The organism is Ruminococcus sp. RTP21358st1_G6_RTP21358_211008, from assembly GCF_040908885.1.
Lineage (GTDB): Bacteria > Bacillota > Clostridia > Lachnospirales > Lachnospiraceae > Blautia_A > Blautia_A faecis.
On the sequence record NZ_JBDGDM010000015.1, the window covers coordinates 1 to 57,671 of the forward strand.

Sequence of the window (57,671 nt, forward strand, 5' to 3'; positions counted from 1 at the left end):
GCTCTCCCGAACGCATTAGTCGCAGTTAGCGATTAGTTCGCTGGAGCGTTGCGCCGGCGAGTGAGTAATACACATTGCCCAAATGCGTCCCTCCTGAAAAACTTTTTACCCTCCCAACACATTAAATAGCAAGTATGATTAATAAATAGTTTAACACAAGTTCAAGCCCCGGTAAACACCCGTTCGTGTTTTAGAGAAAAAACCTGCATACCATATTTTGGGTATTCCAATATGGTATGCAGGTTTTATTATTTTCCAATAAAGGGTGTATCAGATTCCATTATTTCTTGTAGATGCGTTTGTCCTTAATCTCAATCTTCCCTTCTTTCAGAAGGTGTCCCACAGCACGTTTAAAGGCATTCTTGCTGAGACCGAATTCACGTTTGATCACTTCTGGTGAGGCTTTGTCATCGAAGGGGAGGACGCCGGCGAATTCTTCGATTATGCTAAGGACGCTCTCGGCATCTTCGTTAATCTGGATGTAGGCTTTCTGACGGTCTGTGACGTTCATCTTGCCATCCTCTTTCACCTCGGAAACGCGAAGGTCGAGGACTTCGCCCGGGCGGTATTTGCCGCTGGCTTCTCTGGCTGGGATCAGGGCGGAATATTTGTCATCAACAGCTACAAAAACACCGAAACGATCGCTGATCTCGTAGACACGCCCTTTTACGGAATCACCTGTTACATATGGGGTTCTGGTAGAAAGGTAATGGTATACCTTCATGGTGGCGCAGAGACGGCTGCTCTTATCTACATAAAGGGCTACCAGGCACTCCTGTCCTTCCCGCACACGGCTGGTCTGCTCATGGTATGGAAGGAGCAGGTCTTTCTCTAAGCCCCAATCCAGGAATGCACCGATCTTGGTTACCTGAAGCACTTTCAGAACAGCAGTCTGTCCAACCTGAAGAAGTGGTTCTCTGGTGGTTGCAATAAGACGGTCCCTGGAATCCTTGTAAATAAATACATCCAGTGCATCGCCCTCTCTGGTTCCTTCCGGAACCTGTTTGGCTGGAAGAAGTACTCTGTCTTCCTGGCCTGCATTTTTATCTTCTGCAAGGTAAACACCGAAATCTACGGTCTTTGCCACAATAAGCTTCTGTTTTTTTCCTATTTCAATCATGGATTCTCCTTAATTCAATTACGGTTAAATATAAAATTTCTCAGTAGCTTCTCAATCTATTGTCCAGTATAGCACACATTTACCGCCACTGTGAACATTAACTTATTGAAGTAAGGATAAAAAATGCAGAATCCCCATCTGCAAAGCGACTTTCCGGCTCATGCATTGCGGAAGCGGCTCAGGAAATCTTTTGTCAGCGGGTCTTTCGGATTCTCAAACAGTTCCTTCGGCGGTCTGTCTTCTACGATAACGCCATTTGCCATGAAGATTACACGCTTGGAAACGTCACGGGCAAATGCCATCTCATGGGTGACGATGATCATGGTCAGGCCTTCGTGTGCAAGGTCTCTCATAACCTCCAGAACCTCGCCTACCATCTGGGGATCCAGCGCGGAGGTTGGCTCGTCGAAAAGAAGAATTTCCGGCTCCATGGCAAGGGCTCTTGCGATTGCCACACGCTGTTTCTGACCTCCGGAAAGCTGTTTGGGTTTGGCGTTGATGTACGGCGCCATACCTACTTTTTCCAGATAATACAAAGCTTTTTTCTCTGCCTCTTCTTTGCTCTTTTTCAAAACCTTTACCTGACCTACGGTGCAGTTTTTCAGAGCAGTCATGTTGTTAAAAAGGTTAAAATTCTGGAACACCATACCTACCTTTGAACGGTATTCCGGAACGTTTACGTTCTTACTGGTGATGTCAGTTCCATGATAATTGATTTCTCCGGTGGATGGAGTTTCCAGCATATTCAGGCAGCGAAGAAGCGTGGATTTACCAGAACCGGACGGTCCGATAATGCACGTCACATCTCCCGGACTTACGGAAAAATCAATATCTCTCAGTACCTGATTGCTGCCAAATGCTTTTCCCAGATGCTTGACTTCAAGGATTTTTTCACTCATGATCATTTCTCCTCCTTCTTCTTAGGGTAGGAATACAGACCACTTGTGTGAGCCAGTGTATCCGTTGTGGCAAGGTCATAATTCTGCGGACCTTCCATCTTGTGTTCCAGCAGGCGGAGCAGTCTGGAGCATACAAAAGTAAGGATAAAGTACATTACCATAGCGATGGTAAAGGATTCAAAGTAAGTATAATAGGCTCCGGCTACGCCTTTTGTTGTGTAGAAAAGTTCTACAATTCCAATAATGGAAAGAACGCAGGTATCCTTGATATTGATGATCAGGTTGTTGCCAATCTGAGGCATGATGTTGCGCAATGCCTGTGGAAGGATTACGTTCATCATAGTCTGTACATGCGTCATTCCGATTGCTTTTGCAGCTTCTGTCTGACCTTCGTCAACAGAAAGGATTCCGCCTCGGACGGTTTCTGCCATGTAGGCTCCGGTATTGATAGATACTACGAAAAATGCCGCAAACCACATGGACATGTTGATATTGAACAGGTAAGCACTTCCGTAATAGATAAACATGGCCTGTACCATCATTGGGGTGCCGCGGAAAAATTCCACGTAGCATGCCATAATAAATTTGAGAAATCCAACCAGTGTCTTTTTAACGGCGGAGTCCCTTTTATCTACAGGAATTGTTTGAATAATTCCAACTATAAAGCCAATAAGGCACCCTAAAAAGGTGCCTACAATGGCTATGATCATTGTATTTCCGGCTCCTGATAAAAAGGAGGCGCCGTATTGCTGGAGCAGATACTGGATCCGGCCCCAGAAGGTTTCAGGAAGCATATTTTTCTCTCCTATCTCTCTCGACTTTATTTACAAAGACCGTCTGCGAAATATCCTGCAAAGTGAATCTTACAAAATGCAGGAATGATTTTTCAAACAGACTCAAATGCAGCGAAATCACTGTAACCCTTACTCTGACAGCGGCTGTACGGAAATTGCTTCGTCCATCATTTCTTTGTAATCATCCTCTGTCATTTTATCCAGTACGCTGTTCAGGGCATCCAGAAGCTCTGTATTGCCTTTCTGTACGGAAATACCAATGTTGATATCCTCATCTGATACCTCAAAATCTCCGTCTGTGCCAGAGAAATCAAGAAGTTTGAAATCCGGGTAAGCTACGCAGGCAGCCATTCCGGTAGGCATATCAGTTACAACAGCGTCACATTTTCCAGATTCCAGGGCAACCAGCATGGCAGGCGCACTTTCCTGTGCAGGAAGAATGTTTGCGTCCTCAATCTGCGGCAGGCAGGAATCATACCAGATAGTGTTCTGCTGGGAAGTACAGGTAACGCCCTTCAGATCTGCCACACTTTTTGCATCTGCATAATCGCCGTCGCTTTTTACCAGGGTAATAATGGATGCATAGTAGTATGGCTCTGTGAAATCTACCATCTGCTGACGTTCGGATGTAATGGACTGACCTGCGATTACGCAGTCAACTTTTCCAGACTGGACAGCCGGTACCAGGGAATCCCAGTCCAGTTTCACGATTTCCAGATCGTATCCCAGCTCGTCACAGATTTTTTTCGCCATCATAACGTCGTATCCATATGCGTAATCAGAGCTTCCGGAAATGGGAACAGCTCCGTTGGAATCATCTGGCTGTGTCCAGTTGTATGGTGCATAGCTGCACTCCATTGCTACCTTTAATGTTTTCTTCTCTTCTGCCTGTACCATTGTAAGTCCAAGTCCCGGCATTGCTGTCACGGTAACAGCTGCTGCCATAAGACCACTTGTCATTTTTCTCCATAAATAGCTCTTCTTCATTTTTCTTTCCTCCTCTTTGTAAAAAACTCATTAATCACAGCACCACCGATATTTTATCGGTGTGTTTCCTCATTTCGAGGTTGTTTCCCCATTTCCGGGTAAAAAAAATGCAATGGCGGCGTTATCACACTAACGCGCCATTGCGTTGTAGTTCATATTACTCTTGTTTGTGGGAGAAGTCAAGAGGGGGGAGTTGCAGAATTCATGGTTTTTCTCCATATTTCTCTGGCTCACAGATTCTTTTCATCCTTCAACGCACATATTTTTTTAACCGTTAAACCAGAAATATCTGCAATTTCCTCAATCGTATACTTGCCCACTTGCAACATTTTGACGGCTGTAGCCATTTGATTTTCCAGTCTTCCAAGCTCAAGTCCTTGCTCAATCAGTTTATCCGACTCTAATTCCAGCACTTTTCCGCCCATAATTTCACCAATTCCTTTCTTTCAGCCTAATCACCCGGAACACCTGCTCTACAGCACTTTCCATATTTTTCTGTGCAGTCTGCGGATCCATGGCTTCTTCCAGAGTGGTCACCTGACGGAGGATTGGGAAAAAAGCGTCGATTCCAGCTTCATTACAAGAGGCAGCATCTTCAGTGACCGAGCCAGAAAAGGCAAGCACTGGCTTTCCATATTTCTTTGCAAGTCTGGCAATTCCGATGGGCGCTTTTCCCATAACGGTCTGGCCATCCAGACGACCTTCACCAGTGATTACGATGTCTGCATTTTTTATCTGATTTTCTATGCCGATTTCTTCCAGGACAATGCTTATACCTGGTTCCAGTTTTCCATGAAGAAAAGTACGGAAGGCAAAGCCAAGGCCTCCGGCTGCTCCGCAGCCTGGGTAGTTTGGATCATAATTAAATTTTCCCAATTGGGTTTTGGAATCTGCAAAATATTCTTCTGTTATCTTTGCATAGTTTTCCATCCACCCGTCCATCAGCTCCACCATCTCCGGTGTTGCGCCTTTCTGGGGGCCGAAGATATAGCTGCAGCCTTTTTCCCCATATAAAGGGTTGTCCACGTCACAGGCAATGCGGAAGCTGCATTCTTTTAATTCCGGAAGCAAATTTTTGCAACTGATGGAGGCAAGCTTTTCCACACCTTCTGCTCCAAATGGCACCTGTTTTCCACTTTTATCCAGAAGCTCTCCTCCCAAAGCCTGAAGCATACCGATTCCACCATCATTCGTTGCACTGCCTCCGATTCCGATGATAAAATTTCGGCAGCCTTTGGAAATGGCGTCTTTTATGACCTCTCCAACACCATAGGTTGTAGTGTTTATAGGATTCAGAAGTTCAGGTGGAACCAAAGTGATCCCGGCTGCACCAGCCATTTCTATAATGGCAGTCTTTCCGCACTTTTTCTCATTCTTGTAGCCACGTTTACTTTCTATTATAGAAGTATTTTCTACTACGGAAGCATTCTCTGAAACAGCCATCATCTCTTTTCCCACAAAATCAATTCTACCTGAACCGCCTATATTACGTTTCTCCCAAATTGCATATTCGCAGACAACCGGGGCTCCAAGTGGTCCAGTAACTGTCACATTCTCCAAGCTTCCCCCAAGTCCCTGGGCCAGTGCCCGCACCGTCCCTTCCCCGCCATCTGCCAGCGGATAAACCTTGGTCTTGGCTTCCGAATATACTTTCCGAATGCCTGCTGCGGCAGCTTCACCCGCTTCTATAGAACTCATGCTCCCTTTGAATGAATCAATTGCAATTACTACTTTCATGTTCTTTTCTCCCGTTTTTTCAAATACGATCTACCCTTCTATTTTTTCACTCCACAAATCCATTCCAATTGCAGAACTTCCTTCTTTTATCGTAATTTTATAATCAGAATCCACCTGAATATCATAGCCATATATGCTTTCTTTTCCCACTTCTGCGTCTTTTTGATCTGCATAATAGGAAAAACCTACACGGTAGATATCCAGATGCAGATCAATCTGAACATAACTATATCCCCGTATCCAGTCTTCTTCAAGATTTTTTTCATTGAGCAACAGCTGTGTTGCGTACTGTTCTGCCACATCCCCCTTGCTGGTTCCCATGGCATTTTCTATGGACCTGGCAGCAAAGCCATGTAAAGTCCACGCCGTTATCAAAATCTCCAGAACCACCACAACAGCAATAAGTACCGGGTTCTTTTTTTCCTTGCACATTCTCTTTACTGCAAATCCAAATGCGTATATCACAATCGCCAGATTCACCAGACATGTGATGAGACTTGCTTCCTGTCTATGTTGTTCCCAGAATCCGTCAGGAACCAGGAAAGAACATATTGTGAAAAATATGCCGGTCAGAGTGATTGTAAAAAATCCATAAATTCTTTTGCTTTCCTTATCTTCCCGATTCACCCACAGATAATATCCACTCACAGCAGCTCCCGCGCCAAGAAGCCCGGCAAATAACGCACCGCCAAGGTTTGCATGACCAGAGAATTTAAACACAGCCACAATGAGCAGAATTACCGGTATCGCAAGATAGCCTGCGATTTTATCCTGATGCTGTTGCTGTTTTCGTATTTCTTCCATTGATTGCATCATCTCAGTCACCTCTGCAGACGTGTATTTTTTCTCTGCTTTCTCTCTCTTTTCTGCCATCCCGTTTTTTTCTGCTGCTTCATTCATTTCTACTGTCCCATCTTTTTCTGCTGCCTCATCTTTTTTCACGTTAGCCCCTTCGGTTGTCTGCATTTCTGATCGCATCAGCTCCAAAAGTGATACATCCAGTGCCTCAGCCAATGGTTCCATTGTATTAATATCCGGAAATCCAAGTCCCCGCTCCCAACGGCTGACCGCCTTATCCGTCACTCCGACTTTTCCGGCAAGATCGGCCTGTGTCATATGATGCTCTTTTCTTCTTTCCGAAATAAATGCCCCAAACCTTTTTGCGTCCACTATATGATATCCTCCATAATTCTTTTGCGTTACTCTCTTATATACACTAAAATGTGGATTTTCGTCAATCGACGATTTGTTTACCTGGAAAAAAACGAACAATTTTCTATAACTCTCTTGTATGTATTGACATTTTGATGTCTAAATGATATCATATTTATATCTCATAAAAGATAATTTTCATTATCAGGAGGATTGCTATGAAAGAAAAAGTTTTGGACAACAAGAAAAATGGTATGGGAATGATGGTGCTGTTTATTCTGCTCTATGCCGTGGCCGCAGCCGCTGTAATATTCGGCGCAGCCTTCGAACAGATTCCCCTTATGGTCATCGGTATCATCTGGGCTTCACTTGGATGGATCCCGTTCCTTGGCCTTAAAGTGCTGAAGCCGCAGGAAGCCCTTGTACTCACCTTATTCGGCAAATATGTGGGAACTTTAAAGAATGACGGTTTCTATTGGGTAAATCCTTTTTGTACAGCTGTAAACCCGGCTGCAAAGACGAGACTGAACCAGAGCGGTGACGTAGATGGAGGAAATGCCGCCAAATCCGTTCTCACACTGGCCACCGGAACTTCCGCTTCCACAAGCAGTACATATGTAAACAAAAAGATTTCCCTGAAGATCATGACCTTAAATAACAACCGTCAGAAGATCAACGACTGCCTGGGAAATCCGGTAGAAATCGGAATTGCCGTTATGTGGCGTGTAACAGATACTGCGAAAGCTGTTTTCAACGTAGATAACTATAAGGAATATCTTTCCTTGCAGTGTGACAGCGCGCTACGAAATATCGTGAGAATTTACCCTTATGACGTAGCACCCAATGTAGATACCACTGGGGATGGTGTAGCAGATGAGGGAAGTCTTCGCGGTTCCAGTGAAATCGTAGCCGGACGCATCCGTGATGAAATCCAGCAGAAAGTAGCAGATGCCGGTCTGGAAATCATTGAAGCCCGCATCACCTACCTTGCTTATGCACCTGAGATTGCAGCGGTTATGCTGCAGAGACAGCAGGCTTCCGCTATCATCGACGCAAGAAAGATGATCGTAGACGGTGCTGTTGGTATGGTAGAAATGGCATTAGAGCGATTGAATGAAAACAATGTGGTAGAACTTGACGAGGAGCGGAAGGCTGCCATGGTTTCCAATCTTCTCGTAGTGCTGTGCGGCAATCACGATGCCCAGCCGGTGGTTAATTCCGGCAGTCTGTACTAATGGCTGAAACCAGAGATACCCGGCCTAAGAAACAGATCCCGCTCAGGCTTTCTGCCAAGCTTTATGACCAGATTGCAGCCTGGGCGGAGGATGATTTCCGCTCCGTAAACGGGCAGATTGAATATCTGCTCACCGAATGTGTCCGCCAGCGCAAGAAAAATGGGAAATACGTTTCCGACACGATGGATAAACCGCCGGAACTGGATATCTCATGATTTCCAGCATAAAAAGCCCTTCTACTTGCCAAACCCACTATCGACAATTATAAAACAATACAAATTTTTCACATTTTAAACAAATCAGGGAGTACAGATGTTATAACAACAGTGCTGTACTCCCCGCTTTTATCTATTCGTGCACAGAGGGTAATGACTTTCTGAATGCTCTGAACACCAATTCTGTTTTGTATGGTATTTAACGCTTATAATTATAATTGTTAAGCTTATTTTCTTCGTTCTTTGTGTTAATTTATCTTTTGTATTTTAGTATTTCTATAATTCTATAAAATGATATATTACTTGCAATTTGCTTTCTCTATATGTATTTTTCTGTTTCGTTTTTCTATTTTGTTTTTCTATTACGTTTTTCTGATGCATTTTATATTTCATTTTTTCTGAGAGTATTTCTACAGCCATTCTTATGTATGAATGGTTCTGTCAATCACATACACAGCCTCTGCTTTATCGCGGTGATGTCTTTCTCATGTTTGTTCACGTAAAATAAAAGTCTTTCCTGCGTTTCCCATCTCTTTTGTTGTTCTTCCAGCTTTTGTAAAAGATTGGAATGATTCTCTGCTACAACCTGAAGCTTCCAGTCTGTAGTGTTCTCCACATGAAGCCAGAGTTCTTTTACACTTCTTTGCAATTCTGATACTGATGCATCCAATTCACATACATGCTTGTCTACGCTGCGCAAGTTCGCTTCCAGATTCTCAAAGCGCCTCTTGGTTTCGCTTTCGAAGTTGTCAACGCGAGTTTCTAAGCTGTCAAAGCGGCTTTCCAAATTATCGAAACGGCTTTCCAACTTGTCGAAGCGGCTTTCCAAATTATCGAAACGGCTTTCCAACTTGTCGAAACGGCTTTCCAACTTGTCGAAACGGCTTTCCAAATTTCCAATCCGTGTCTCAATGGGCACCAGCAATCCTGCAATCGCCTGTAGATCTTCTTTCGTCAACATTTCTTTCACCTCCCGTATATTTAAGATAAAAAAAGTATATCAGCAAAATAATATAAAAACAACACTTGAAGTACATTTTGTTCTGTGTTATAATCACGCCACACATGATTTGCAGCAACACATTTCAGAACAGGAAAAAAGTCCACTGTCTGGGAATCCCCAAGGCAACGGACTTTAAAGCATCTACTCACCTAATCTATATTTTCTATTACTTTCATATTCTTACCAACTGTGGAAATTTCACCAACACCCCATCTTTTTATTCCCAAGGTGCCTTTACGACTTCCTTCGCTTCAAACAGGTGCTTCATCCAGTCACCGGCAAGCTGAATCCAGCTCTCACATTCTGCCTGGATTCCATAGCCATTGGGGCATGCTGTTTCTGCAGTGGCAAGTCCCAGACCATGACTGCCCACTGGATAAATATGCAATTCTGCCGGAATATCCAGAGCGTGAAGTGCCTGGAAAAACAGCAGGGAGTTCTCTACCGGTACAGTATCATCCGGTGCTGTATGCCACAGGAAAGTCGACGGGGTATCCTTCGTAACATTATATTCCAGGGACAGGAATCTGCGTTTCTCTTCATCTGCATAATCCTCTCCCAGAACGCTTTCAAAAGAACCCTTATGTGCTTTCTCGCCAGAAGTGATTACCGGATAGCTGAGCATAAGCCCATTGGGGCGAAACTTTTCGGAGTCCATGCCCAAAGCTTCTGCAACAAAGGGCTTGTTCCAGAATACACCAAGGCTTGCCGCCAGATGTCCACCAGCAGAAGAACCCTGGACTACGATCTTCTCTGTATCAATATGCCATTTTTCTGCATTTTCACGGAGCATTGCAACTGCTGTAGCCAGCTGAAGAAGCGCCTCCGGGAAACGTGCCGGAGCAACGCTGTAGCGCAAAATCGCAGCATGATAGCCCATTGCCATAAATCTGACAGCAAGAGCTTCTGCCTCTCTGTCAGAAGTCATCTGATAGCCGCCGCCAGGACAGATCAGCACAACCGATCTCTTTCTCTCCGGCTCGATCTCCGGGGAATTATCCAGGAAATATGTAAATAAATTTGCTTTAAACTCAGAATCTTTCAATTGGATTTCTATTTTTTCGTGAATCATTTCGCGAGCCTCCTGTTGTATATATTTCGTTCATTTTATGATACTAGTGTCAAAAGGTCAAAAAGCTGTTCGTGCTTGCACGATAAGGCTTTTGAACTTGGGACACGCCAAATATGAGAAAGTAGCGATTTACGCAGTAAATCAGCGGATTTCGAATATTTGGAGGATTGCGGGAGCAGCGTAGCTGCGTAGCAATCCGGGTATCAAATGAGTGTCAAAAGACCTTTTGACACTCATATCATTTTATAATGTCAGGAATAACCAGCTTATCCCCTAAAGCATGTTTGGAAAAAAGCTTTCTGTAAGACGTGCGTCACAATTTTGGCGTGCAGTTTGCAATAATGCTTTTTCAAACAGGCTCTAATGCCATAATAATTTTCTTCCTATAAGAAATCAATACCTAAATAAAATTGACACCTGCTATTTCAAACACGCTCTAGTTCCCCATCTTCGTCCTGTCATACATCTCCCTAAACTCCGTAGGCGTACAATTATTCATCAGCTTAAACATCCGAAGAAACGCCGACAGGCTGGAAAACCCCGATTTAAATGCCACCTCCGTCACACTCACTCCTGGATCCTGCAGCAACGTTTTTGCAAATTCAATTCTCTTCTGATTCAAATACTTATAAAAAGTAGAATCTGTATACTGCTTAAACAACCTGGAAAAATGATACTTACTGAATCCTGCCTGGGAAGCCACTCCCTCCAGGCTCAAATCTTCCGCAAAATGATTGTTAATATAATCTGTAACCAGGATAAACTTCTCCACATATTCCTTCTGCCTGCTGTTTGCTCCGTTTTCCTTCTGCTGTCCCGCTACAGTATGTGCATTTACACGCTGTCTTCCAACGCATGTAAGAATCTCAAGGAATTTCGAAATAATCATAGTTTCCAGATAGGGAGACTCACCGAAATATTCCTCTTTGATTTCCAGCATAAGCGTTTTTACTTTTTCATAAATCTGCGGATACCCCTCCGGTGTAATCAAAGTAGCCGGGGTTATAATCATAGTAAGCAAGTTCAGCTCCTTGGTAGAAATATTGTTCAGACACGGCTGAAAAATAATCCGCTCTCCGCTTTCCGGAGCAAAAAGCTCATGAAGCATACACGGACCGATAATCAGCACATCCCCCTCACGCAGATTGTATTCCTTTCCACCGCACAGTGCCTTATAGCCATTTACGATTGGCATAAGTACCTCGAAGGAGGTATGCCAGTGCGGTGGGTAATTCTCGTATTCATCATTATAATAGAGACAAACCTGCTCATCTTCCCGGAAATCTACTGTTTCATGTATTCCACTAAGCTTATGTATCATTTCCCCATGCTCCTTCCCTGTATATTCTTATTATAATGCTCCTGAGTTTCACCCTTTTACCAGAGCGTGTTTGAATTTTCCCAACATATATCATTTTCCGACGGTCAGTATCAAATATTGTCATTTAGTTCTCAAATATTGCGTTTTTCAATATGTTTGTATTGTATCAAATGTTGCTTTTTTTATCAATATATAGCCAAATTTATATTTTAAATCTAAATAAGTATCGTTTATCTTTGTCTATATTGCATAATTTTCTATGTTTTAAATTATATACTTTGACATGTACTTGTTTTTGTACAATTTTAGATAGCAATAATTGATAGTAAACAAACAAGAATTAGAAAGAAAACCCAGGCAATCTCTGCTATAGTAAGAATTACCAAATACGAGATCTAAATTTTTAAAAGGAGGTTCAATATGAACAAGAAACGAGCACTTTCAATATTAATGGCTGCAGCAATGGCAGCTGGAACACTGGTTACATCTGTACCGGTTTATGCTGATGATGTTGAAGAAATCACATGGATGTTCTGGGATGACCTGGAAGCTACGGAAGATCTTATTTCCAAGGGTTACAAAGAAGTCATTGATCGTTTCAACGAAGAGTACGATGGCAAATATCACGTAACTCCGATCACCACCAACCTGGAAGAGTACGATGGCAAGCTGAACGCACTGATCGCAGCCGGACAGACACCGGATGTTTACATCTGCAACCCTGGTCCAAACATGGACGTATATGTAAATGCAGGTGCAGCAGCTGACCTTACCGATATCCTTGAGAATCAGGAAGCTGACTGGTACGCATCCTTTACAGATGGTATTTTCGAAAGAATGACTTATGACGGAAAGATCATGGCAGTTCCTACCAACTTCGCAGCAGCCTGCGTTTACTATAACACCGAGATGTTCGCAGATGCTGGCGTAGAAGTTCCTACCACATACGACGAACTGATCGCTGCATGCCAGAAGCTTCAGGATGCCGGCTACACACCAATCTCCTGCTCCGCTGGTACCGCATGGTGCTTATCCATGATCGCCGGTTATCTGTGTGACCGTCAGGGCGTTGACCTTGCAGCTATCGCAGACCATACCGCTAACTGGACCGATGAGAACTGCATTGAAGCAGGCACTAAGTTAAAAGACCTTTCCCAGTATTTCCAGGCTACAGCAGCTGGAGATTCCAATGACCAGGCTACAGCAGCTTTCTATAACGGCGAAGCAGCTATGCTGGTTCAGGGTTCCTGGGCAATCGCACAGATCAACGGCAACAATCCAGACTTCGAGTCCAAATGTGGTGTCTTCCAGTTCCCTGGAATCGACGGTGCTAACGACCCGAACCGTATGATTGTTAAAACTGATAACCTTCTGATGAGCTCCACAACAGAGCATCAGGACGCAGCTATCGCTCTTATGAAGATGTTCACAGACGAAACAGCTCAGAAATACACAGCAGAAGTCGGCGGCAAGTTCCCAATCATCAAAGACCTTGATATCGACTATGACAAAGCTCCTGCACAGCTGAAATACGTTCAGGATATCATGGCAAAGGCAACTGGTACATTCGGATTCTACAATGAGTCCCTTGCATCTGTAGAAGCTGGTGACTGCTTCGATAACGCAATGGTTGATATCTTCCTTGGCAACCAGACACCTGAAGAAGCATTCCAGACCGTACAGACATTCTATGAGGAGAACGTTTGGGAATAAATCCTCCCTTATAAAAATAAGTTATAAACCCAGGCACATGGCTGCCGCGGAACGGACTAAGGCATGTTCCGCGGCAGTCTTTTTACTAAAAAGGTTATCGCCAGTCAGCGAGCCCACCAAAATCAATACGATACTCATGCAGACAACGGCTTATTCTTTGCTATCATTCGGTTTTCTTTAGTAGTAAAACCGCACACATTTGACGGAAGGAGATATTATGGATAAAATTCTGCGCGACAAAAAAGCCATTTTCGTATTTATCGCCCCGGCGCTGATCATGTTCCTTCTGGTCCTGATCATCCCGACGATACAAATGGTTTACTACTCACTCTGCGATTACGCAGCACTTACACCCCCTGAATTTGTGGGATTAAAAAACTATAAGAAACTGTTTTTCGGTGACGCCACATTCCGTATTGCCCTGAAAAACTCCATCTTTTTCATGATCTTTTCAGCAGTCACACAGCAGATCTTCGGTCTTTTACTTGCTGTTATGCTCACCAACATCCCGAAAGGCCGCAACATTTTCAAGAACATTTATTATCTTCCATGCGTACTTTCCTCCGCAGCACTTGGACTTCTCTGGTCTTTCCTTTTCAATCCGAGAATCGGTATCAACAATCTTCTTGCCAAATTCGGCATTGAAGGACCTCTGTGGCTGATGGACTCTACCGGATTTATTGTACTTCCCATGTGGGTTATCGCATTTGTTGCCCTGTGGCAGTACCTTGGTCAGAACATGATGCTTTATATGGCACAGATCACCGGAATTTCCCGTGACATTTATGAAGCTTCCTATATAGACGGTGCGTCAAAGGTAAAAGCATTCCGCTACATTACCCTTCCGCTGATCAAACCAATGATGATTACTTCCCTTTCCCTGAACTGTATTGGTTCCCTGAAATTCTTCGACCTGGTTTACAACATGACCCAGGGTGGTCCGAACCACAGAACAGAAGTCCTTGCAACTGAGCTTTACGCAGAAGGTTTCAACTATTTCAAATATGGCTACGCCAGCGCCATTTCCGTGGTGCTCCTGGTGCTCTGCCTGCTGGTAACTCTTCTGGTAAAGAAAGTCATCAAAGTCGAAACTTACGAGTCATAAGGAGGTGGGAAAATGAGCAACGTAAAAGTAAAAGCTACAAAAAAGCCGGTAAAACCGGTAATCGTAGTGGTTTATATCCTGCTGGTGATCCTGGCAGTTGTTTATCTGGCACCACTTCTGTGGATGTTATCCGTATCTTTGAAAGATAACGCTGGCGTTATGTCAGCACCATTTTCCCTGCCGGATGTGTTCCATTTCGAAAACTATCAGCAGGCCTGGCAGATGGGAAAACTTGGTACTGCGCTGGTAAACTCTGTTCTGGTCTGCGGTGTCACGCTGATCATCAGCCTGTTCTTCGGCGCTATGGCCGCTTTCGCCATCGCCAGAATGCGCTGGAAATTATCAGAATTTATGCACACCTTCTTCCTCATCGGAATGATGGTTCCAGTACATTGTGTTCTGATTCCTCTTTTTGTAAGATTTGCAAAGCTTGGCCTTACCAACTCACAGGGCGGACTGATGATTCCTTACATCACTTTTTCCCTGCCAATGACCATTTTCCTGCTTACCGGATTTTTCCGCTCCATGCCCGGGGAAATGTTTGAGGCGGCTGCCATTGACGGCTGCGGAATCTATGGCTGCTTTTTCCGGATCGCACTGCCACTTTGCAGAACCGGTTTCTTCGTATCCGGACTGATGACCTTCATCAACAACTGGAACGAGCTGCTTCTCGCCATGGTATTTATTTCCGATCCTATGAAAAAGACACTGCCGGTTACACTAACCTATTTCGTTGGGCCTTACGCAACCAACTATGTGCAGATGTTTGCTGCGATCATTATCGCAATCGCACCTACAGTCGTTGTTTACTCCCTGTTCAGTAACCAGATCGTAGAAGGTCTTACCACAGGTGCAGTAAAAGGATGATATGCAGCCCGAAAACTCACACTCGCTTTACAACGTAACCTGCTATTTGTGGGTCACAAACCTTATATGGCTCAATGTTTTACAGTCACCATGAATTCGCAACAAGGAGAAACATTATGGATAGAAAAAAGGCTAGAAAAAAAGCGACCGAACTGGTCAGCCAGATGACCTTAGAGGAAAAAGCAAGTCAGCTACGCTATGACGCACCTGCAATCAAGCGGCTTGGCATCCCCGCCTACAACTGGTGGAATGAAGCGCTCCACGGAGTTGCCCGCGCCGGACAGGCCACAATTTTCCCGCAGGCAATTGGACTTGGCGCCACTTTTGACACCGAACTTCTGGGACAGATTGCAGATACCATTGCTACCGAAGGTCGTGCCAAATACAATGCATATTCCCAGGAAGAAGACCGTGACATTTACAAAGGTCTTACCTTCTGGTCGCCAAACGTAAATATTTTCCGTGATCCAAGATGGGGACGGGGACATGAAACTTACGGTGAAGATCCTTACCTTACGAAAGAGTTGGGAGTCTCTTTTGTAAAAGGGCTCCAGGGCGATGGCAAAGTTATGAAAGCCGCTGCCTGCGCCAAGCACTTTGCAGTCCATTCCGGTCCGGAGGCCATCCGCCATGAATTTGACGCAATCGCAACTCCGAAGGATATGGAAGAAACTTACCTCCCAGCATTTGAAGCTTTAACCAGAGAAGCGGACGTGGAAGGCTTCATGGGCGCCTACAATCGCACCAACGGAGAGCCCTGCTGCGGAAGTCCTTCCCTTCAGAAAATACTTCGCGGCGACTGGGGCTTCCAGGGATATTTCGTTTCCGACTGCTGGGCCATCAAGGATTTCCACGAGCATCATATGGTAACCAGCACCCCGGCAGAATCGGCTGCATTAGCACTGAACAATGGCTGCGATCTGAACTGCGGAAACACTTATCTTCACATTTTGAAAGCTTATGAAAAAGGACTGATCTCCGAGGATACCATCACGGAATCCGCCATCCGCCTTTTCACTACCAGATATCTGCTGGGATTATTTGAAGAGACGGAATACGACAAAATTCCTTATTCTGAGGTGGAGTCACCTGCCCATCTGGCACTTTCCCAAAAAGCTGCTGAAGAAAGCTTTGTACTTCTGAAAAACAATGGGATCCTGCCTTTGAACAAAGAGAAGATCAAAACAGTTGGAATCGTTGGACCAAATGCAGACAGCCGTAAGGCTCTGGTAGGCAATTATCACGGTACAGCTTCTCGCTACTGCACGATCCAGGAAGGTATTCAGGATTACCTTGGAGATGATGTACGTGTGCTTGCCTCTGTAGGATGTGACCTTTTCCGCGACCGCACCGAGCATCTTGCTTTTACTCAGGACAGACTTGCGGAAGCGAAAATCGTTGCAGAAAACAGCGATATCGTAATTCTCTGCGTGGGGCTTGATGAAACACTGGAGGGTGAAGAAGGAGATACCGGAAACAGCTATGCTTCCGGTGACAAAGAGACCTTGCAGCTTCCACAGGTTCAGCTGGATCTGATGGAAGCCATGGCTGAATCCGGCAAACCGGTTGTTCTTTGCTTGATGGCAGGAAGTGACATTGATCTTTCTTATGCAGAAGAACATTTTGATGCAGTGATGGTTCTGTGGTACCCAGGTGCTGAAGGTGGAAAAGCCGCCGCAAGAGTACTGTTCGGAGATGTCTCCCCATCCGGCAAATTACCAGTGACCTTCTACAATACCCTGGAAGAGCTTCCGGATTTTACAGATTATGCCATGAAGGGACGTACTTACCGCTATATGGAGAATAAGGCGCAGTTCCCATTTGGATATGGATTGACTTATGGAAAGGTAGTAGTGACAGATGCAGTTGTCAGTGAAAACAGCGCAGCCGACACAAATGGTACAAGTGTTTCCGGCAAGGCAGGTTTCGAAAGCGGCACTAATACCACAGCAGCACCAGTTACAATCCAGGCCACTGTCACCAACCAGGGCGCAATTGATACCCGGGATGTGGTTCAGGTTTACATAAAGAATGCAGATTCTTCTCTGGCCGTTCCAAACCCGGAGCTTGCTGCTTTCACTCCTGTTTTCCTGAAAGCAGGCGAAACAAAAACCGTCACACTTTCCATTGCTCCAAAGGCCTTCACCGTAGTAGATGAAACTGGAGCAAGAACAGAGGACGGCAGCCACTTCCATATTTACGTTGGCTGTACACAGCCGGACGAGAGAAGTGTGGAACTTACAGGTGTGAAACCAGTGGAAATTGAATATAGTAAATGATCTTTATAAGGCGAACTACTATCTTAGTCGTTCGTCTTATATTTTTACTCCTTTAAAAGCATCGAATATTAAGTAACCGCCATTCATACCTATCTCAAAGTACAAACAGCGGTCACACAATTCATCTCAGTTTTCACTCAATATTTTCCTGTCCGTAATAAGCATTTGCACCATGTTTTCTATAGTAATGCTTATCCTGAAGCTCCTGCGGAGCAGGTTTCACATTCGGATTGATCAGCTCACAGCGGGAAGCCATCTTGGCAACCTCTTCCAGAACTACTGCATTATGCACTGCCTCGTGCGCATCCTTGCCCCATGTGAAAGGACCATGATTCTTGCAAAGAACAGCCGGAACAGCCTCATAATCTCTCTTCTTGAAATAGTCGGCAATGAGAATACCAGTATTCTTCTCATAAGCTTCCGCAATCTCACTCTTATCCAGATTACGGACGCATGGAACCTCACCGTAAATATAATCAGCATGAGTGGTTCCATAGCATGGAATTGCGCGGCCGGCCTGTGCCCAGCTGGTAGCCCAGGAGGAATGAGTATGTACGATTCCACCGATCTTCGGGAAAGCATTGTACAGAACTACATGGGTCGGAGTATCAGATGATGGGTTATATTTACCTTCTACTTTATTACCTTCCAGGTCTACAACTACCATATCTTCCGGTGTCAGTTTCTCATATTCCACACCACTTGGCTTGATTACGAAAAGACCTTTTTCACGATCAATTCCACTTACATTTCCCCAGGTAAAAGTAACCAGGCCGTATTTCGGCAGGTCCATATTTGCTTTGTAAACTTCTTCTTTTAATTTTTCAAGCATAGCTGTATCCTCCTTTTTATACATGCAAATGTCTTATATTTTTCATAAAAACTTGTATCTTATAGTTTTCATAAAATTTCATCACTCATAAAGCGGAATCTCATAGCCCCAGGATTTCCTGATTCCATCCATGATCTCCATCACACGCACAGTCTCATCATGAGGCATTTCCGGGCATTCCTTTTCGCCCTGTGCGATTGCTCTGGCGCAGGCCTCAACCTCATACTCATAGCCTGTGATCTGTGCCGGAGGCAAATAAGCTGCAACCTCCTTATGCTCCTTGTCAAAAACTGTGATTTTCTCCGGATTATTAATATTCTGCACCTGAATATAACCTTTGGTTCCAAAAATACTTCCCATTCTGTCAGAAATTTCACGGGCACCACACTGCAAGGTAGCCATGCGGTCGCCTTCAAATACCATAGCAATCGTATCCAGCATATCCACACCTTCACGGAAAATAGCAGTTGCCTGTACATCCTTCAACTTATCCCCAAGAACCATGCTTGCGAAATTAATGGTATAAACACCAACATCCAGAAGCGCACCGCCTGCCAGCTCCGGCTTACGGATACGTTCCACCTCACTGATGGCATAGTTCAGATTGGCTGTAACAGCTGTCACCTCACCGATCACACCGCTTGAAATAATATCATCGATCATCTTTCTGGATGGCATATATCTGGTCCAGATTGCCTCTGTGATCAGCAGGTTTTTCTCTTTCGCCAGGGCAAAAAGCTTTCTTGCCTGGTCTGCATTTACAGTAAACGCCTTTTCACAAAGCACATTTTTTCCTGCCTCCAGGCACATCTTTGCATGAAGATAATGATGGGAATGAGGGGTTGCAATATAAACCAGATCCACCTGCGGGTCTGCAAGCATTTCCTCATAAGAGCCATAAGCCTTGGAAAAACCGTATTTCTCGGCAAAAGCCTGCGCCCGTTCAAAGCTTCTGGCTGCCACTGCGTAATTCTCCACATCCTTCATTCCAGCTACTGTTTTCGCCATCTGAACTGCAATTCCTCCAGCTCCAAGTATTCCAATTTTCATTTATGTAAACCGCCTTTCTAATAAAATTTCCTGTTTCGCCATTCTCAACTGACCTCCCTGTATGGAGATATCTCTAAAGCGATACAGTTATTTCGCTCACATGATATTCATATAGTCTCACCTCATGCAGACATAAACTCTACAATCGCATAAGGTTCGCCATTCTCCGTGGAAAGCGCAACCGTAACCTTTCCCATTTCCAGCTTCACTGCCGGATAAAAAACGTCTCCAAGCAGTGCCTGCTTCTTATATTCTGCCCTCATCTGGCGGATTTCAAAGCCTTCTGGCAGATAGTCTGCCCCCATGCGGATATACTGACAATTATTAACATGGTGATGGGTGTCCAGATGATGTTTCTGTATTGCAAAAGACTCCTGAGCTTCCATCCCTTCCGGAAGGGCAATCTTACGTGGCGCATAATCCATCTCCAGCTTTTCATCCAGTTCGTATCCTCTGGTGTCTTCGTCTGTAAGTCTGGCCGGCAGACCGGTCTCTGTATCAATATTGGTCCAGATACTGTTTGCATAGGATAAAAGCTCTCCATCTTCTGTTTTCAGAGTGAAGTTACGCATTCCAAGAAAGCCTTTGAAGCCATATGGCGCCGTTGATGCCACAATCGTCTCTCCCAATCCCGGATATCGGTTCACCACAATCTGCCAGGATGACAACACCCAGGCTCTCTGGCGTTCCTCCAGCGCCTTCATTCCCTGCCCTATATTCTCAGATTGAAAGGTGCAGCAATCCTGATAATAATTCTGAATTCCAGGAAGAGTCAGGCAACCATCTTCGCCTATTTCACTGTATCTGACACGGCCTTTAAAACTGTAACTCATGTTATGTCAATCTCCATTCTAGAGCCTGTTTGAAAAATCATTCCCGCAATCTGCACGCCCCACTTTGTGGGAGATTTTGCAGAAAGCCTTTTTCAAACACGCTCTAATTTCTTGTCCGCAAATTTTACTTCATTATATAACAAATCCAGCAATAAAGATATGAAAATGTAGATTTTTTTTGTGAAAATCCCCTTGATTCTGCACCCTTTACCATGTACAATAAAGGTATAAAATAAAAACAGCAAACGCTTATATATGTCCATAATCTGGTTGGACGTTTCTACCAACTACCCTAATAGTTGTCTATAAGCTGCATGCGAAGAGGTGTGCAGGTATGGCATTTTCCGGGTGGTTTTTTTATTGCTGAATCAGCCCGAAATCACATTTTGCATGTTTCCGGCAGTACGTTCTCAGCCGCAAACTATCCCGGAGTTTTACTTTGCCTCGCCTCTGGCAGAAAGGATGGTCTGATATGAAAAAAGATTTGTTTGCTTTGAAAGGTACAATTTGTTACAGCAAGAATCAGAAAGAACTTGTTTTTCATGAAAACTCTTATGTAGTCTGTGAAAACAGTCTCTGTGCTGGTATTTTTTCCCAGCTTCCGGCAGAATATAAGGACATTCCGGTAGAAGACATGGGTGATCAACTGATCATCCCAGGATTCACTGACCTTCATCTGCACGCTCCCCAGTACGCTTACCGCGGAACCGGCATGGATCTGGAGCTGCTGGACTGGCTGAACACCATCACTTTCCCACAGGAAGCCAAGTACGCTGACCTGTCCTATGCGAAAAAGGCTTACTCCATTTTCGTGGATGACTTAAAGCACAGCTTCACCACCAGAGCCTGCATTTTCGCCACCTTGCACCGTCCGGCAACGGAGCTTCTCATGGACATGCTGGAGGAAAGCGGTCTGACAACTATGGTTGGAAAAGTAAATATGGATCGCAATGGAGCACCGGAGCTTCAGGAGAAAAGCGCACAGGCTTCTGCACAGGATACACGCCAGTGGCTGGAAGAGATCAAGGGACGTTACGACCACACCTACCCAATCCTAACCCCACGTTTTACCCCATCCTGTACGGATGAACTGATGACCGAGCTGGGAAAAATCCAGCGGGAATACCACATTCCAATTCAGTCTCATCTGTCTGAAAATTTCGGGGAAATTGCATGGGTAAAGGAGCTTTGTCCCACAAGCAGATTTTATGGGGATGCGTATGATATGTTTGGATTGTTTGGAACGAAACCTGCAGCAAACGAAGAAGTCTCCAATCCTGCTTCTGCAAGCAGCAATACATGCCCTACTATCATGGCCCACTGTGTTCATTCCACAGATGAGGAAATCCAGATGATCAAAGACCAGGGTGTTTACATCGCCCATTGCCCGGAATCCAACACCGACATTGCTTCCGGAATCGCTCCCATCCGCCGTTATCTTGACATGGGACTTCACGTAGGTCTTGGAACTGATGTTGCCGGTGGATTTTCCCTTTCCATGTTCCGCGCAATTGCCGATGCCATCCAGGTTTCCAAGCTCCGCTGGCGCCTGATGGACCAGACCCAGGCCCCGGTTACTCTGGAAGAAGCTTTTTACATGGCCACGATCGGTGGTGGCTCCTTCTTCGGAAAAGTCGGCAGCTTCGAAAAAGGCTATGAATTCGACGCCATGATTCTGGACGACAGCAATATCCGTCATCCCCAGGAAATCTCCACCCGTGACAGACTAGAAAGGCTTGTTTATCTGTCCGACGACCGCAATTTGGTTGGGAAATATGTACAGGGACGGAAAGTAATTTAAATTTCAGATTTTCAAAATTACGCTTTGATATTTTCTTAAATAATGGTAATCTAGAGCGTATTTGAAAAAGGCTTTCTGCAAGATGTGCGTCACAATTTGTGGGAAATTTCGCTCGGATGAGGGCGCCGTAGCGGGCTACGGCAACCGAATTCGGGTGAAATCTCCCGCAAAGTGGGGCGTACAGATTGCGGGAATAATTTTTCAAACACGCTCTAGTCAATATGGCGGTTACTTAATATTCGCTGTCCCCAGATACTCCCGTATCCGCGCCTCATTCATATTCTCCCCGATCACGATCACGACTTCCTGGCCTGCGGAAATGGGCCTTAGGGAAAATTCTTTACGGGTGGCGTTTAATTCCAGCCAGTTATTGTCGGCGGACACTTTCTGAGCGGAGCCCGAATTCATTTTTTCATTTTCGGTTACCACAGCAGCGCTTTCTACTAATTTTACAAAGCCCTTAATTCGGAAAACATCCCCACATTCCGGATCATCCAGAATCTGATGCGCTGCTTTCTCCAACTGTGTCTCGGAAATCTTCAGCTCCATAAAATACAATGACTGGAACCCTTCTTTCTCATCAAAACACTGTTTCTCGAAATCTTCCATCACATACCCACTGTTGAAAATCTTCTGAAAATCCTCATCTGTAAACTTTTCCCAATTCTTATTCAGTATCTCATTTTCCGTAAAACGTCGTTTGCATTTCACGCTTTCCAGTGCGCGATTCAGATGTTTCACAGTTCCACTAATCTCTTCCTCAGATGCCTCCTGGCTCTTGCTCAGAACAATACAACCTGCATCAGCCGCCTCTGAAGCCAGAATATACTCTGCCTGTGGCTGCAGCTTCTCCTCCAGTCTGGCATCCAGAATGGTAATCACATTTCCAATCTGATACCACTTATCCAACGGCTCTTCATAAAGGGCATCGAAAAACTCATCCACATCAAAAATCCCGGAAGGCTCAATGAGAACTCTGTCATATCCGCACATTCCCATTGCGATCAGCTTGGTCTTGAAACGTCTTCTGTGGCAGTCCGCATCACATCCACCTGAAACCATTTCCAGCTCGCAGTTCTCACCTTCCAGATCATGAAGCAGCATCATGTCCACATTCACTGCACCAAAATCATTCTCCAGAATTCCAATATTCTGCCCCTGACTCATCAGCCATGCAGCATATTTCTTTATGAAAGTCGTTTTTCCTGAACCAAGAAAACCTGTAATTAAATCTACCTTTACCACGGTATATCACCTCTTATTTTCTCAAAATTATTCTTACATTTTTAATAACAATAGGATTAAAACTGAGCAGGTACTCTTTTTTCAAGATATACCTGCTCCGTTATTTTTAACCGTTCAATCCATTTCATTTTCGCTCTGGTATTTGTTTGAAACAGGCTCTAGCGCCTATTTATCCAATAATGTCTCAAACTCCTCCTGCGGCATAGGCTTCGCAAAATAATATCCCTGGAAATAATCACAGCCGTAATTCTTCAGGAAGTCCGCCTGCTCCTTCGTCTCCACGCCTTCCGCAATCACCTTCAGATCCATTCGGGAAAGGTTCACACCGATATCTACATTCCGCTTGCCATCCCTCTAGCGTTTTTCCAGGAATCCATAAACGCTCTGGTAAACATAAGAATCCAACTTGGCAATATAACCGCTCTCTTCCAGGATCGGAATAAATTTCGCCGGGGAAATATTGCCGAACTCACAGCTGAACCATCTGGTCAGCGCCTCTGCCAGAACCACGTTTCCTGTCCAGGCATCATAAATCGGCTAATAAAAGACCTTGATCTCGCCATTCTGGATGGCATCGTCCAGATGAAGAAGAGCAATACTCCGCTGCTCGTAATCCTCCCGCATCTGCTCATTAAAAACAGCGTACGGCTGGACAAACTGGTTGGTAATACTGGACTTGGCAAGCTTGGCCCTGTCACTGAATCCGTTTCCATAATTTTCGCTTTTATCGTCATTTTTTTCACTTAGCCTAGCCATCTTCACGTCCCCCAACACATTCTCCAGAACCAGACATTTCCTTTCTTCCTCACATTCCTATACTGCTTATTCTACTATTGTTTTCTGGTTTTGAAAAGCAAATATTCCGTTTATTTTCCTTTTGCCGCAAGTAGCTCTTTCAAACGTGCAATTTCCTGCTGTTGAGCCTCGATTTCTTTTTTCTGCTCATCAATCCTGTTCTGCATCTGATCAACCATATAGTCCACTGTGTTCCGGTCTAATATACGCAACTCCTCTGAAAACATATCCATCACCCTTTCCACATTTAAGCAAATATAATACACATGCTCATACATAGCTTTAAAATCCGGATATTGTTTTATTAATTCAATTACCTTTTCCGGAGAATCTGCACTAAAAAATGTCAGCCATGCTTCAAGCCGATTACTGATATTTTTATTGTGCGTAATATTTTCAAAAATGTCAAGTGGGATAAAAATGAAGTTTTGAAGCAGAAAAATCGTTCGACAAATTATGCCATTAACTATTATGAAATTACAGCTCACTCCCAATGACCTTTACTAAAAAATGCCTTTAGGAGTGAGCTGCGCTGATTACAAATATAATATTTCAAACATAGTTTAGTAAATCCCTAAAACTCTGAATCCTCTTATCTGCTTTCTCATATCCGGCGGCGTCCCCGATTCCTACAGCCTGCATGCCTGCATTCTTAGCAGCATCAATTCCAGCATAAGCGTCTTCTACCACAAAACAGTCCTCCGGCTTCTCTCCCAGGAACTCTGCCGCTTTCAAAAATACCTCCGGATCCGGTTTGGACTTCGTGATATTCGTGCCATCGGAAATTGCATCAAATGCATCCAGCAGATCAACCTTTTCCAGTATAAATTTCGCATTCTTACTGGAAGAACCAAGTGCCAGCTTATAGCCTCTCTTATGCAATTCAGCGAGAGTTTCTCTTACCTCATCCGCTACATCTGCCGGTGTCATAGATGCAAGAAGCTCCCTGTATGTATGATTTTTGCTTTCCATCAGTTCTGCCTTTTTCTCCTGGGAAAGAGCCGGGCCTTCATATCTTTCCAGAATGATTTCCAGGCTTTCTGCCCTGCTTACACCGCGAAGACGGTTATTAATGGTTTCATCGAAATAGATTCCCATTTCATCTGCCATCTTTTTCCACGCCTGATAATGAAATTTATCTGTAAAAACAATAACACCATCCAAGTCAAAAATAAATGCTTTCATCTGTTTTCTCCAATCTATTATCTTACAACATCCAAATGCATAAGCTCCGCGGCCGCGCTTTGTACCATCTCCGGGTTAAATCCCAGAAAAAACATATACTGTAATTCATTCAGGCTTAAATTTAGGTTCTCTGGATCCTGGCTGTTGATCTTGTCCACTGCAAGTGGCAATTTACGCGCCAGGATTTCCATTGCACGGGGATCATTCTGCATTTCTTCCAGGCGGGAATTCATGGTGTACGCTTTTCTGTAGTCCCTGTTTGTTCTATAGCAGAATTCATAGATACCTGCAGAAAGCTGGATCTCCTCCTGCAAATTCTGTGGGTTTTCCTTACTTCCGTTTTCCTTTCCGTCAGTTCCGCTTCTTTCGTTTTCTCTCTTTTCATCCTTCAGTTCCGTAAACGATTTCATCTCCGCCACATCCGGCAGCACCGCCACCGCGCTGCAGCCAAAAGGAACCTCAAACCGAACTGTCACCGTGCCGTCTTCGTTTATTTTCCATGCAGAAGTATATTTTCCACTTACAGAATCATAGCTGTATGTGACATAGCCAAGCTTGTTATTTAACTGCGGTGCAAAACGAACCTTTTTAAATCCCGGCTCTGCTTCCTGGATTCCTGCCATGTAACGGTACACATATTCCATTACAGAGCCATAGGAATAATGGTTCAGGGAATTCATATCCGTTCCGCTGATGGTGCCATCATCCAGAATGGAATTCCATCTTTCCCAGATCGTGGTGGCTCCTAGATTTACACAATGCATCCAGCCAGGGAAGCCCTCCTGGAACAAAATATAGCTTGCTACATCTTCAAGTCCATTCTGGGCAAGTACCTGACAAAGCATGGTTGCGCCCACGAACCCGCCTTTAATTTTATAACAATCTTTTCTTAATCTCTCTTTTAATTCAGAAATAAGCTTATTTTTATCACGATATACACCAAAATTCAAGCACATAAGATATGCCGTCTGTGTATCTATCGCCAGTCTTCCATTTACAGCAAAGAACTCGTCCAGAATTGCGCCGCGGATTTTCTCAGCTTTCTCATGGTAGTACTCTGCTTCCAGCTTGTACCCCAGGATTTCTGCGGCTTCTGCCACTTTTCCTGTTGAAGCATAATAGTACAGGGATGCTACCAGTGCATCGTCTGTGCCACCCTTCATACTCTGTGGTGAGATGCCATCCTGGGCAAGCCAGTCTCCGAAATGGAAGCCGAAATTCCACAGATTCTGATTTCCATTTTGTTCCTCGCTTCGGATGATCCAGTCTACCCATTCTTTCATCATGGAATAATTCTGTCTTAATTCATCTTTATCCCCATAATGATGATACAGGACCATAGGAATAAAGGTTGCCACATCTCCCCATACACTGGAACCACCTGGAAGGCCTCCCAAGTTTGGAATAAAGTTTGGAATCGCACCGTTCTGTTTGCGCTGTTCAATATGCAGATCCTTTAAGAACTTCCGGTAAAAAGCCCTGGTATCCATGTTATAGCATGCAGTAGGTGCAAATACCTGTGCATCTCCTGTCCAGCCCAGTCTTTCATCACGCTGCGGACAATCCGTAGGCATGTCCAGGAAATTGGACTTTTGTCCCCACATACAGTTTTTTGCAAGACGATTCAACTGTGCAGAAGAAGAGTCAAAATATGTGGTTGTCTCCAGATCGGAATACACCACACATCCGCGAAATACAGACGGTTCTACTTCCCCAGGCCATCCAGTCACACGCACATAGCGGAAGCCAAAGAAGGTGAAATGAGGGCGTACCTTTTCCCTTCTGCCGTCCGAAATATACTCATATCTGGCCTTTGCCGTTCTATAGTTATCATTATAGAAATTGCCTTGCTGCAGCACTTCCCCGAAATCCAGAATAACTTTTGTTCCAGCTGGAAGGTTGGAATCAAATTCCACGAAGCCAACCATGTTCTGTCCCATATCCAGGACAATCTCACCGGCTTGTGTATGAATAATCTCCTGTACCGTAAGTGTCTCTTTCACCTTCACCGGAAGACTGTAACGCTCAGTAAGCTGGGAGGAAGTAAGGGAAATTTCTCCCATCAGGGTTCCCTGGTCTTTTTCAATGAGCCGTACTGGTTTTGCTGTATTTTCTTTTTCCTTCCACAGCTGTCGGTTCAGCACTTCCCCATCATAGAGATCGCTCATTTCAATATCGCTGCCCCGGTATGTCCAAGTCTCATCTGTGGCAACCACAGTCTCGCTGCCATCCTCATACCAGATATGAAGCTCTACAATAGCTGCAAATCTGGTTCCATAGCACTGGGATGCGCCTTCATATCCAAGTCTGCCTTTATACCACCCATTTCCGCAATAAATAGAAATCTGATTTTCCTGACCAATAAGCAGATGGTCGGTCACATCGTAGGTCTGATACTGGATTTTTTCCCGGTAATCATTGCAAAATGGAGCCAGGATATCTTCTCCGGCTTTTTTTCCGTTGATATAGGCTTCATATACACCTAAACCGGTTACATAGAGTCTGGCCTTCTGGATTCCCATTTCATTTTCTACAGCCGCATTTCCCAATGCACTATCTTCTGATATAGCTTTTTCTGATGCAGTTTTCTCTGACATTCCATTTCTAATCACTGCCTCTTGCGCACCAGTCAGACTTTTTACTTGAAAATTCTTCTCAAAAACAGGATGGAACTTATCTTCTTCCGCAGTGGAAATAAATTTACCAACCCATGCCGTTTTTCCTTTTCCTCTTTCGAAAAAGGTTGTTCCACATCCCTGATCACCAGCATCTCCTGTTACGGTAACACGGCAGTAATAACGAGTGTATGGCTCTACTCGAACCCCAACTTTCTCTCCTGTACAGTCCAGATTAGTTCCCTGTTTTTTCCAGATGCATTTGGAAAAATCCGCCTTATCACTTACCTCAATAAGAATATTCTCCGCCTTTTTGGATACGCGTTCCCGCACCTTCCAGGACAATTTCAGGTGATCCAGTTCGAAGCCAACCGGATTTTCGATGCCATTGATTTTTATGTCCTCAATTCTCATATACTATTTCCTCTTAATACGTTTCATACTTCCAGTACTATAAATCTGACATAGAACGTTACTATTCACCTTGCGCTTAGCAACGCTGTATGTCTTTCTAATAATTCTCTGTACTCTTCAGACTTCTTTTATTACATAAACTCAAATTCCATAAACTGCAGCGTTCCGGAGATCTCAAAGATGAAATACAACGGTTCCACAGCTTTTCCTGCCTTAAACGGAATTGTCACAGTCTGCCACTGGGACTCATTCTCTAACCGGATATCAGCTTCCCCTCTGAGCAATTCTCCGTTTTCATCCGCAGCTGCAAGAACCTTTCCTTCGGCACTTCCTCTTACGGTCATCTTCACACAAGAAAGTTCTTCCTCATAAGAAAAATACTTATATCCAACCTTCACATCCTGCTGCACATTTGCAATATAATGTGCCTCCCCATCCTGGAAAATATATGGGAACCGATCTCTCCTGCATTCACCATAATTTATTTTTCCATCATTCCCAGGGCATATCAGGTTACATGCAATAGCTGCCAGATATTTTCCTTTTCCTACAAGGGCACCAGCATTCAGTCCACAGCTAGTCATCTCCACCTGCTGGATTTTCCCATCTGCTCCAATGGTGATTTTCTCAGCGCATCCCTGTCTGGAACACTCAGTTCCATGTGTCTGGCGATGGTAAAAAATATACCACTGACCATTTACGCAAACCATTCCGCCATGGTTATTTCCCATCATATTTCTGGGAACTGCATTCCCCTGATATCCAATATCACCATTTGAAATAAGCGTTCCACCATAAGAAAAACCCCGGTTTGGATAGTCGCTGACTGCATAGCACAATTCATGGCTTAAATGGCTGGAATACACGAAGTAATACTTCTCTCCCACTTTTCTCATAGAAGAAGCCTCAAAGAATCCATGACCTTCGAACTCTGTGCCTTTCTCCAGCTTCTGTCCCGGAACCATCATTACCGGCTCTTCCTTCAAAGTAAGCATATCCGGCTCCAACTCTGCCACCATAGCTCCCGGGCTGATGCCCATTTCCTGTTTTTCTTCCACACCCATATCTGGTTTCTCCATATCAATTTCCGGGCAAAATCCGTAATACAGCCATACCTTTCCATCATCGTCCACCAGCACTGCCGGGTCAAAAGGAAGATATTCATTTAATTCTTTTCCATTTCTGATACTTTCTGGATAACGGATATGTCCATAGAATTCAAAAGGTCCGGCAGGTGAATCACTGACTGCCACTCCGATTTCCGGCACAAAAGTCACACAGTAATACAGATAATATCTTCCGTCCGGTCCCTTTGCCACATCCGGAGCCTGAAGAGCCCTTTCACCACCAGGATTTGACGGATCCTGGTCTTTCCTGTAGGAAACGCCTTCATATTTCCAGTCAGACAGATCTGAAACAGGCGCTGACCAGACTACATAATCCTGCATGCAGTATCTTTCACCTCCCGCAAGATCGTGGGAGCCATATACGTATAACCGGTCTCCAAACACATGAGATTCCCCATCCGGTACATATTCATTAAGTGGTAAATACGGGTTGTATGCCTGTTTCTTCACTATCTGTTATTTCCTTTCCTCTTGATTCATGATATAAATGACACATAACACTTTAAATGCACTCTAAAACACATTTGAAAAAACTTCTGCTATATATCACCATGTGAAGCATACAGATTGCGAAAATGTTTTTTCAAACACGCTCGAATCTTCTAAATACTTTGTATTTCGTCGATATCCCATCTCTTAATATCTTAGATATTCCTTTCCACAGAACGGATCCACCGGGCTTTTTCCTTTAAACTCAGACCGGCCCATTAATTTCTCCGCACATGCATCAATGACATAATCATTGTTGGAATAGCAGTTGATATACGTCTGAATCTGCGGTACATCAATGAGAGAATACGGATTTCCCATGCTTACATAAATAACCGGAACCTCTGCTGTAAACCATGGGCAGTTATCTCCATTTCCCCAGAAGGTGTACCACTGATAACGGTTGGTTACCTGATTTGAAGCATTCTCCATATTTCCTATATAAAGAACCAGATCGTATTTCTTGAGGAATCCTCCTACGGAAAAATCAGGTTCGGATGAGAAATCTTCTTTCTGATATACGGAAACTTCAAATCCCTCTTTTTCCAGAAGTGCTTTCCAACGCTCTGTAACTCTTGCACTGGATGGATAGTCACCAAGGATCTCCAGCAGGATTCTCTTTGTTTTTTCCGGTGAGATTGGCAGAACGTTTTCGTTATTCTTTACCAGTGTGACAGATTTATCTGCGCACTCATGTGCCCAGCTTTCGTAAACATCATTTCTCAGGATAGAAAGATCTTCTTTTGCTGGAACAAGCTCTGTTTTTGCCTTTTTATGCAGGCCAATTGCAGCCTTGGCTGCAAGGATCCTGGTAACTGCCTCATCCAATCTCTTCTCAGAAAGGATTCCGTTCTTATAGCCATTCAGCATGTACATATAATCTTCATGAAGATCTTTATTAAACAAGAACATATCACAGCCAGCTTCAATGGAATACGGAACAGCTTTCTCACGCTTCATTCCAACTGTAAATCCAAGCATACAGGTAGAATCTGTACTGATCAGTCCATTGAATCCAAGCTTACCGCGAAGCAGCCCCTGAAGAAGCTCTGGGCTTAAGGTTGCCGGAACCAGTTTATCCGGGAAATCCGGATTGAAATGTTTCTGGTAAGCTGGCTGGGCAATATGTCCTACCATAACGGTCAATGCCCCGTCATCAATCAGGCCTTTATAAATTTTTCCGTATGTTTCATCCCACTCTTCGCAGGAAAGATTATTTACACTTGTCAAAATATGCTGGTCTACTTCATCACAGCCATCTCCAGGGAAATGCTTGATGGAAACTGCTACATTTTCCTCATCCGCACCACGTTTGTATGCCAGACCGCATTTCAGGACAAACTCCGGATCCGCTCCATAGGTACGCACATTTGTAATCGGGTTTCTCCAGTTTCTGTCAATGTCCACTACCGGGGCAAATGCCCAGTTACAGCCTACTGCTTTTCCTTCGGAGCAGGAAATCTTGCCAAGACGGTATGCCTGCTCAGGATCACCAGTCGCAGCCACTTCCATCTGTTTTCCAAAAGAGGTTCCATCTACAGCGATTCCGTCACCGCCAGCTTCCAGGTTTGCAGCAATAAAAAGCGGGATTTTGCTGTGCTCCTGAAGCCATCTGTGACAAGCCTGCATTTCTTCACTTTCCCCACAGCGGTACAAAATACCGCCGATATGATGATCCAGCATTACGTGCTGCAAATAGCCAAGATCAGCAGAATAGCCGATAGGAACCATCAGCTGTCCGATTTTCTCTTCCAGAGTCATTGCTTTCTTTGTCTCTTCTACCCATTTCACCCCTTCATCATCCAGGTTAAATGGTACTGCCTTTATATCGATCATAATTTTTCATCCTTTTCTTTAATAATGGAAATTTACAAAAAAAGAACTGCTGCAAACAGAAGCTCGCTTATTCCGTCCGCATCTCCATTTGCAACAGTATCTCATTTCTTTTTTTATGCTCTTACTGCTTTTCTTTTTTCAAAGAAAGCTGCTATTCTTCCAGACTGGGAAGAGAATGTATAGAATCCCAGTACGAAGATTCCCATGATGATCTGCTGCCATCCGCCAGCTCCCAGGTTCAGACAGTTCAGACCATAATTCAGGATTTCCATTCCAATTGCTGCGATTGCGATTCCGATCACATCATTGCTTGCCAGTCCGATAAAGGTTCCCATAAATACCGGAACGATATAGGAAAACATGATGGAAGAAGTTGCAAGTCCGGATTGTGGTGTGACATCATTCTGTGAAATATAGACGATTGCTGCAAGTCCGATGATCAGTCCGGAGAAAATATAAGAAACAAATACGTTTTTATTTTCATTGATTCCGATATTTACACCGGCACTCTGATTGTTTGCAAGAATCTTTCCCCTGCGTCCGGAAGCTGTAAAGTAGGTATACACTACAAAAAGTATCATTGCCAGCACTGCCGGAAGAAGGACCAGCGGCATACGTCCCATTTGGGAAAGTGCAGGAGTGGAATAAAATCCGCGGATTCCCTGACCTCCAAATAACAGATATGTCAGAGACTCATATAAAAGTGTCATTCCAATGGTACAGATAATGATCGGCAGTCTTCCCACAATATAGACAATTGCAGTTCCCATGGAAAGGACCACACCCAGGGCGATTGCTGTAGCAAATGCAGCCCACATGCTTCCGGTATGCTGTCCCACATATCCTGCACCGATTGCTGCAAGAACCATGGATGCACCGCCGGAAAAATCAAAGCGTCCATTTTTCAGCTGCAGCCAGATGGCAAGCGCCACACAAACTGTCATACAGCTGTTAATCACAACCTGCTTGACCAAATCTTTTCCAAGGAAAATATTACGTCCGTTTACAATACATTTATCGCTGTTCATGGTGATGACAAGCATCACCACAAACATCAGCACTGGAAAAACCAGTGACAATAATACTTTTTTTACAGCTTTCATAGCATACTCCAATCGTTTGCTTAACTTTGTCTTAGTAGGTCAGACACTGTACTGCACTTACAAGATCTGCATATGTTGCGTCCGGATTTCCAAATGCTGTCATGTTCAGAACATCCTCTGGTGTATATGCTGCAGCGGATACATCAGCAGTGGTGTAAAGAGAATTTACAAAAAGTTCCATATCCTCATCACTGTTTACAATATACTGCTCTGTGCTGATTCTCTCTGCTTTTTCCGGCATATCAACAAACTCAGTCTCATTGATCTTGTTTAACAGCAGTACAAGCGGATAAACAATTGTCTCAACTCCTGTAACTATAACCTGCTGGTAGGTCTGGTTTCCTGCAGAACCAAAATTGCTTTCCTCACCGCCTTCATATCCAGTTGTAAACAGCTTGATATCAGAATCCACACCTGCAGAAACCATTGTAGGATATACGAAGCTTGTTCCTGCTGCGAAGCTCATGATTGCCTGTGTGTCAGGATGTTTGGAGAAATAGGTGCTGTCAAGCGGTGCAAAGTTCAGGACGTCAACTTCCTCATCAAGTGGATCTACTGTAATCGGAGTCTCTGCTGTCTTGTTATATTCATCCACAGTTGCAACGAACTGATCCGCAGCAGTTGCCTGTGCCGGGAATGCCCATGATGGAAAAATAGCCATTGATACATGTGTAAGTGGAGCATCTGCATGGCTCTCATTATATTCGATCAAGCTGTCAAAGAACTGAGTTCCAACGCAGACATCATCTGGATTATGTCCGTCTGTTACGGTTCCAACGAAGTTTGGATTTCCAAACACATCATCATATGCATTTGTGTAGGAAGTATCAAAATCACAGAGATATCCTCCATAATAAACGCCTGCTGCTTCGCACTCAGAAAGAATAGACTGTGTTCCAAGATCCATAGTGCCGATAATTCCGTCTACACCAGAAGCGATCAACTCCTGTACTTTTGTCAGGTTTGCAGCTTCATCTGTCTGTGTAAAAGTACCATACTTAAATTCTACATTTAATGTGTCAGACAGAGATTCCAGAAATGCCTTTGTAGCATCTACAGCTTTTCCTGTATCCTGATAGAAGCATACGCCAATTGTGGCTTTCTTCGGTTCTGCGGATACAGATACCATGCTAAGAGAAGAAGCGGCCATTGTTCCTGCTAACGCAAGTGCCATAAGTTTTTTGGATGTTTTCATTTGACAAATCCTCCTTAAAAATTGTTATATTTTGTTATATTTTTTGCATCATCTCGGAAGCACACCATCCCGTTTCCGGCATGTAATCATAACAATAATGATAAAAATAACTGCTTTCAGGAAATTGATCATGTTCAGGTCAACTCCCATGGTTGTAAGGTCATTGCTGAGAAGTACATAAGTAAAAGTTCCAATCAGTGCACTGCTGACTTTGGATTTCATTCCTCCTGAAAGAGGCATTCCGCCAAGGATCAGACAGATCATAACGTCCATTGCGAAACCAGTTCCAGTTCCTTTTCCTGCGCTGCCGGTACGGGTCAGCATGATAAAAGAACCAATTGCAACAGTAGCTCCAAACGCCATATAAGCAAATACTTTCCATTTCGTGGTATTTACACCAGACTGCTCTGCTACCACCTCGTTCGCACCGATTGCTTTGGTATATTTTCCAAATTTTGTATATTTGAAGAAATAACCAACCAGAAGTGCTACAACCACAATTGCTATGATCAGCATGATCGTGTACTCGTTCCTGTCCATAGGCTTGATCTTCGCCTGGATGGAAATACTGGTATTTCCTGTTCCTTCCATCAGAAGCAGCTGTGCTCCGGTGAAGAAGAACATCAGGAACAGGGAAGTTACGATAGAGGGAAGTCCCAGCCATACTGCAACGGCACCGTTAAATGCACCGCATGCAAGGGCAATTGCAAGAACTACTATAAATGCAACAACTACTCCCTTTGTAGTTCCACCCATTTTATTGGAAATCAGTATGTACAAAATGGCATATACACCAACCTGCTGTCCTACACTGACGTCCATAAATCCCATAGAGTAAACAAATACCGAACCCAGGGAAATGATCGCATATGGGGCAACTGTCTGTAATACAGTTGTCGCATTATACATCAGCTTATCTCCACTGAAGATCAGAAAGAGAATTACGGTAATCGCAAGTCCTGCGTAAGCAGCAACATCATAAATATGTGTTTTCAGCCAGGAGGCTGTTTTACTTTTATCTTTTCCCACTTCTTTTGCCTCCTTATATTACATACTCAATAATGTCTGTCTCCTTCAGTTCAGGAGAACGCATTACTTCGCCAGTTTTTACGAAATCTTTCATGATAATGATCTTATCAGCCATACCGATCAGCTCTGCCATCTCTTCGCTGATCAGAATGATTGCTTTTCCTTCTTTTTTCATTTTCGCGATCAGCGCATACATGGATTGTTTGACCCCAATATCAACGCCTCGGGTAGGGCAGTCCATGATCAGTACCTCAGACCCTCTTGCTGTCCACTTGGCAAAAGAAACCTTCTGCTTATTTCCACCGCTCAGGGTGCTGACCCACTGTTTTCCACTGTTACATTTGATCCGGAAGGAATCGATTTCTTTATCTGCACTGTTCTTCTCAGCTGCCGGATTGACGAAGGTTCCATGCTCCAGAGACGGAAGCAGCGGAAGTACGATATTTTCCTGGATGGAACCCTCCAGGATCAGAGCCTCTTTATCACGGTTTTTGGAAATATAACCAATTCCAGATTCGATTGCCTGTAAACAGGTCTTAATCTCTTTTCCATTTCGCACCACACTTCCGGATTCCAGTTTCTCAAGTCCGAAAGCCGCCCGGCCTACCTCATGCATTCCGCATCCGGATAAGCCGCCGAAACCGATGATTTCACCTTTATGTAAGGTAAGGGAAAAATTCTTAATTGGACCAAAAGAAATATTCTTCAGTTCCAGCGCAACCGCATCGCTGTGGCTGGTATCATAATCTTCACGGTAATAGGCCTCTCCGATTTCCCTTCCGACCATCATGTACCTGATTCTCTGTACCGCATTCGGTGCGTCCATTTCTTTCCGGTTCAGATGACCGATGATGTTTCCATCTCGTAAAACAGTCAGGTCTGTACACTGCTCCAGGATTTCATCCATATCATGGGAAATGAAGATTACAGATTTTCCTCTGTCTTTCATCTCATGAATCAGCTTATACAGAATCTGGCGTCCCTCCAAGGAAAGTGCTGTTGTTGTTTCATCCACCACGAAAACCTCTGTTTCATCGGATACGCAGCGGACAATTTCGATCAGCTTTCTGTCCTCGAATGTAAGCTTGTTAATGCTGTCCTTCACATGAATATTTGTGATGCCAAATTTCTGAAGCATTCTCTCTGCCTCTTCATTTGCTTTTTTCATGCTCACAAATCCAAATTTTGAAAATTCATCAAACCGTCCAGCCAGCAGGTTCTCGGCCACTGTACAATCCGGTATGGTGTTTGCTTCCTGAAGTACCATGCTGATTCCGGCCTTCTGGGCTTCCACCATATTGCCAGGTTTCCAGCTTTGTCCTTTGTAAATCATTTCACCGCCGCTGGCAGCCTGCATTCCTGCAATAATTGAAGTAACTGTAGACTTTCCGCTTCCGTTCTCCCCGATTAGTCCACGAATCTCTCCGCGGTAGAACTTCAGGTTTACTCCTTTCAGAGCCTGGGTCGGTCCGAAAAACTTGGTCATATTTTTTACTTCAATCAGTAATTCTTTTTCCATAGTTTCCTCCGAAATTTCCATTCCTTGGTCTGTTTCCTTTCATGGTTATATTGTACCTTTTTGAAAGAGACTGCTTCAAGGCTACTTTTTCATATTGGATAGTACATTTTTTCATAAAATCATAAATTTTCTTCAATAATACATGGATTTTAATTTTTCAGGTTAAAAAATGTACATTTTTTTATTTACATTTCAAATTACGTATATCATAATAATTATAATGCCAGGGTCCAAAGGTCAAAAAGCTGTTCGTGCTTGCACGATAAAGCTTTTGAACTTTGGAACAGCATAGCTGCAAAACAATCCGTAGCATCAATAAATAAAAAAGGAGATTCCCATGTTAGACGAGCGTCACGAAATCATTGAATTCGGTTCACATATCCCTCTGAAAATATTTATCCACAAGCTTGGCTCCGTTACCAAACACTGGCACTCCAGCCTGGAACTGCTGATGGTGTTGGAGGGAAATATCATTATCACCGTAGACGGAAATACCTGGAAACTGAAGGATGAGGACGTGATCCTCATTAACTCTAACAGCATTCACGAAATATATTCTGAAACAGGGGCAGTCATGATCGCAGTTCAGATCAAGCTCTCCCTGTTCAACCAGTTTCAGTCAGACCTAACTTCTATTATTTTTGACTGCAACAGCGCCACCAACCCTGATTTCAAGCGATATGCCAATATCCGCTTCGCCATAGCTTCCCTGATCCAGGCAAACTCCTATCACTCTGACGGAACCGACTACCTGAATTATTCACTCAGCTACTATCTGGTTTCCCAGCTTCTGGAGAACTTTAAGTCCAATGCCTCTGAAACCTTGCAGAAGCAGCAGAAATACATGGAGCGTCTTACCCGTATCATCAATTATATTAATGAGCATTATGCGGAAAACTTTTCCCTCAGTGACCTTGCAGCCATGGAAAACCTTTCTGTGCCTTACCTTTCCCAGTTTTTCGACAAATATATGGGAGTCAAGTTTACCCAGTATTACAACAGTATAAAACTGGAGCACGCTGTAAGTGATCTGATCTCAACAAAAGATTCCATAGAAACCATTGCCATGCGAAATGGCTTTACAGAATCCCATGCTTTTATCCGAACCTTTAAAAAACAATACCAGATGCTGCCAAGTGCTTTCCGGAAACAGCAGGCTCAGAATCCGACAGCAAAAACTGCGGGCAGCGATATTAATTATCTGCTTCTTGAGCCAAGTAACTACCTGCAGAAGCTTACCAGATATCTGTCAACCAACGATCTGTCTGCCCACTCTATGCCTTCTGCTGTACATAAAGAGATTTCGGTCTCAGATATCCGGGTTACAGAATCAATCTCGCACCTTCACCATACCTTCAAAACCTTTACCAGTGTGGGACGTGCAGCGGAACTGCTGGATCGGAATATCCAGGAAATGCTCATAGATCTGCAAAAGAACGTTGGTTTTAAGTATGTAAAATTTCACGGGATTCTTTCCGATGACATGATGGTAGTAAGCCGTGTAGGGCAGGAGCTCCGTTTTACCTATACTCTGGTTGACCAGGTTCTGGATTTCCTGCTTTCCATCGGACTGAAACCCTTGATTCAGCTTTCCTTCATGCCAAAGGAGCTTGCCGCCGATCCTGACAAAACCATTTGTTACTGTCCTTTTATCACCAGTCCGCCAGCTGATATGAAAGAATGGGATTCTTTAATCGACGATTTTACCCGGCACCTTATCAGCCGTTACACGCTGGAGGAAGTGAAGCAATGGCCTTTTACTGTGTGGAATGAGCCTGTTACCTCTAAGAAGATGTTTGGATTTGGAGATGATGCTTTATTTTTCCGATTTTATAAGCATACCTATGACACCGTGAAACGCCTCTGCCCGGAAATCCAGTTCGGCAGTCCCTCCATGTTGTATATCGAAAACCTTGGAAATGCAGACTGGATCTACCGCTTTATAGGCTGGTGCAGGGAACAAAGCTGTATGCCGGACTTTATGAATATTCATTATTATGCAGATATCATCCTTCCAACCTCCAGTGATGATTTTTTCCTTACCAAAGCTACAGCCTCCTGTTTCCCGAAGGCCACCGATGACTTCAGCCTTTTCATCGGCGGAATCAAAAAGATTTTTAAAACACTGGGTGTCCAGGATAAACCGGTTTATATGACTGAATGGAATTTCACCATGTCACACCGCAATCTGATCAGTGATACCAGTTTCAAGACCTGTTATATTATGAAAAATCTGCTGAAAAATTATGACAGGCTGGATTCCTTCTGCTATTGGAGCCTTACCGACCTGATCCGGGAAAATCCACTCCCGCCCAATCAGTTCCATGGCGGGCTTGGCATTTATACCAGCTGCGGTCTGCGCAAGGGTGTATTCTATGTATTTTATTTTGCCAATATGCTGGGGGATGAATTGATTGCTGCAGGAGATGGCTATTTTATCACCAGAAAAGGGGACTGTTACCAGATCATCACTTATCATTATATTCATTATGGCGATCTTTTCGCTTCTGGAGAACTATTTGATATTACAGAGACAAACCGCTATACCGCTTTTGATACTACCAAAGACCTGGATGTTTTCCTGCAATTGACCGACATTGCTAATGGCAATTACAATGTGAAAGAATATTTTGTAAATCGACATCATGGAAATGCTTATGACATCTGGCTGGAAATGGGTGCCATTCCCCTTTCCCCTCAGGATACGGATCTGCTGCGTGGACTGTGTGTTCCGGGATTTCACCAGAGCCGGCTTTTTACGGAGAAGCATACACTTACTTATACTGCACAGTTGGAACCGTTTGAAATCCGGTTTGCGGAGTTGAGGCCGGTGTGATAAAGAAAAAATCTTTCACCATAATATAAAAAGGCTGTAAACCGGATGATGCCGCTCTTTTATGTATTCTGAAATAAGAGATTTGCACCGATTTACAGCCTTTTTTTATGCTCTGATTTTATAGTTTTTAATTTATGGCTCTTTCTGTTCTTATCTTTTCACTTTCTTAATTCTCTTTATTGCCCATAAGATTACATGCAATTGCTGCCGGATAAATACCTTATTACCAGAGCAGTGCTACCCGAAAAGGGCCAGAAAAGCTTTAAAAAATCTTCTGTAGGAAATTATAAAGTGCAAGATGCCAGGAACCAATGGAATGATATCTCATCGGATAGATATCAAATGATGTATTCACTCCTTCTGATAATCTTGGTTCTATTCTCATCAGATTCTTATAATCCTGAATCTGTCCTGGCAAAGCGAAATCAAAATTTCCACTGGATACATAGAGATAATGAATAGAATAGTCACGAAATTCTTCATTTTGTATCGTTTTTTTTAAATACTCCGCAGTCGTTCTGCTTCCACTAAATGCTCCAAACCACGAAAAATAGTCCAGACTTCCACATAATACTGAGTGATACATTGTCACTGCTCCACGGGATAGTCCTGCAAATGCTCTGTGATCCCGACTATCTTTAAATCCTGCATCCGTACATTCTTCAGCATATGTTGCATATTTCTTTTCTACTGTCGGCATCAGATCGTTTCGTAATTCCTCTTTAAAAGAATAAGTCAACGGATCTAACCCATCGCTACAATCATTTTCTACATAAAATGTTGGCGTAACAATAATAAGTGGATTGATATCTCCCCGATAGATCATCCAATCAATCATTTTTTTATTCTGGTCATTTGTCTTTAACCAGTATTCTTCATCATCCCCTGTGCCATGCATAAGGTAGAGAATATTGTATGACTCACTTTCATCATAGCCATATGGGAGATATACCAATGCTTTTTTCTCTACAATTCTTTTATCCGTTGCATATGCTTTTGTCTGATAAGTAATTTCTTCTACAGTTCCCTGTTGATCACACATCTGTGCGTCATACTGTTCTGGCACTGCCCAAATAGACTTTCCTGCTGCATGTGTCACATTCTTCGCTTTTACCGTATTTCCAATCCATCCTCCTAATGCTCCACATAATAGGATAGCTGCTACCAGCAAAATTGCTATTGACGGTTTCCGTATTCGTATTCTTTTTGTTATTATACTGATAATACCAGCCAGAACAGCAATACCTGAAAAAATTGCTTGAATCAGGAAAAACACATTGAACATTGTTGTTTCAAAATTATTAGTTGTAAAAAACAGTATAACTCCTGCAACCGCAATAGGAAAATACAGGCACAAAATTCCTGTTTTCCATGCTGTATATGATATGCAAAGGAATAAAATTTCAATTATACATATAGTAAGCAATGGAATAAGTGATCCGAGCAAAATATAACGTATTATATGAATAACACCGATAACCAGGATAGCCAGCAAAAATACCAGTTCCAATATCCGATACTTTCCGATTTCCTTTTTTTCATTCTCATGCATTATATTTATGCCTTCCTAATTTTCTTTTACAAACACAGTAGAAACAGCTGCTGCGATTACAGTCGCTACAATTAACACTGCACTTGCGATCCATGAAGAACTTAATCCGTTCATATTAATCTTGGAAAGTACATCACCAATTTCATCAAATGCAAGTTTTATAAATGCAGCCATTCCAATTAATATGCATAGAAACGGTATATACTCAACATATGGAAATGTTTTTACACATAATATCAATTCCACGATTGCCGCAACTGCAAACATTGCAATAATAAAAGGAGAATTTACTTTTGCATCTGCCATCCCATATACAATACAAGTTGCAATTGCAAGAATTACTACGATAAGATTTAGCACTTTCGCTTTACAAAATCCGATATTTTTCATACTCCTTCTTCACTCACTTTCTTTCTGCTCGTATAAATCAATGATACTGCTGCCAACACATCAAGAGCTGCTAATACAGCTATAATAGCAGTCAGAATCTTCTGCCAATATGGCATTGCATTTTTAATCTGTGCCGTTGGTGAAAGATTATTCACGCCAGAGCTGTTTGCCACATTATAAAGAATTATATGACAAGACTCTCTCAGTTTCGCCAGCAAATCGCCATCTTTCTTTGCTTTTTCTATTGTGTAATCATAGAATGAGCTTCCAGATGTTGCCCACATATTTGTTCCTGCTGTTAATCCAGCTTCCACATTCTGAAGTGAAGTATTAATCGCAATATCTGTATCAACAATTGCTGTTGATCCCCATTCTCCACGTACAATTCCCGTCATCAATCCAGAATGTGCCCCACTCCATGTACAGCCAATTCTGTTAAATGAACCCATTGTTCCTTTTGTCTTTCCTTCAACAAATGCTTTTTCAAATGCTTTTAAATAAATCTCACGGATTGCCTGTTCGTTTGAGAATGTACAGATACCTATACGGTTTGTTTCCTGGTCATTCATTACAAAATGTTTAATATAGCAGATGGCACCTTTTTCCTGCATTCCAATAACTTCCTCATTAGCAAGCTCACCTGCTAAGAATCCATCTTCTGAATAGTACTCGAAATTACGTCCTGCATATGGTGTTCTATGTATATTAACTGCTGGTGTATACGCACCCTCTGTATCCGTTCTCAGCCAGTCTTCACCCATTGCGTCTCCAGCCCTGCGAATCAGATCCTTATTAAATGTACTTGCCCGGACTACTTCCCCACAGAATCCTGTTGCAGATGTTCCGTCTTCAACATAACTTCTCATATTATTTCCCTGCGGACCATCTTTCATAAACATACTTGGATATGAAACGGATGGTATGGTAGAAAGTCCGGATCCAGTTACCATTTTCACCATATCTTCAACGGTAAGCTCATCTAACAATGTATCCCATCTTTCATCATTAAAATCCGCTCCATTCATAGATGCAAAGGCAATTTCATTATCTTTTCCTGTTGTAATATCTTTATCTACAAGCCCACTGCTTTCATAGCTTCCCTGAGCATCAATATCTGCCATCATTTCATTTGTTGCAGCAAGATCCGTATAACTTTCCGGAAATGTATTCCAATCACTTCTTGTAAGGTATCCTGTTTCCTGTCCATAATATTCCAGAGATGCATTGTCGAACTGATTAGTGATTTCCGCTCCGGATACTGCAGTGGATAAGAGCTCTTTTTCTGCCTGATTCCACTGATAAACAGCTGAAGCATCGCCTTCTTCATCCATGCCATTTTGGGTTGTCATGCCCTGCGCTGCAAGAATATTATTTAATGCATCATGCACATTGTTACCAATTGCAAAATAGTAATCGCCACTATCCAGCACATATGTCTTTTCTTCTTTATAATCATAACTGGAATAGTCTTCTTTATCTGCTGTAATCGTAACTGTCTCTGACTTGCCAGGCTCTAAAACATCTGTTTTTTCGAATCCAACAAGCTGAACTGCGGACTTTTCAATTCCACCTGTTTTATATGGCTGCTGTGCATAAAGCTGAACAGTACTTTTTCCTGCCATATCTCCAGTATTTGTAACTTTTACTTCAGCTTCAAAGCCGTCTTCTGTTACCTTTGCAGAAACCAATTTCTGTTCAAATGGCTGACCATCTTTTGTACCATAACTTAATCCATATCCAAATGGATAACACACTTCATCTCCATAATTCCATGTTTCCCCGACATAGGCTCCTGCTGAAGATGTTGCATTTGTACCTTCCGGATCAATCACACTGTCTGCATATCGTGTTTCATAATACCGATAGCCAACATAAATTCCCTCACGATAGACAACATATTTCGTACCACTGTTCTGTCCACCAATCTGTTTTTCAATTTCATCTGCATTTGAATATGTATAATCACCAAAGTTCTGCATTGCTGGAGATGAAAATGAATCTGCTGCATAGGTATCTACCAAATGACCAGATGGATTTATTTTTCCTGCCAGTACATCAGCAACTGCTCTTGCACCGCTCTGACCAACTCCACCGATCCATAAGCATGCATCCACTCCATATTCTTTCTGATCCATCCATCCAAGTTCCAGTGCATTTGAAGAATTGAGCAATACAATCGTTTTTTTGAATTGTCCTGATTCCTGAATAGAACGCAACAATTCCTTTTCCTGCTCTTGCAATGCCAGATATTTTGTTCCGTCTCCAAAATCTCCCGCCGGCATATCGGATCCTTCTCCGCCAACTCTTGAGATCACAACAACTGCTGCATCGTTATAATCTGCATAAGAAGCTTTTACTGCATCTGTATATTCGCTTTGTGGGACCTCTGCTGTAAAAATATCTTCCGGTAATGCCCCTGAATAACTTCCGTTGCTACGGATATAGCCATCTTTTCCATCATATGTTTTATAAAAATCCCAGAGTGTATTATTTACTTCAAATTCTCCATCTTCTTCCAGCGCAGTTTTCAGATCAACCGTCTTGGAAGGATCTATTCCTCCTGCTCCCGTACCTCCTAATACCAGGTCAACAGAAGATCTGCTAAATAAAGAGAGTTTGTTTCCCTTTGCAAGTGGAAGCACTTCTCCTTCGTTTTTCAGCAATACAATTCCTTCTGACTCTACCTCTTCTACAAGAGCATCTGCTTCCTGCTTCCATTCTTCTAAGCTTTCTCCATTTGTTGGATAAGGAACAACTGGTTCAGAGTGCTGCTTGTCAACTGTTTTATACATATCTCCCCCAATTGCAGTGCAAATCAAAGATTTGTATGAAACAGCACCAGCAGTCAGACCTGAGCTGGCTGCTAACAGAATGCTGAGTACAGCGATAGAACTACGCTGCCATCTTCCTATGTGTTTCTTTTTCATGAAAATTCTTCTCCCTTCATGTTTATTTTCCTTACTTTACCATGAAAGGATATCAAATTTTCGCTCTGGCAAATATTCTCACCGATTTGGCAAATCTTGTCTTCTATTGCACTTGAAAGAGTATGGAAAGAATAAATATATTATTCTTCACGCCGATTTTGACAACACCGTCATACTTTTCTGCTATATAATGAATACTTTTTAGTCCAAATCCATGATTATATTTATCTTTCTTTGATGTCTCTGGAAAATTTGTATCTGCTTTCAATTCATTCTGACAATAATTCTCCAGACGTATAATCAGCATATTTCCCTTTTTATGTATATCCAGTGTTATGCATCTTTTTTCTTTATCTTCAATCGTGTATTCACACTCTATTGCATTATCCAATGCATTTCCAAACAATGCTGCTATATCGGCAGTGCTCATAAATTCCAATGCCTTTCCATCCGCCATAATGGTCATCTGGATATTGTGTTTTCTGCATAACATCGTTTTTTCGGCTAATATCACATCCAAAGTTCTATTTCCCGTCATACTGCTCATTTCATATTGATCGATCACATTTTCAATTTTATCCAGTTCATCATCCTGCGCATTTTTCATGCTCCTAATTCTTGTAATTTGATGCTTCAGGTCATGCGCTTTCATATTTATCAAATCCATACTGGTCTTTGTTATCTCATATTGACGTTTTTCCTTTTCTAACATACGTTCCAGAAAAATATTTTCTGCTCTTCTATTTTCCAATGCAAACCATTCGAATTGTACACATAATCCAAAAATACAGCAAAGAATTAGCGGGGGACGTGTCACCCAGATGACATCGATTTTATAAAGCTGCATTAAATATTGCATCAAGTATGCAAATAATGCCGTAGTTAGAGAAAACAAATATACTCCTACACCTCTTTCACCTGCTGGTTGTTCACTGTTTAGTCTTCTTGCAAAGAGAAAATAGCATACAATATACACGATAAATGTTGTTACGACTGATATTAAAAACCATCCCCAATATGAAATTTTTTCTGCAAATGGCAGATAAATCAGATTTTCAATATTATAAGACAGGTTCTGTGTCAACTGTGCACCTACACAACAAAAAATAATGTTTCTAAATCCGCTATTAAAACAAGCTTCACACAAGCCAACAGAAAGCAAAAAAATAATCATTGAAAAAAGGCCTGATGTATACCGGGCAATAAAATTAGGAATGATTATAGATAAAAAGCAATAAACCACGCATCCAACAATTGCCCTTATCCAAAAATGTGATCTGCGTTTCAATTTAAATGTGAACAAAATCTCTGCCAGTAAAATTTGAAAAATGTAGCCATGATAAATATTGATTTCGAACAAGCTTTTCCAATTCATTAGAATATTCCCCCAAGATATCCAGCTAATTTTTCTCTGAACTTCATCTTATACATTCTTGCTATAGATAATATTTCTTCTCCAATCTTAATAGTATTCCCATACATTTCTTCTACATAAGAAAGATTTACCAGCAACGAACCACTTATAAACGCAAAGCTTTTGTTTTCAAAAGATTCACTTATTTCTTTCATCGTTCCTCGCATTCTGCAGACGTCCTTTGTTGTATGAAAATAAAGATAATGTTTATTACTTTCTATATACATCAGATTATTGATATTAATTTTTCTTATCCCATCTGCAGTCTTTATCGTATAATAATCGGTTTTGTGAACCAACGAGATTGCTCTCTCCATTCGGATTTTAAATAATTCATAGCTTACCGGCTTCACAATAAAATCCAGGGCAGAAACCTCATATCCACGAATCGCATATTGTGCCAAGCTTGTAACAAAAATAAGACATACTTCTTTATCAATTTTACGCAGTTTTTCTGCTGTCTCCATTCCATTCATATTCGGCATGGCAATATCCATAAAGACAATCTGGTATTTTTCTGAATATTCATCCAGAAAACTCATTCCATCATAGAATCTTTCGACCTCTATCGGTATATTCATTTCAATACTATATTGATGAATATGTCCCATCAAAGTTTTCGCAAACTCATCTTCATCTTCTAACACTGCAATGCTAATCATTTGAATATCCCCCATAATATCTTTCCAGATAACTATATTGTCAATGTCATTTAGACAATATTTAATGACCTCCGTTTTGCAGATTCGTGTATTTACCTGTATACTATAAATTGAAAATATCAATAGCAACAGGGATTACCACATACAAATGGAGGTCATCAAATAAATTATAACACAGTTTATGTAGGAATGGATGTACACAAAGAAACTTTTTGCTCTATACAAATGTTTATTGTTTACATGGCAGTGTTATTTAGATAACAATCCCGATTTAACTGATTACAGTCTTAACTCAATGTGAATTCCTTAAATTCCACAGTTCCATCTATAGCAAATCTAAAGAACAATCCTGTTTTTCCTGTTTCTGCTTTTACTGGAATTTCCACCGTATTCCATTCCTTACCTTGCAGCTTAAATCTACTGCTGCCAAGTTCACTTTTCCCAGCCAGATCTGCGCTTACTTTAATTTCACCTTCTGCATCACCTCTTAAACACAGAACAACCTTCGACAGCTTTTCAACAGCAAAATATTTATAGCCTACAACCACTCCGTCACCAATATTGGCAATATAATGAAGATCGTTATTCTCTTCAAAAATATATGGCTGTGTGTCTTTCAAAGATGCTCCATAAGTGATTTTTCCAATGGAATCCTTGCCCATGAGATTACATGCAATTGCTGCCGGATAAGTACCTTTATCAGACAGCCCTCCCTTGTTCAGTCCACAGCTGGTCATTTCAACCTGTTTAATGCTGCCGTCTTCCTGGATGGTTATTTTTTCTGCGCAGCCCTGTCTGGAGCTCTCTGTTCCGTGAGTCTGTCTATGATAAAAAATGTACCACTGACCATTTGCTTTCACCATTCCGCCATGATTATTTCCCATCATATTATGTGGTTCCTGATTTCCCTCATATCCGATATCACCGTTAGAAATTAAAGTGCCTCCGAAAGTAAATTCTCTGTCGGGATAGTCGCTGACTGCATAACACAGTTCATGGCTTAATTTACTGGAATATACGAAATAGTATTTTTCACCTACTTTTCTCATAGAAGAAGCCTCGAAAAAGCCATGACCTTCGAAGCTGGTTCCGCCTTCCTTCAGTCCTCCTGGAATCATCATGTGAGGCTCTTCTTTCAGCGTCAGCATGTCGCTTTCCAGTTCAGCTACCATAGCTCCTTCGCTGAATTCCAGCTTTTCGGCACCTTCAATATCGCCATCTTCCCCCTCTTTTTTCAGCGGAACAGCCGGGCTGAAGCCGTAATAAAGAAATACCTTTCCATCGTCATCTACAAGTACTGCCGGATCAAATGGTAAATGTTCCGAAAGTGTCTTTCCGTTTTTTATATTTTCCGGGTAATGAATATGTCCATAAAACTCAAAAGGGCCTGCCGGGGAATCGCTGACTGCCACACCGATTTCAGGATAAAAGGCCAGACAGTAAAACAGATAATATTTTCCGTCCGTTCCTTTCGCCACATCCGGTGCCCAGATTTCTCTGTGCATTTCTTTATTTGAAGGATCCTGATCCTTTCTGTAGATTACGCCTTCGTATCTCCAGTCTGTCAGGTCATTCTCCGGTGCTGACCATGTCACATAATCACCCAGACAATAAGCCTCTCCGCCAGCCAGATCATGGGAACCATAAATGTAAACCCGTCCGTCAAATAAATGAGGTTCGCCGTCTGGTACGTATTCATCTAGTGGTAAATAAGGATTGTATATCTGCTTCATTTTTATAATCTGCCTTTCTAATATATTATTGGAAAACTGTTATTATTGTACATTTTTATAACCGACAACATCAATGCCACTTTTTCTGATTCCCTTGTACAAATTTTCATAAAAAAATATTTTGAATTATGCGAATCTTTCTTTTGCAATTTTTCACACAAAAAATTGTACATTTAAAGCCCTTTTTACTATCTTCCAGTAAAGATGCCAGGAACAATAATTCTATCGTCCCTGGCATCATCTTATTTTGTCATTTCTGTTATATTTAATGTTACTGCCGCGTCCTCAAGTCCCTCTGCACTTATCTTCAGTGTGCAGCTTCCTGCTGCATAACCGCCACGGATAATCGCCATTGCATAACCCTTATAGGTGGTAAATGTTCCCTTGGTATAATTCTCCGCCGTTACCGGATTTGCGGAACCAAAGGCTGCCAGATATGCCGCAGATCTAGCAGATGTCTCCGCAGTTTTAGCCAGCCCATCACTTACAGAATTCTCACAATTTGCAGTTGTTACAATGCTTCCGGTTACCTTTATATCCTCATCCGGCACATGTCTTCCTTCCTCATCCACCAGTTCAATGCCCACATAAACTGCGCTGTGTCCATCCGCTGTCAGTGTGGTTTTCTCTGGATGAAGCTGGATTTTCTTAGCTGCGCCGGTGGTTTCCAACGTGTCTCTGGAAAGGATTTCGCCGTCCTTATAGCTAACTGCTTCCAATTTTCCAGGAACGTATTTCACATCAAAAAGGAAGGATTCCGGTAATCCGGCAGCCAGTCTTTCACCAGCTTTGCAGGTTGCTACAGAAGCACCGTTTTGCAAGATTTCCACAGTATTACCATTGGAAAAAACCGCCACCTGTACCGATGAATTTTCTGCATTTTTCCAGTTCCAGCTTTTCTTTACATCCGTAAATCCCCAGCGGCTGATCAGCTCTGTTTTTCCAAAAACAGACGGATCATAGGAATAAAGATAAGTCTCTTTGCTTCCCCAAACAACGCTTCTGTAGGCTCCCTGTGGAAGAATTCTTCCGTTAATATCCACATCCGCATCATTGGCAAGACGCCATGAATAAGAAGAAGTGTGAGACATTAATGCATATGGACCTTCTTTCAGAAGAGGATCATCCGCATCGAGGAACACGGATTTGCCAATGCCCGCCTCCCCGATATAATCATATGCAGTCCAGGTGAAATCTCCGATCACATATGGGGTGCTTTCTACCATTGGCCAGCGGATTCCTATCTCATTTGGATAGTTTTCTGAGCCTAAAATTACTCGTTCCGGGAACATTTCGTGATCCAGAGGATATTTATCTTCCATGTAGTTGTAGCCTACAATGTCAAGACCGTTGGTAAATGCCTCAGAATATTCCTCCCAACTGGTGTCATCTTTTCCGCCATCGGCATTTTGCAGGGAACTGCTTTCATTTACATTCTGCACAGAGCCACTTTCCCCCACATTTTGCGCAGAAGCATTTCCATCCTCATTCTGTAAGGAGCCGTTTTCATCTGCAGCTTCCCCCATGATTTTCTTCATATTTTCTTCTGTCAATTCATCATCCAGACCGCACCAGAAAGAGCAGATTCCGTTAGATACCGGGCGGCTTGGATCCAGCCCTTTGACTGTTTCGGCCAGTCTTGTTGCTACGGTATATCCATTGTTCAGCCCGCCACGCTCGGTAATTTCATTTCCAGTTGACCAGATAATAACAGAGGGATGATTACGGTCTCTTTTGATAAATGCAGTCAGGTCTTTTTCCCAGTCCGTGTCAAAAAACAGGTTGTAATCTCCAGGCTGTTTCATGATTCCCCACGCGTCAAAGGCTTCATCAAACACATACATTCCGATACGGTCACAGGCTTCCATCAGCGCAGAAGACGGCGGATTGTGAGTGGTCCGGATGGCATTAAAGCCAATGGATTTCAGAACGGACAGCTTGCGGTACTCGGAATCATAAAGGGAAACTGCGCCAAGCATTCCATTGTCGTGATGAATGCAGCCACCTTTTAATTTCACTGTTTTTCCGTTAATGCGCAGTCCATGATTTACATCTGCGGTTACGGTTTTGATGCCAAATAATACGGAAGTTTCATCGGAAGTAGTTTGATCTGCAGGTACAAAATGAGTCTTAAAAATTCCCACATCCGTAACCCTGGCATGCAGCTTGTAAAGCTCCGGAGTATCAATATCCCATAGACACGGATTCTCTACAGTAAGCTTCAGATGTGCTGTTTCTGTGGTATTGGGATTGATCTGTATTTTCTGCTTCCTGGTAATCAGGATCTCATCGCTGCCATCCTTGGTAAGGAAAACCTCCACCACTGCAATTTTGTTTTCCAGTGTCTCATTTTGCACTTCCACAGCGGTCTCCAGATAGGCATATTCCGGTTTTCCCTGCTTGTCATAATCAATGCTTTTTGTGTAGCCGAAAATCCCGTCATTGGCAATATGAACCTTCGGAAAATGGCATAATTCCACGCTCCGGAAGATTCCAGCACCGGAATACCAGCGGGAATTTGGCTGCATGCTGGGATTCACGGTGACCGTAACGCGGTTCTTTTTTCCAAAGTAAATATAGGGTGTAATGTTTACAGAAAACGGGATATATCCATTGTGCTGGAGCGCCGCTTTTCCGCCATTGATATCTACCGTCGCATTCAGCATTACACCGTCAAAATGCAGATATATCTCTTCATTTTCCCATTCTTCTGGAATCATAATATATTTCGTATAGCACGCCACACCCGCAGTATAATAACCACTGGCCGGACCTGCCGCTGCGCTTTCAGTGGGATCACTTTCGATCATATAATCATGGGGAAGATTCACTATACGGTTTTCTTTTTCCTTGGGCGCACTGTAAAGCCCCTCGTATGTGCCATGATTAAACTGCCATCCCTGGTCAATGTTCTGATTTCGCATAACTTGGTTCTCCTTTTCTATGATTTCCTGGAAATGAACTCTAACTTTATTTTTATAATAAAATATCCCTCACTCACAGACAAGAACCAAATAACATGATATACTGTGAAACAAAGACGAAATGCACGAATAACCGGAACAACAACCTTTTCTCCCTGATGTTATCCCACTTCAATACAACATTCTTTTGTTAAGGAAGGAATGGAAACAAAATGGATTATTACAACGATTTACCCGAACGAATCTGCCACATCCGAAAACATTACATGAGCATTCCAGAACAGTACGAGTATGACGATTTGCCCTTTTATGAAAACAAATCCTCTCTTTCCTCTGCCAACTGCCGGAAAGTCGCAGACGCCCTTTCCACACTTCTGGTTGTCTATCAGGAGGATGGAACAGAATGGAGTATCAGCCCAGCCGGACGAAGGCTGGTTCACAGGGAATTTCCGCGGCTTGGATGGTTTCACAAGCATGAGTATGTTGAAATTTTCTATGTGATCGAGGGCAGCTTTACCCAGGTTCTGTTTGGTGAAAAAATACGATTTGAGCAGGGCGAATTTGTTATTACTGACTGTAATTGTGAACATGCAGATTATATTGAATCCCAGAATGCCGCTGTTCTTTTTCTCCAGGTACAGGCGGATTATCTGGAAAAGCTTCTTCGAAGCTACGATGGCATAGATGAAATGAAACAGTTCCTTTTTCACGCACTCTGGAATCAACAGAAGGAGCAAAATTTCCTGGAATTAAAACAGACACAAACGTTTAACGCTGACTTTTTGCTGGAGCGCCTTTTGGAAGAAGATCTGACAAGAGAGGCTGGACATGAACAGGTGAAACGAGGGCTGATGATCCGGCTTTTGCATCATTTGTGCGAGGACTATACCATTCAGCTTCACACAGACAGTAAGGAAAGCCGGGAAAAAGCATTTTTATTCGAGCTGGAACGTTATATCCAGAAGAATTACGCCACTGTCACCACGTCCCAGCTGGAAGCCAAATTTCACTACCACCGGAATTATTACCATCTTCTTCTGAAAAAATACAGAGGCAAAACCTTCCAGCAATATGTGACGGACGTTCGGATGAAGTATGCGCAGCAGCTATTAGAGCAAACTACCCTGCCGGTTAAGCAGATTGCCAACCAGACAGGGTACGAAAACATCAGCCATTTTTATCATTTATTTGAAGATTATTTTGGGAAAACACCAAGCAAAATGCGCGAGGACACGCTCTAGCAATTACTCTCCATGTGCTTTAACTCCGGCAGCACGATCAGCAGCATTGTGATAATGCATAAGCTTCCCCCGATCACATTGGAGACCGGCTCTGCCATAAACACTCCGTGAGTTCCCATCTTAAACCCATAAGGAAGCAGATATGTCAGCGGCACTACGATAAAAACCTTCCGTAAAAGTGAGAAAAAAATCGCCTGCTTTTTCTTGTTCAAAGACTTGAAAACAGTCTGTCCGATATACTGCAGATCCATGAAAATAAATGCTGCAAAGTAGGTCTTCAGTGCCGGAACTGCATCCTTTATCAGAAGCTTATCTGAGCTGAAAACAGCGATCAGATAGTCCGGAACAAATATGATCACGCTCCACATAACAGCTGTATAAACCAGGATCATCACTGCCAGAGTCACCATTGCCTTGCGCACCTGTTTCGGTCTTCTGGCTCCGTAATTATAGCTGAGAATCGGGGAAGTACCTTCGTTCATGGCATAGATCGGAGTCTCTACCATCTGACGTACACTGGATACAATCGTCATAACCGATATGTAACCATCCCCTCCGGTGACTCCCAGAACATTGTTGCAGCAGATGGTTACCAGGCTGTTTGTCAGCTGCATAATGAAACCTGCAGTACCAAGACTGACAATGTTTTTTGCATTTTCTTTGCAGCTTTTCAGCTCTGTTTTTTTCAAAAGCCGAGCTTTCATTTCCGCTCTTTTCTCAAGAAAAAGAAGTACATAAGCAGCTGATAGGAACTGGGAAAGAACAGTCGCAATGGCTGCTCCTTTGATTCCAAAACCAAGCACAAAAATGAATAATGGATCCAGGATCAGATTGGCGACTGCACCAATCGCTACAGAAAGCATACCAGTTGTCGCGTATCCCTGTGCATTGATAAACGGGTTCATTCCTGTGGCGATCATGGATGGAACCGTTCCGATCAGGTAGATTATCATGTAGGGATATGCATAAACCAAAGCATCCTCAGATGCTCCAAAAAGTACCAGCAGAGGTCTTGCAAAAAGCATACCAGCTATCATCAGAATAATTCCGCTTCCGCACACCATAGTGAAGGAAGTGTTCATCACCTCCTGCGCTTTCTGGTTGTCTTTCATACCTCTGTTTATAGAAAAAACAGGCGCGCCGCCACTGCCAAACAAATTGGCAAAGGCAGTGATAATCACGATTAACGGGAAACATAAGCCGACTGCGCCAAGCGCTGTAGTTCCCACTTCAGGGATTCTGGCGATATAGATTCTGTCTACAATATTATATAAAAGACTGAGTATCTGCGCTACCAGCATGGGAATTGCAGCACTGAAAATATTTCTGGTTACCGTGCCATTTTCAAAATCAATTCGTTTCATTTTGTTTCACAGCTTTCTTTTTATTTCTAGTTTACGACTTTTTTCAGGGAAATCTGCCTTTAAAATATATAAATCTATTTGAAGCATTGAGCCAGTCTTCCGGTGCCTTTAAGTGAAAAACTCCTGTCTCATGATATAATTTCTCCTGAAATTGTTTGAACTTTATGAGTTTATTTTGCACATTACGTGGAAAAATGTCAAGAGAAAAGGGACTATAACAGATGAATGTCACTTCATACGCAGCACGCATCTATTACAGTCCCTTATATATTCTCTTGTTACATTAATTTGATCCGCCTATTGCTTTTTCGATGTTTGAAGATCCAGCTGCTATATTTTCCATACCCGATTTTCCCCCTTTAAAACCACTATAAATACGTGAGTAAAACTGCTCATTTGCAAACCCGACTTCTATAACAATCCAATCCCAGCCTTTCTCCTTATCGTTTCTGCTTTTAATTTTCAGAGTATCACAATTTAAACCGGCCTCCTTTAATACGTCTTCAACACCAGTATTATACAACTTCCAATTATTGCTTTTTACACCGTTTACTGTAACTCCGGAATTTGCTCCACAATAGATAGTTTTCTCATTTAACATACTTGAAGTATATGCGTCTGGCAGTTCACTTGTGCTACGACATATCACAACCCAGACACCACAGCCTGAATTTTCTTGTCCTACAGCTTTCTTTGGAATATCCATTCGCCCTTCATTATATGCATTCGTCAATGCCGACTTAATAATTCGCGCATTTTGCATATCCACTGCCCTGCGTGCTTTTTCAAGCTGTCCATTAAAAATCGGGATTGAAACAGCAACCAATACCGCAATAATTGCAACTACAATCAATAGTTCCGCTAGCGTAAAACCTTTTTTACTTCGGTATTTCATACAAAATCCCTCCCATAACACAAACAAATATTACATCTTCTTTATTACAATCTTTTTGCTTATGCCTCGTTTTACAAAAACCGTTTTGTAGCTCTTTGCCTTTTTCCTGGGGACGTAGACTTTCATCCTGGATGGAGTGCCTTTGAAGGCATTGGAGCCTACGTATTTGGCTTTCAGGCGGGAGGTGTAGATTCTCATTTCGTTTAACTTTTTGCAGCCATAAAAGCTTTGTTTTCCGATCGCTTTTACTGAGCCGCCAATTTGTACGTAAGAGAGTTTCGTGCACTTATAAAAGGCATAGCTTTTAATCTGGATTACATTGTTTCCTATGATAGCCTTTTTCAGGTATTTATTGCTCTTGAATGCTTTGGAGGCTATTGAGGTTACTTTGTAATTCGCGCCCTTTAGATTTACGCTGTCTGGAATTGTGACAGTGCTTACTTTTTTCTTTATCGGTTTTATATACTCTACTGTGTCGGTGGCGGTAACTTTATAATATCCGTTTGTCGCTGGATGTTTCACTGTTGTGCCCACTTTATATCCAGTCGGCGCAGGTGTGTTTGTCGGCGTTGCTGTTGGCACCGGCGTGTTCGTCGGCACTGGCGTTGCCGTTGGTACCGGCGTGTTTGTCGGCACTGGCGTGTTTGTCGGTACTGGCGTGTTCGTCGGCGTTGCCGTTGGTATTGGTGTATTCGTCGGTACTGGCGTGTTCGTCGGCGTTGCCGTTGGTATTGGTGTATTCGTCGGTACTGGCGTGTTCGTCGGCACTGGCGTGTTTGTCGGCGTTGCCGTTGGTATTGGTGTGTTCGTCGGTACTGGCGTGTTCGTCGGTACTGGCGTGTTTGTCGGCGTTGCCGTTGGTATTGGTGTGTTCGTCGGCGTTGCCGTTGGTACCGGCGTGTTTGTCGGCGTTGCCGTTGGTACTGGCGTGTTCGTCGGTACTGGCGTATTCGTCGGCACTGGCGTGTTTGTCGGCACTGGCGTATTCGTCGGCACCGGCGTGTTCGTCGGCGTTGCCGTTGGTATTGGTGTGTTCGTCGGTACTGGCGTATTCGTTGGTACCGGCGTATTCGTCGGCGTTGCCGTTGGCACCGGCGTATTCGTCGGTAAAACAACCAACTTCGGAATTTCCTCTTCGCGTTTGCTCTGGCACACAGTACAAGTATATGTCTTAATTCCTGTACTTGAAGTGGTAGCCTCTTTCGTTATAACTCCGGCATCCCAGGTATGCGTATGCTCTGTTTCCCCGGAACCACCCTGCGTTTCATCATAAAAAACGACTGTAACCGTATAGGTTATCTTCGTTACGCCATCTGGCGCTGTCAGAACATACTGTACCGGATTTGTAAAATCATGAGATCTTCCACTGGTAAACTCATCTGCCACCGCTGTTCCTGTACCAGAACCATAATCAATATTCGGTGCCAGCCTGGTAACATTAGTTCCTTTTGGCAACCGCAGCGTAATCTTACGGTTCTCATTATCAATTTCCCCAACAACATCCTCTTTTAACTGGGAATTAAACGCCTTGTTAAGTACAAAACTATAAAATCTTGCCTCATTAGAAGCCGTAACTATAATTTTTATTGTGACTGGCAAAATTGTCTTTGTTCCTGTATCCACAATTTTATACTGTGACTCATAAATTCCCACTGGTGCAGTGACAGTCCCGGAAAAAGTAAAATATTTACTTCCATAAGAGCCTCCGCCAGGAACCGCAAAAACAGTTAAACCAGCCGGTAAATTCTCAGAAACAACCTGAGTTTCATACTTACCACTTCCACCTGTAACAAAGCCTGAATATATCCACTGCTCTTTTCCAGTTCCTGTAACCGCGTACAGCTCAGTATCTGTAATCGCCAATGGTTCTGTTACGCTCATTGTTCCAAGCACAGCGATCACGGCACCATATTCTCCCGGCAGCTTATCAGTCGCATAAGCAATAAGATCTTTTCCATTATCTGATGACTCTGTTATTCTGCCATTATCAATCACTGCCGATGAACCGCTTCCACTTCCAAGCGCCAAATGTATTCCATAAGTATTCAGATCAGCCCTTGTAATAACCGGCGATACTTTTCCATTGCTATATGTAATCTGAAGCTTCACTCCGGTCAGATCGAGTTTATCTCCTGCTACATAATTCAGTTTCTCAGGAGCTGCAAGCATAGTCAAGGCCGCTGGTGCATTCGCTGCAACTGTAATCGCCCACGGTATTTTTGCTCCAAAGTAATCAAAAGTAACCTGAGTATCCGAGGTTTTCAGTGGGCCTGTTTTGTCATAGGTAAATCCACTGTAAATATAAGCTGCACGACCACCAATCGTTGCATACATACTGGCTCTGGATGGATTGAATACATCTCCTTCCACATAAGATTTCTTCGGCTGTCCTGATATTACAATGCTGCTGATATCACTGGTTTTTGGCGCAACAACTTCCATTGAATAAGCAACCTGTTTGCCCTTATATTCTACATAAACATGAGTAGTTCCTTCAGCAGAACTGTCAAAGCCGCTTATCATATCGGCTGTAATCTCAGAATAAGTTGTACCATTTATCAAAAGCCTGCCCCAATACCAGGGTTTTTCTCCCACGTAGCAGGAAGTCCAGTTGTTTTTTACCTCTAATGAAGTAATCTCCGGATTCTCCACCCGCTCTGGCAAACCATCCTCTGAAATCTTCCAGTCAGTTCCAAACTCCCAGCCCACGTAAGATTTGGAATCTTTCATCTGTGCCTCTGTGAGAAGTCCACCTGTTCCAATGGAAGCATCAGTTCCGCCGACAAGATTCCCCTCTCCACTCTTTCCATAACAGTTCAGCACATGTCCGCTTAAACCGTAAGAAGAGCTGAGTACATTATCAGCAGCAGTTCCACACATCTGTCCTACACGGTTGTTTGCTGCAGTTACTGTGATTTTTCCTGCATGGAGGCATTCTTTGAGCACACCGCCCATGCCCCCAAACTTCTGGATTTCTCCCGCAATTCCGCCCACATAGACCGGATATTCGTTTCCGTTTGTCTGGGTAACACGAATCGTACCGGTGCTGACACACTTGCTTATAGTACCAATGTTCAGACCTGCAATTCCACCTACCCAGCTTTTCATAGGAGCCATTGTCAAATTAACATTCAGCTTTGATGTGCAGCCAAAAATAATTCCGGCA

General features: G+C 43.0%; 48 protein-coding genes, 1 pseudogene and 1 riboswitch (1 of these 50 running past the window's edge). Of the genes and pseudogenes, 12 read left to right on the forward strand and 37 right to left on the reverse strand.

Annotated elements, in window-relative coordinates; translation table 11 throughout:
- Positions 1-280: 280 nt before the first annotated feature.
- The 7 genes from AB5Z12_RS07885 to AB5Z12_RS07915 all read right to left on the reverse strand — a co-directional run bounded on the left by AB5Z12_RS07885 (position 281) and on the right by AB5Z12_RS07915 (position 6,707).
- On the reverse strand, positions 281-1,120 hold the full coding sequence (locus AB5Z12_RS07885) for a S1 RNA-binding domain-containing protein (protein ID WP_173718338.1): 840 nt from the start codon (positions 1,118-1,120) through the stop codon (positions 281-283).
- A 158-nt stretch (positions 1,121-1,278) separates the two neighbouring features.
- On the reverse strand, positions 1,279-2,022 hold the full coding sequence (locus AB5Z12_RS07890) for an amino acid ABC transporter ATP-binding protein (protein ID WP_118583574.1): 744 nt from the start codon (positions 2,020-2,022) through the stop codon (positions 1,279-1,281).
- Positions 2,022-2,813: an amino acid ABC transporter permease gene (locus AB5Z12_RS07895; protein WP_173774038.1), complete on the reverse strand. Its 792-nt coding sequence runs from the start codon at positions 2,811-2,813 to the stop codon at positions 2,022-2,024. The genes AB5Z12_RS07890 and AB5Z12_RS07895 overlap by 1 nt, the downstream gene beginning before the upstream one ends.
- Before the next feature lie 129 nt (positions 2,814-2,942).
- Entirely contained in the window at positions 2,943-3,800 is an 858-nt protein-coding gene (locus AB5Z12_RS07900) for a transporter substrate-binding domain-containing protein (RefSeq protein WP_173718336.1), read from the reverse strand.
- A 230-nt stretch (positions 3,801-4,030) separates the two neighbouring features.
- Entirely contained in the window at positions 4,031-4,225 is a 195-nt protein-coding gene (locus tag AB5Z12_RS07905; protein ID WP_148463316.1) for a hypothetical protein, read from the reverse strand.
- A gap of 4 nt (positions 4,226-4,229) precedes the next feature.
- Positions 4,230-5,537: a glycerate kinase gene (locus AB5Z12_RS07910; protein ID WP_173716971.1), complete on the reverse strand. Its 1,308-nt coding sequence runs from the start codon at positions 5,535-5,537 to the stop codon at positions 4,230-4,232.
- Between the two features lie 30 nt (positions 5,538-5,567).
- Positions 5,568-6,707, reverse strand: a complete 1,140-nt coding sequence (locus AB5Z12_RS07915; RefSeq protein WP_368357078.1) for a helix-turn-helix domain-containing protein — start codon at positions 6,705-6,707, stop codon at positions 5,568-5,570.
- A 200-nt stretch (positions 6,708-6,907) separates the two neighbouring features.
- Here AB5Z12_RS07915 and AB5Z12_RS07920 point away from each other — a divergent pair, with 200 nt between their 5' ends.
- Together AB5Z12_RS07920 and AB5Z12_RS07925 are read left to right on the forward strand one after the other, a co-directional pair.
- A complete protein-coding gene (locus AB5Z12_RS07920) occupies positions 6,908-7,924 on the forward strand; it encodes an SPFH domain-containing protein (RefSeq protein WP_173719186.1) in 1,017 nt (338 codons plus the stop codon).
- Positions 7,924-8,139: a PTS ascorbate transporter subunit IIC gene (locus AB5Z12_RS07925; protein ID WP_173719187.1), complete on the forward strand. Its 216-nt coding sequence runs from the start codon at positions 7,924-7,926 to the stop codon at positions 8,137-8,139. Before AB5Z12_RS07920 ends, AB5Z12_RS07925 begins: the two co-directional genes overlap by 1 nt.
- A gap of 445 nt (positions 8,140-8,584) precedes the next feature.
- Here AB5Z12_RS07925 and AB5Z12_RS07930 read toward each other — a convergent pair whose 3' ends face one another.
- The 3 genes from AB5Z12_RS07930 to AB5Z12_RS07940 all read right to left on the reverse strand — a co-directional run bounded on the left by AB5Z12_RS07930 (position 8,585) and on the right by AB5Z12_RS07940 (position 11,535).
- Positions 8,585-9,100, reverse strand: a complete 516-nt coding sequence (locus AB5Z12_RS07930; protein WP_148463311.1) for a hypothetical protein — start codon at positions 9,098-9,100, stop codon at positions 8,585-8,587.
- Between the two features lie 259 nt (positions 9,101-9,359).
- Positions 9,360-10,214: an alpha/beta hydrolase gene (locus AB5Z12_RS07935; RefSeq protein WP_118583547.1), complete on the reverse strand. Its 855-nt coding sequence runs from the start codon at positions 10,212-10,214 to the stop codon at positions 9,360-9,362.
- Positions 10,215-10,650: 436 nt separating this feature from the next.
- Positions 10,651-11,535: an AraC family transcriptional regulator gene (locus tag AB5Z12_RS07940; protein ID WP_148463309.1), complete on the reverse strand. Its 885-nt coding sequence runs from the start codon at positions 11,533-11,535 to the stop codon at positions 10,651-10,653.
- 420 nt (positions 11,536-11,955) lie between these two features.
- On the opposite strand from AB5Z12_RS07940, the gene AB5Z12_RS07945 reads away from it, so the two are divergent.
- From AB5Z12_RS07945 to AB5Z12_RS07960, 4 genes are all read left to right on the forward strand, one after another.
- On the forward strand, positions 11,956-13,248 hold the full coding sequence (locus tag AB5Z12_RS07945; protein ID WP_118583550.1) for an ABC transporter substrate-binding protein: 1,293 nt from the start codon (positions 11,956-11,958) through the stop codon (positions 13,246-13,248).
- Positions 13,249-13,465: 217 nt separating this feature from the next.
- Complete coding sequence (locus tag AB5Z12_RS07950; protein ID WP_118583552.1) at positions 13,466-14,353, forward strand: carbohydrate ABC transporter permease; 888 nt, start codon at positions 13,466-13,468, stop codon at positions 14,351-14,353.
- A 12-nt stretch (positions 14,354-14,365) separates the two neighbouring features.
- Positions 14,366-15,220, forward strand: a complete 855-nt coding sequence (locus AB5Z12_RS07955; protein ID WP_118583554.1) for a carbohydrate ABC transporter permease — start codon at positions 14,366-14,368, stop codon at positions 15,218-15,220.
- 116 nt (positions 15,221-15,336) lie between these two features.
- Positions 15,337-17,499, forward strand: a complete 2,163-nt coding sequence (locus tag AB5Z12_RS07960; protein WP_368357079.1) for a glycoside hydrolase family 3 C-terminal domain-containing protein — start codon at positions 15,337-15,339, stop codon at positions 17,497-17,499.
- A 133-nt stretch (positions 17,500-17,632) separates the two neighbouring features.
- Here the strand turns inward: AB5Z12_RS07960 and AB5Z12_RS07965 are convergent, their stop codons facing one another.
- The 3 genes from AB5Z12_RS07965 to AB5Z12_RS07975 form a co-directional block, all read right to left on the reverse strand.
- Complete coding sequence (locus tag AB5Z12_RS07965) at positions 17,633-18,331, reverse strand: L-ribulose-5-phosphate 4-epimerase (protein ID WP_118583558.1); 699 nt, start codon at positions 18,329-18,331, stop codon at positions 17,633-17,635.
- Positions 18,332-18,412: 81 nt separating this feature from the next.
- Positions 18,413-19,381, reverse strand: a complete 969-nt coding sequence (locus tag AB5Z12_RS07970; RefSeq protein WP_173716963.1) for a Gfo/Idh/MocA family protein — start codon at positions 19,379-19,381, stop codon at positions 18,413-18,415.
- Between the two features lie 122 nt (positions 19,382-19,503).
- Positions 19,504-20,214 (reverse strand): acyl-[acyl-carrier-protein] thioesterase, encoded by a 711-nt coding sequence (locus AB5Z12_RS07975; protein WP_195992601.1) that lies wholly within the window; start codon positions 20,212-20,214, stop codon positions 19,504-19,506.
- Between the two features lie 29 nt (positions 20,215-20,243).
- Here AB5Z12_RS07975 and AB5Z12_RS07980 point away from each other — a divergent pair, with 29 nt between their 5' ends.
- The 3 genes and pseudogenes from AB5Z12_RS07980 to AB5Z12_RS07990 all read left to right on the forward strand — a co-directional run.
- A complete protein-coding gene (locus AB5Z12_RS07980) occupies positions 20,244-20,321 on the forward strand; it encodes a DUF6783 domain-containing protein (protein ID WP_368357117.1) in 78 nt (25 codons plus the stop codon).
- A 122-nt stretch (positions 20,322-20,443) separates the two neighbouring features.
- Positions 20,444-20,540: riboswitch (purine riboswitch) on the forward strand.
- Positions 20,541-20,686: 146 nt separating this feature from the next.
- On the forward strand, positions 20,687-22,015 hold the full coding sequence (locus AB5Z12_RS07985; protein ID WP_173716962.1) for an amidohydrolase family protein: 1,329 nt from the start codon (positions 20,687-20,689) through the stop codon (positions 22,013-22,015).
- Positions 22,016-22,097: 82 nt separating this feature from the next.
- Positions 22,098-22,178: pseudogene (locus AB5Z12_RS07990) on the forward strand (DUF6783 domain-containing protein); the annotation flags it as partial.
- Positions 22,179-22,243: 65 nt separating this feature from the next.
- On the opposite strand, the gene AB5Z12_RS07995 reads toward AB5Z12_RS07990, so the two are convergent.
- From AB5Z12_RS07995 to AB5Z12_RS08060, 14 genes are all read right to left on the reverse strand, one after another.
- On the reverse strand, positions 22,244-23,260 hold the full coding sequence (locus AB5Z12_RS07995) for a GTP-binding protein (protein ID WP_237925424.1): 1,017 nt from the start codon (positions 23,258-23,260) through the stop codon (positions 22,244-22,246).
- A gap of 165 nt (positions 23,261-23,425) precedes the next feature.
- Positions 23,426-23,569: an EAL domain-containing protein gene (locus tag AB5Z12_RS08000; protein WP_368366369.1), complete on the reverse strand. Its 144-nt coding sequence runs from the start codon at positions 23,567-23,569 to the stop codon at positions 23,426-23,428.
- A 45-nt stretch (positions 23,570-23,614) separates the two neighbouring features.
- Positions 23,615-23,794, reverse strand: a complete 180-nt coding sequence (locus AB5Z12_RS08005; protein WP_368357118.1) for an EAL domain-containing protein — start codon at positions 23,792-23,794, stop codon at positions 23,615-23,617.
- 3 nt (positions 23,795-23,797) lie between these two features.
- Positions 23,798-24,016, reverse strand: a complete 219-nt coding sequence (locus tag AB5Z12_RS08010; RefSeq protein WP_368357081.1) for a hypothetical protein — start codon at positions 24,014-24,016, stop codon at positions 23,798-23,800.
- Between the two features lie 110 nt (positions 24,017-24,126).
- Complete coding sequence (locus tag AB5Z12_RS08015) at positions 24,127-24,549, reverse strand: hypothetical protein (RefSeq protein ID WP_368368597.1); 423 nt, start codon at positions 24,547-24,549, stop codon at positions 24,127-24,129.
- A gap of 58 nt (positions 24,550-24,607) precedes the next feature.
- On the reverse strand, positions 24,608-25,240 hold the full coding sequence (gene pgmB, locus AB5Z12_RS08020; protein WP_368357083.1) for a beta-phosphoglucomutase: 633 nt from the start codon (positions 25,238-25,240) through the stop codon (positions 24,608-24,610).
- 17 nt (positions 25,241-25,257) lie between these two features.
- Positions 25,258-28,269, reverse strand: coding sequence for a family 78 glycoside hydrolase catalytic domain (locus AB5Z12_RS08025; protein ID WP_368357084.1), 3,012 nt, complete (start codon positions 28,267-28,269; stop codon positions 25,258-25,260).
- Between the two features lie 131 nt (positions 28,270-28,400).
- Positions 28,401-29,846, reverse strand: a complete 1,446-nt coding sequence (locus AB5Z12_RS08030; protein WP_368357085.1) for a family 43 glycosylhydrolase — start codon at positions 29,844-29,846, stop codon at positions 28,401-28,403.
- Between the two features lie 186 nt (positions 29,847-30,032).
- Positions 30,033-31,721 (reverse strand): glycoside hydrolase family 3 protein, encoded by a 1,689-nt coding sequence (locus AB5Z12_RS08035; protein ID WP_368357086.1) that lies wholly within the window; start codon positions 31,719-31,721, stop codon positions 30,033-30,035.
- Positions 31,722-31,834: 113 nt separating this feature from the next.
- Positions 31,835-32,824: an ABC transporter permease gene (locus AB5Z12_RS08040; RefSeq protein WP_368357087.1), complete on the reverse strand. Its 990-nt coding sequence runs from the start codon at positions 32,822-32,824 to the stop codon at positions 31,835-31,837.
- 31 nt (positions 32,825-32,855) lie between these two features.
- A complete protein-coding gene (locus AB5Z12_RS08045) occupies positions 32,856-34,019 on the reverse strand; it encodes a hypothetical protein (protein ID WP_368357088.1) in 1,164 nt (387 codons plus the stop codon).
- 48 nt (positions 34,020-34,067) lie between these two features.
- Positions 34,068-35,048: an ABC transporter permease gene (locus AB5Z12_RS08050; protein WP_368357089.1), complete on the reverse strand. Its 981-nt coding sequence runs from the start codon at positions 35,046-35,048 to the stop codon at positions 34,068-34,070.
- A 13-nt stretch (positions 35,049-35,061) separates the two neighbouring features.
- On the reverse strand, positions 35,062-36,567 hold the full coding sequence (locus AB5Z12_RS08055) for a sugar ABC transporter ATP-binding protein (RefSeq protein ID WP_368357090.1): 1,506 nt from the start codon (positions 36,565-36,567) through the stop codon (positions 35,062-35,064).
- The gene (locus AB5Z12_RS08060; RefSeq protein WP_368368598.1) at positions 36,545-36,682 is read right to left on the reverse strand and encodes a hypothetical protein; all 138 of its coding nucleotides are present in this window, start codon (positions 36,680-36,682) and stop codon (positions 36,545-36,547) included. The genes AB5Z12_RS08055 and AB5Z12_RS08060 overlap by 23 nt, the downstream gene beginning before the upstream one ends.
- A gap of 222 nt (positions 36,683-36,904) precedes the next feature.
- On the opposite strand from AB5Z12_RS08060, the gene AB5Z12_RS08065 reads away from it, so the two are divergent.
- Entirely contained in the window at positions 36,905-39,403 is a 2,499-nt protein-coding gene (locus tag AB5Z12_RS08065; RefSeq protein ID WP_368357091.1) for a helix-turn-helix domain-containing protein, read from the forward strand.
- A 262-nt stretch (positions 39,404-39,665) separates the two neighbouring features.
- Here the strand turns inward: AB5Z12_RS08065 and AB5Z12_RS08070 are convergent, their stop codons facing one another.
- Positions 39,666-40,574 carry an alpha/beta hydrolase gene (locus AB5Z12_RS08070; protein WP_368368599.1) on the reverse strand — a complete coding sequence of 303 codons (909 nt, stop codon included), beginning with the start codon at positions 40,572-40,574 and terminating at the stop codon, positions 39,666-39,668.
- Between the two features lie 106 nt (positions 40,575-40,680).
- On the opposite strand from AB5Z12_RS08070, the gene AB5Z12_RS08075 reads away from it, so the two are divergent.
- Positions 40,681-40,857 (forward strand): hypothetical protein, encoded by a 177-nt coding sequence (locus AB5Z12_RS08075; protein ID WP_368368600.1) that lies wholly within the window; start codon positions 40,681-40,683, stop codon positions 40,855-40,857.
- Positions 40,858-40,970: 113 nt separating this feature from the next.
- Here the strand turns inward: AB5Z12_RS08075 and AB5Z12_RS08080 are convergent, their stop codons facing one another.
- The 6 genes from AB5Z12_RS08080 to AB5Z12_RS08105 all read right to left on the reverse strand — a co-directional run bounded on the left by AB5Z12_RS08080 (position 40,971) and on the right by AB5Z12_RS08105 (position 51,005).
- Positions 40,971-41,345, reverse strand: coding sequence for a hypothetical protein (locus AB5Z12_RS08080; protein WP_368357093.1), 375 nt, complete (start codon positions 41,343-41,345; stop codon positions 40,971-40,973).
- Complete coding sequence (locus AB5Z12_RS08085) at positions 41,342-44,272, reverse strand: glycoside hydrolase family 3 C-terminal domain-containing protein (protein ID WP_368357094.1); 2,931 nt, start codon at positions 44,270-44,272, stop codon at positions 41,342-41,344. The genes AB5Z12_RS08080 and AB5Z12_RS08085 overlap by 4 nt, the downstream gene beginning before the upstream one ends.
- Positions 44,273-44,375: 103 nt before the next feature.
- Positions 44,376-45,647 (reverse strand): ATP-binding protein, encoded by a 1,272-nt coding sequence (locus AB5Z12_RS08090; RefSeq protein WP_368357095.1) that lies wholly within the window; start codon positions 45,645-45,647, stop codon positions 44,376-44,378.
- Positions 45,647-46,348, reverse strand: a complete 702-nt coding sequence (locus tag AB5Z12_RS08095) for a response regulator (RefSeq protein WP_178832144.1) — start codon at positions 46,346-46,348, stop codon at positions 45,647-45,649. The genes AB5Z12_RS08090 and AB5Z12_RS08095 overlap by 1 nt, the downstream gene beginning before the upstream one ends.
- Positions 46,349-46,635: 287 nt before the next feature.
- Positions 46,636-48,081, reverse strand: a complete 1,446-nt coding sequence (locus AB5Z12_RS08100) for a family 43 glycosylhydrolase (protein ID WP_368357096.1) — start codon at positions 48,079-48,081, stop codon at positions 46,636-46,638.
- Positions 48,082-48,323: 242 nt separating this feature from the next.
- A complete protein-coding gene (locus AB5Z12_RS08105) occupies positions 48,324-51,005 on the reverse strand; it encodes a glycoside hydrolase family 2 TIM barrel-domain containing protein (RefSeq protein ID WP_368357097.1) in 2,682 nt (893 codons plus the stop codon).
- Positions 51,006-51,217: 212 nt separating this feature from the next.
- Between AB5Z12_RS08105 and AB5Z12_RS08110 the strand changes: the two genes are divergently transcribed.
- A complete protein-coding gene (locus tag AB5Z12_RS08110; RefSeq protein ID WP_368357098.1) occupies positions 51,218-52,246 on the forward strand; it encodes an AraC family transcriptional regulator in 1,029 nt (342 codons plus the stop codon).
- Here AB5Z12_RS08110 and AB5Z12_RS08115 read toward each other — a convergent pair.
- From AB5Z12_RS08115 to AB5Z12_RS08125, 3 genes are all read right to left on the reverse strand, one after another.
- Complete coding sequence (locus AB5Z12_RS08115) at positions 52,243-53,610, reverse strand: MATE family efflux transporter (RefSeq protein ID WP_368357099.1); 1,368 nt, start codon at positions 53,608-53,610, stop codon at positions 52,243-52,245. The two genes, AB5Z12_RS08110 and AB5Z12_RS08115, sit on opposite strands and share 4 nt — an antisense overlap.
- 283 nt (positions 53,611-53,893) lie before the next feature.
- Positions 53,894-54,505: a type II secretion system protein gene (locus AB5Z12_RS08120; protein WP_368357100.1), complete on the reverse strand. Its 612-nt coding sequence runs from the start codon at positions 54,503-54,505 to the stop codon at positions 53,894-53,896.
- Between the two features lie 30 nt (positions 54,506-54,535).
- A protein-coding gene (locus AB5Z12_RS08125) for a leucine-rich repeat protein (protein ID WP_368357101.1) crosses the window boundary here: on the reverse strand, positions 54,536-57,671 show its 3' portion. 1,790 nt of this gene lie beyond the right edge of the window; only the last 3,136 of its 4,926 coding nucleotides appear in the window; its start codon lies beyond the right edge, outside the window; its stop codon occupies positions 54,536-54,538.

Coding starts and splice junctions, on each gene's coding strand:
- AB5Z12_RS07885 (WP_173718338.1), bottom strand. CDS start 1,120: ATGATTGAAATAGGAAAAAAACAGAAGCTTATTGTGGCAAAGACCGTA.
- AB5Z12_RS07895 (WP_173774038.1), bottom strand. CDS start 2,813: ATGCTTCCTGAAACCTTCTGGGGCCGGATCCAGTATCTGCTCCAGCAA.
- AB5Z12_RS07900 (WP_173718336.1), bottom strand. CDS start 3,800: ATGAAGAAGAGCTATTTATGGAGAAAAATGACAAGTGGTCTTATGGCA.
- AB5Z12_RS07905 (WP_148463316.1), bottom strand. CDS start 4,225: ATGGGCGGAAAAGTGCTGGAATTAGAGTCGGATAAACTGATTGAGCAA.
- AB5Z12_RS07910 (WP_173716971.1), bottom strand. CDS start 5,537: ATGAAAGTAGTAATTGCAATTGATTCATTCAAAGGGAGCATGAGTTCT.
- AB5Z12_RS07920 (WP_173719186.1), top strand. CDS start 6,908: ATGAAAGAAAAAGTTTTGGACAACAAGAAAAATGGTATGGGAATGATG.
- AB5Z12_RS07925 (WP_173719187.1), top strand. CDS start 7,924: ATGGCTGAAACCAGAGATACCCGGCCTAAGAAACAGATCCCGCTCAGG.
- AB5Z12_RS07930 (WP_148463311.1), bottom strand. CDS start 9,100: ATGTTGACGAAAGAAGATCTACAGGCGATTGCAGGATTGCTGGTGCCC.
- AB5Z12_RS07935 (WP_118583547.1), bottom strand. CDS start 10,214: ATGATTCACGAAAAAATAGAAATCCAATTGAAAGATTCTGAGTTTAAA.
- AB5Z12_RS07940 (WP_148463309.1), bottom strand. CDS start 11,535: ATGATACATAAGCTTAGTGGAATACATGAAACAGTAGATTTCCGGGAA.
- AB5Z12_RS07945 (WP_118583550.1), top strand. CDS start 11,956: ATGAACAAGAAACGAGCACTTTCAATATTAATGGCTGCAGCAATGGCA.
- AB5Z12_RS07950 (WP_118583552.1), top strand. CDS start 13,466: ATGGATAAAATTCTGCGCGACAAAAAAGCCATTTTCGTATTTATCGCC.
- AB5Z12_RS07955 (WP_118583554.1), top strand. CDS start 14,366: ATGAGCAACGTAAAAGTAAAAGCTACAAAAAAGCCGGTAAAACCGGTA.
- AB5Z12_RS07960 (WP_368357079.1), top strand. CDS start 15,337: ATGGATAGAAAAAAGGCTAGAAAAAAAGCGACCGAACTGGTCAGCCAG.
- AB5Z12_RS07965 (WP_118583558.1), bottom strand. CDS start 18,331: ATGCTTGAAAAATTAAAAGAAGAAGTTTACAAAGCAAATATGGACCTG.
- AB5Z12_RS07970 (WP_173716963.1), bottom strand. CDS start 19,381: ATGAAAATTGGAATACTTGGAGCTGGAGGAATTGCAGTTCAGATGGCG.
- AB5Z12_RS07975 (WP_195992601.1), bottom strand. CDS start 20,214: ATGAGTTACAGTTTTAAAGGCCGTGTCAGATACAGTGAAATAGGCGAA.
- AB5Z12_RS07985 (WP_173716962.1), top strand. CDS start 20,687: ATGAAAAAAGATTTGTTTGCTTTGAAAGGTACAATTTGTTACAGCAAG.
- AB5Z12_RS08000 (WP_368366369.1), bottom strand. CDS start 23,569: ATGGATCTGAAGGTGATTGCGGAAGGCGTGGAGACGAAGGAGCAGGCG.
- AB5Z12_RS08010 (WP_368357081.1), bottom strand. CDS start 24,016: ATGGCTAGGCTAAGTGAAAAAAATGACGATAAAAGCGAAAATTATGGA.
- pgmB (WP_368357083.1), bottom strand. CDS start 25,240: ATGAAAGCATTTATTTTTGACTTGGATGGTGTTATTGTTTTTACAGAT.
- AB5Z12_RS08025 (WP_368357084.1), bottom strand. CDS start 28,269: ATGAGAATTGAGGACATAAAAATCAATGGCATCGAAAATCCGGTTGGC.
- AB5Z12_RS08035 (WP_368357086.1), bottom strand. CDS start 31,721: ATGATCGATATAAAGGCAGTACCATTTAACCTGGATGATGAAGGGGTG.
- AB5Z12_RS08040 (WP_368357087.1), bottom strand. CDS start 32,824: ATGAAAGCTGTAAAAAAAGTATTATTGTCACTGGTTTTTCCAGTGCTG.
- AB5Z12_RS08045 (WP_368357088.1), bottom strand. CDS start 34,019: ATGAAAACATCCAAAAAACTTATGGCACTTGCGTTAGCAGGAACAATG.
- AB5Z12_RS08055 (WP_368357090.1), bottom strand. CDS start 36,567: ATGGAAAAAGAATTACTGATTGAAGTAAAAAATATGACCAAGTTTTTC.
- AB5Z12_RS08060 (WP_368368598.1), bottom strand. CDS start 36,682: ATGAAAAAATGTACTATCCAATATGAAAAAGTAGCCTTGAAGCAGTCT.
- AB5Z12_RS08065 (WP_368357091.1), top strand. CDS start 36,905: ATGTTAGACGAGCGTCACGAAATCATTGAATTCGGTTCACATATCCCT.
- AB5Z12_RS08080 (WP_368357093.1), bottom strand. CDS start 41,345: ATGAAAAATATCGGATTTTGTAAAGCGAAAGTGCTAAATCTTATCGTA.
- AB5Z12_RS08085 (WP_368357094.1), bottom strand. CDS start 44,272: ATGAAAAAGAAACACATAGGAAGATGGCAGCGTAGTTCTATCGCTGTA.
- AB5Z12_RS08090 (WP_368357095.1), bottom strand. CDS start 45,647: ATGAATTGGAAAAGCTTGTTCGAAATCAATATTTATCATGGCTACATT.
- AB5Z12_RS08095 (WP_178832144.1), bottom strand. CDS start 46,348: ATGATTAGCATTGCAGTGTTAGAAGATGAAGATGAGTTTGCGAAAACT.
- AB5Z12_RS08100 (WP_368357096.1), bottom strand. CDS start 48,081: ATGAAGCAGATATACAATCCTTATTTACCACTAGATGAATACGTACCA.
- AB5Z12_RS08105 (WP_368357097.1), bottom strand. CDS start 51,005: ATGCGAAATCAGAACATTGACCAGGGATGGCAGTTTAATCATGGCACA.
- AB5Z12_RS08110 (WP_368357098.1), top strand. CDS start 51,218: ATGGATTATTACAACGATTTACCCGAACGAATCTGCCACATCCGAAAA.
- AB5Z12_RS08115 (WP_368357099.1), bottom strand. CDS start 53,610: ATGAAACGAATTGATTTTGAAAATGGCACGGTAACCAGAAATATTTTC.
- AB5Z12_RS08120 (WP_368357100.1), bottom strand. CDS start 54,505: ATGAAATACCGAAGTAAAAAAGGTTTTACGCTAGCGGAACTATTGATT.